We start from the raw sequence: 48,273 nt of genomic DNA on the forward strand, positions 1-48,273 counted from the left end.
ACTCGTTGCCAACCGCGCATCGGTTTGGCCGTGTCGCGCAAGTGCGCACGCCGTGCCGTCGATCGCAACCGGATCAAACGCATCGTCCGGGAGAGTTTTCGACGGCACCGGCAATCGATCCCGCCGATCGACATCCTCGTGATCGGCCGGCCTCGTGCTGTGCAGGCGTCGAACGCGAGGCTACGCGCCGCCCTGCGGTTCCATTGGGAATCCCTGCGGGAGGTTCAATGCGACAGTTCCTGATCGTGCCGATTCGTGTCTATCAATACCTGATCAGTCCACTCCTCGGCCCCCATTGCCGCTTCCACCCGACCTGTTCTCAGTATGCCATTGTGGCCATCGAGAGGCATGGCGTCGTGCTCGGCGTTTGGCTCGCCCTGCGTCGCCTCTCGCGTTGCCACCCATGGTATGAAGGTGGCTTCGATCCGGTCCCGACCAAGACGGAAAACCGTTCCCATGGATAACTATCGGCTCATCCTCATCCTTTCTCTCGGCTTGGTACTCTTCATGATCTACCAAGCCTGGGTCAAAGACTACGGTCAGATTGCCTCGCCACCAAGCGAAGAACTGACCCTCATCGATTCAATCGGCGATCCAGAGCCCACGCCGACGGCCGCGCCCGAAGGCGTGCCGATGGCGGCGACCGTCCCCGATACCGCGCGCCCGACCGTGTCGGCCGACTCTGAGCAGGCTACGGACCTCAGTTCCGCGCACGCCCCGATTACCGTCGATACCGATGTCCTGCGTCTCGAGATCTCACCTAAGGGCGGCACCATCATCAGTGCCTGGTTGAAGGACTACGAAGTCCACCCGGATCGGCCTGAAGAGAAGGTGCGTTTGCTCAAGCCCCAGCCACCCAATCTCTTTCTCGCCCAGGCCGGTCTCCTGAGCGCGACCCCGGATCAGGCACCCAACCACGAAGCCCTTTTCCGCGCGTCCCGTAGCCATTACGAACTCGGAGACGCCGACGAGCTCGTCATCGAGCTTCTCTGGGAAAGCAACGATGGCGTCGAGGTCATCAAGCGCTACCGCATCGAACGCGGCAGCTATCTGGTCCATGTATCCCATGAAGTCCGCAACAACACAGCAGAGAGTATCGCGGTTCGCCGTTATAGCCAGCTTCAGCGCACCGAACTCTACGATCCGGACGCTTCGTGGTTCTTGCACACCTACACGGGCGGTGTCTTCTACAGTCCTGAGGACAAATACAATAGGGTTTCCTTCTCGAACATGCAAAACCGGCCGCTCGATAAGCCGGTGATCGATGGCTGGATCGCCATGATCCAGCATTACTTCCTGGCGGCCTGGATACCTCCGTCGGACACCCAGTACAACTTCTATACGAACGTCATTGGCAACGACCGATATATCATCGGCATGTACTCACCGGCGATCGCGATCCCGCCCGGCATGGTGCAAAGTTTCGAGGACCGATTGTTCGTTGGCCCGAAACTCCAGGAAGTGCTGGTCGATGTCGCGCCTGGTCTGCGGCTTGCCGTCGATTACGGTTGGTTGACGATCCTGGCCCAACCGATCTTCTGGCTGCTGAACAAGATCTACGGCCTCGTCGGCAACTGGGGCTGGGCGATCGTTATCCTGACCGTCTTGATCAAGCTCCTGTTCTACAAGCTTTCGGAGACCAGTTACAAGTCGATGGCGGGGATGCGTAAGCTGACACCGCGATTGCAGGCGTTGAAGGATCGCTACGGCGACGACAAAGAACGTCTGAACCAGGCAATGATGGAGTTGTACAAGAAGGAGAAGATCAACCCGCTTGGTGGATGCCTACCGATCCTGATCCAGATACCAGTTTTCATTGCTTTGTACTGGGTATTGATCGAAAGCGTCGAGTTGCGTCACGCCTCGTTCATCTTCTGGCTGAACAATCTTTCGGCTCCGGATCCCTACTATGTGTTGCCGTTGATCATGGGAGCCTCGATGTTCTTGCAGACGAAGCTGAATCCGACGCCACCGGATCCAATTCAAGCGAAGATCATGATCAGCCTGCCCTTCGTGTTTACGGTCTTCTTCGCTTTCTTCCCGGCGGGCTTGGTGCTCTATTGGACCGTGAACAATATCCTTTCGATAGCGCAACAGTGGTATATCACGCATCAGATGGAGAAACAGGAGAAGAAGAAATAGCCGGTCCGGAACGGTCCAGGTCTGACAGGATCGCATTTCGTGACCGTTGGCTGGCCTCTCTCTTCACAGGCGAATGCGGCTGCGGTGATGATCCTTTGACCAGCGACACATGACTCCAATCGACACCATCGCCGCCATCGCGACCCCAAACGGGGTCGGTGGCGTTGGTATCCTGCGCGTCTCTGGTCCCCTGGTCGCAACGGTCTGTCAGTCGCTCCTTGGCCGGACTCTTGATCCGAGGTACGCCACCTATTCGCGATTTCGCGATCCAGATGGCGTCACGATAGATCACGGGCTGGCGATTTTGTTTCCAGCGCCGCGCTCCTTCACCGGCGAGGATGTCTTGGAGCTGCACGCGCATGGGGGACCGGTCGTTCTGGATCTGCTCCTCGCGGCCCTCCTTCGTTGCGGGGCACGGCTTGCGCGGCCAGGGGAATTCACCGAGCGGGCCTTTCTGAATGGCAAGCTCGACTTGGCCCAAGCCGAAGCAATTGCCGACCTGATCGAATCGAGCACCGTAGCGACGGCCCGTTCGGCGGTCCGGACGCTCGAGGGCGAGCTGTCGAGGAAAATTCAGGATCTCGTCGAACGGCTGGTCGATATGCGTGTCGAGATCGAGGCGGCGCTCGATTTTCCCGACGAGGAGTTGGACCTCCTCGGTGCGGACACGATCGGACAAGGGCTCGTGCGCTTGATTGCGGAGACCCAGAAGCTGCTCGCGGGTGCCCATCAGGGGCGTCTGTTCAGGGATGGCCTGGTGGTCGTGATCGCGGGTCCGCCGAACGCTGGTAAATCGAGTCTGATGAACGCCTTGACGAACGCCGAAACGGCCATCGTCACTCCGATCCCCGGCACCACCCGCGATCTGCTGCGGGAACGCATTCAGATCGACGGCCTTCCGGTTCAATTGATCGATACGGCGGGATTGCGTCCATCGGATGATCCGATCGAGGTGGTCGGCATGGAGCGCGCCCGGACACAACTGAGTGCTGCCGATCTCGTGCTCTGGGTCTTCGATGGCACGGAACAGGACATCGACTACTCGAGGTGGCGACAGGAGTTACCGACCGGGATCGCGGTCACCTGGCTACGTAACAAGATCGATCTGACGGGGCACCCGCCCGGGTCATACGCGACGCCCTTCGGACAAGAGATCGCATTATCCGCCTCGACCGGTCAGGGCCTGCCGCATTTGCACGAGCATCTTCGCGGAATGGCCGGCGACGCATCTGACGCCGAAGGCGTATTCCTCGCACGGCGGCGTCATATCACTGCCCTAGAAGGCGCGCTCGCCCACCTCGAGACCGCGCGAGAGGCCCTTCTGAATCACCTTGCGCCAGAGATGGTTGCCGAGGACCTCCGCCAGGCGCAACGGCGATTCGGCGAAATCACCGGCCAAGTGTCCTCGGAAGACCTGTTGGAGCGGATCTTTTCGAGTTTCTGTATCGGAAAATAAACTCGAACCCGGCGGCTCCGAGCAGGACCGATTCAAGGTGCGTCGGCCCTGGCTGTCGGCCAGCTCAGTCTTGCGAGGAACCCTCCGTGCGACGGCGAAAGAGCGTGCTGCCGCAGTCGGCACACAGCGGGACACGGCCGGTTCGGACCAAGTGGGTCTCCGCGCCACATCGATCGCAGATAAGTGTTCCCGGACCGGTGATCTCGCCGGCCTGATAAAGGCTCATCAGCCTGGCGTTCTCGGCCCACTGCGCCAGATTCAAGCTGGTCTGATCAGCCACCCGCGCGAACATCTCGAGCATCCGCTGTTCCATCAACTCGAGATCGAAACGCCACCAATTGCGCAGATCTTCCCCGGTTTCAGCGATATAGTGGGCGGCGTCCTTGATATCGCGCTCGATGTACTCCGAGACCCTGTTCGCCTCTTCGCGTGTCAATTCGCCGAGTTCGACCATCTGGTCACGGACCCGGCCAAGCAGGTCGGTCAACCGCGGTATGGTTCCTTGCCTTACCTCCTCGATTTGGTCATGGGTCTGCTGGAGCATCCGGTCGTACGCTTCGACCAGGTGATCCGGACTCTCTTTGTTCCGATCTTGTGACATCTTGGCCTCCGTTTGTTGCAAAAGACTGGGGTCGAGTCGCTCGCGATTCAATCCGGCGCCCTTATCGCCCGATGGCGTTGCCGTGCCAACGCGACGATTCTGGCGTTGCGATTCGAGGAGGCTCAACGAACCCTCGCGGACCCGTTGATTCCTTCGGGCATCCTTTCAGAGAGTTTATTCCTTCCAGGCCTGGGTTAGAATCGGAACCCGTCGCCTGTCGTGGCCCCCTTGCTTGTTTGGATTGACATGATGCGCTCGGCAAAAGTATACGATCAGGCAGCGGCCGCGATTCGCTACCTGCCCCCGGCTTCCCGGCATGGTCTACTGGACACGCGAAGCCTGGTTCGGTTGGCGACCCTGGCTGCCTCGAGCCATAACTCGCAGCCATGGCGGTTTCGCATTGCCCGCGATCGGATCACGATCCTGCCGGATTATCGGCGCCGCTGCCCCGTCGTCGATCCGGACGACAGTCACCTGTTCGAGAGCCTTGGTTGCGCGGCCGAGAACCTGGTCGTCGCCGCGGCCGCCCAGGGTTTCGATGCGCAGGCCTCGTACAGCCAGTCGCTCGATGCCGTCGTCGTCGACCTCGAGCGATCGGACTGGGCTCGGGCCAACGAACTCTACCCAGCGATCGCGCAGCGCCAATGCGTCCGCCGACCCTACAACGGACGGCCTCTCGGGCGAGCCGAACTCGACAAGCTGACGCAGGCCGGACGCGGCGGTAGCCGCGCGCAAACAGTGATGCTGGTCACGGACGCGGCGAAGGAGGCGGTCGTCGACTTCGTGACTCAGGGCAATGCTTTGCAACTAACGGACCGCGCCTACCGGCGCGAACTGGCCTCGTGGATTCGGTTCAACAGCCGCGAGGCCCTGCGCCACGGCGACGGTCTCTCGGCCCGAGCCAACCGGCGTCTGCCGTTGCCATCATGGCCGGCTCGGCTGCTGTCGAAGCCGTTGCTCGATCCCGAACGGCAATCCGCGCGCGACAGGAAGCAGATCCGCACCGCCGCCGGCGTAGCCGTTTTCGTCTCGGCCGAGCACGACAAGGCATCGTGGGTCGAGGTCGGGCGGACCTGCCAGCGCTTTCTGCTCCAGGCGGCGGCGTTGAACATCCGCACCGCCTTCATCAACCAACCGATCGAAGCGCGTTCGCTGCGCGGTCAGTTCGAAAGCTGGCTGCAGTTGAAGGGGGAGCGCGCGCTGCTGATGGTGCGCTTCGGCCATGGCCCAAAGGCGCCATTCAGCTTACGACGACCACTCGACGAGGTAATCTTGACCGAATGATGACGTTCATCGAGCATCCACATCGCTCCTGGAACCGCCGGGGTCTGCGCCTCCCGGTCGACGGGTTGTGGCGGGCCGCACCTTGGTCTCGATGACCTCGACCCGCCGCCGACCGGGGTCTGCCGCGCTGCTCGGAAGCTGGCTTCTGATCGTGGTCGCGCTGATCGGCTGTGGTCCGCCAACGGATCAGGAGTCGATCCAGATCTCCGGTCCGACGATGGGCACCTACTACGTCGTGCAGGTGGCAGACCCGCCGGCCGGCTTGACGGCGCACGAATTGAAACAGGCCGTCGAGACGATCCTCGATCGGGTCATCGCCGAGATCTCGACCTACGAGCCGGAGTCGGAGCTTTCTCGTTTCAATCAGAACCGTTCGACAGACTGGGTCCCCGTTTCGGCGAATCTCGTCGAGATCGTCGCCGAGTCGCTCGAACTGAGCCGGTTGACCGATGGAACCTACGATCCGACGATCGGGCCATTGGTCAATCTCTGGGGTTTCGGTGCGCAAGGGCGCGTCGCGGAACCACCGACGGCGGCGGCCGTCGCCGCCGCGGCCGAGCGCGTTGGTTTCGACCAGCTCGCGTGGCGCGCAGAGCCGCCTGCGCTGCGCAAGGCTCGCCCGGATCTCTATCTCGACCTGTCGTCACTCGGTGAGGGCTATGGCGCCGATCTGATTGCGGATTTCCTCGAGTCGCGCGGTCTGGACCACTATCTGGTTGCCGTGGCCGGGACATTGCGCGTCAAGGGCCTGAATACCCGCGGCACGCCATGGGCCATCGCGATCGAGGAACCGACACCCGGCTACCGAGCCGTTCACCGCATTATCCAGATCGGCGACGGGGCCCTGTCGACCTCCGGAGACTACCGCAACTATTTCGAACACGAGGATCGCCGGTACTCGCATCAAATCGATCCGCGAACGGGCGAGCCGGTCTTTCATCGTGTCGCTTCTGTGACCGTCGTCGGCGAATCGGCGACATCGGTCGATGGCCTCGCGACGGCTCTGATGGTGCTGGGCGACGAGCGCGGTCCGGCGCTGGCCGAGGCGGAGGGTATCGCGGCTTACTTCATCCTGCGCGGCGACGACGATGACTTCGAAAGCTGGGCGACGCCGGCATTCGAGGCCCTTTTCGATTAGCAACGCCTAATATTCGAAGCCCCATTCGGCTGTTCCCGTGGCCGGATCGATCCACACCTGTTTGAGCCCGTCCGCTCGGGCGACGCTGGTTCCCTTGACGCCGATCCGGATCAGGATCTGTGCGCGGCGGGCGAACCATTCGGCGAGGGCCGATTGGCCAGGCACCGTGATGCGTCGGTCGACCTGGGCCACGAGCTCTAACCATGCTCGTCGCGTCTCGCGATCCCTCTGCGCGGCCAGGGTCTCGGCAACGGGTACCGGCGCTACGAGAAACAGGCTAGCGTCGTAATGCGCGCGGCCCAGCCGAGCGAGGGTCTGGGCCGCCGTCGTCGTGAACGGGCCGGCGAGGACCAGTGCGCGATCGGGATAACGCTCGGCCAGCCGAGCCAGCACGCGATCTGACACCTGATCCCATCGGTCACCGGGATCGATATCGGCGTCCGGCACGCCGATGATCAGCATCCGGGCCATCGCCCGGCCGAACCGGGCCAGCAGAACCGGAGTGAGTCGGACCGCGAAGCGATCGAGATCCTTCATCGGTCCGCTGAGCTCGGCATAGGGGACCAGCTGCGGGTGATGCCGGCGTTGGTTATCCCGGATCGTGCCATGAGTCCAGCCATCGAGATAGCGATCGGCTGCCCACCGACTGTGCTCGATCTCGGCGAGCCGTTCCACTTCAAGTGGTGCGAAACGAAAGGATTCGACCTGTTCTTCCGGCCGCGCGGCGGTGTCGCATAGGGCTAGCTTTGCCCAGAGGTGATCGGCCTGCTGGCGCGAAGCACGGCGGTAGGAGTCGTCCAGTTGCTCCCATGGTCGTCCCGCCGGCGCCTGATTGGGGTCTCGTCCTTGCGCGGCGATGGTGTCGCGATAGTGATCATGAACGATCTGCGCTAGATCATCGTCACGCTGATCGAGTAGCGCCGTCGGGCAACAAGCCATGCGGCGATAGGAAAAAGGTCGAATCTGACCGTCCCAATCATCGATGGTCCCACCGGGCTCGGCGGCACCGATCTCGACCTGGATCGGCGGTGAGACGGATTGTCCCGCTTGGACCGCGTCCCGTAACCGTTCGGCAACAGCGAGGGCCCTGGCCGCCGGCCTCAGACAGACGAACATCGCGGTGACCGGTGGGTCGGTCGGTTCGCAAGGCCGCGCCAGTTCGGCAAAGCGCAGCTGCGCGATGCGGTTGACTGACGGATAGGCCGCCAGCAAGGCGGACCGATAGCCCGCCGGATCATTGCTGACCAGCGTCAGCCACGGTCGTTCTCCACCGTAATGCATCAATCGGAGTGCTTGCCCGATCAGGGCGTCGGCAGGGGCGTCGCGCCCGGCGACGACCAGGTGAGGGATCTGGCCGAACGCCCGATCGAACCCTTCGTGCAGGGGCCACCTCAGCAGCAGCGCGCGGGCTGCGGTCGACTCGATCGCGACGGTCGCGCACGGCAGATCAGCAAGCCCGCTCGGGACCGCCGGTGGCTCGCGCCCGTCGGCGACGAGGATGACACGGCGTGGGGCCAAGCCCCGGATCAGCGTTAGGGCTCGAGCGCTGAGATCGGTCAGGATCAGCGTCGCGCCGATGTCGCGGCCGCGCCTGGTGAGGTGCTGCTCGGCGTTTCGATACAGCGGGCGACCGGCACGTTCGAAGGCGTTGGTGATCTCATCGGCCAAGGGTCCATTCCCAATCAACAGGATGCGCTCGCGCCGTAGCCAATCGATCAGGCCCGATCGCCGAGGGCCGGTCATGCGGAGCTATCCAGAGTCGCCAGGACCTGCGTAGGGTTCGCGAGCGCGGCGCTCAGGGTGAGCACCTCGGCGACACCATCCGCGAGCCCCTGGTGGTGCGGATTCCTGGCCCAATGATCGGTTGCGCCGCCGGTGTCGGCCAGCAGCAGCGTCCGACGGCCTGCGGCGAGGCTCAGAGCGATATCCTGGTCGGTGATCCGGCCCCCGCCAGCGGCGAGTGTCATCGTCGGCGCACCGGCGGCGAGCGCGGTGGCGCTGTCGCGTATCCAAGCCGATTCGTCGCCCCAGCACTCGCCGGGGACCAAGAGCAGGTGGCTGTGATGCGGTTCCAGCGCGGCGCTGTCCGCTCTGGCGGGGACCCCTGGCCAGTGGACGGTGCCACGCGCCGCGATGCCGATCAGTGGGAAACGGGCCTGCCGCCGGCTGCGCGCGAGCCCCATCCGCGCCATCACGCCGGCATCGGTGCCGCCGTCGATGACGGCGATACCGCGCGCGTCGAGTTCGCCCCCGAGCGCGGTGAAAAGACGCATCAGCGCATCGCCGATCCGGGCATCGAGCCCGCCTGCCCCGCCGACCAGCACCAGAACCGCTCGCCGGGTCACCAGTCCCAAGGCTGCCAAGTACTGTGGCAGTCGGGCGGGATCCGTCGCCATGACGGCCTTGATCCTCGCACTGGGTTCGACAGCGATCACGAAGCTCTCGCACATGCGGATCACCCGCCGACGCCAAAGGCGGCTGCGATGACTCGGCGAAGGGTCGCGGCCTTTGTTTCGATGTCGGCAACCAGCGAGAATTGGGCCATCGCTCGGTCGAGGTTGTCGCCCGGTCGACGCACTCGGAAGTACCGATCGCCCTCGAGGTGGTCGGTCAGAAAACGGACACCGAGCTCCAAGGGAAGCAAACGAATGGCCGGGGCGATCAGCGCGATCTCGGCCTCCGCGAGAAAGGGCTTGGTCTCGGCGGCGTAGGCGTCGAGCACGGCCGCACAGAGATCGATGTCGAATCGCGCCTCCCGATCCGATTCGCGGCGCGGATTGCATACCGAACGGAGCAGGTCCCCGATATCATGAGGGATCAGACCAGGCTGCAGCGTATCCAGATCGACGAGGCCGATCGCACGCTGGCCACGCTGGTCGAACAGCAGGTTGTCGAGTTTCGGATCGCCATGGACGATCCGCATCGGGACGCGACCGGCCGCGCGAGGTCCCTCCAGCGCGTCGGCCAGCGCTCGTCGCTCGGCGACGAAGCTCAACGCCGACTGGACCGTCGCCGGCTGCGTGGTCGGGTCGATGTCTGCCACGACCTGTTCGAGGCGAGCCATATACAGGGGCGTGGCATGAAAGTCCGGGAGTGCGATCGCAAAGTCGCTCGGGTCGAGGTCGGAACACAGGCGATGAAAACGGCCGACGAGGGTCCCGACCGTGAAGGCCTGCTCCATCGTCGCAAGGTGCGTGACGACCTCGGTGTCGCCAAGGAAGTCGAGCATCCGCCACAGGGCGCCGGCCTCGTCGTCGATGCCGAGACGGCCGCAACGGCCCGGTATCAAACGCGGCAGACGGAGCCCCGCCGCCGGGTGCCTGAGCCGATGGGCAGTGAGCCGTGCCAGGTTGGCGAGGATCGCCGCCGGTTCTGGGAACACCTGGTCGTTGAGGCGTTGCAGCACATAACGCGGGCCACTCGTCGTCACCAGATAGGTTCGATTGATCAAGCCCGTCCCGAAGGGTTCGACCCTGCGCACGGGGGCGGCGAGCATAAACTGCTCGGCGAGCGCGGTCAGGCGCGCGGCTTCAGATGGACTCATTGGTATCGCGGACTTGAACATCGATGCAGTGGAGCCCGGCGCTGATCGCGCCTTGGTGAGCCATGTCGCCGAACGACCATCATAGGCGGTTACTCTGCCAGTCTTACTTGCCCCTTGTCACGACAGGAGACCGCGACATGTTCGATGACCGGGCCCGTATCCTGATTTTTGCCAAGGCGCCGATCCCGGGACAGGTCAAGACGCGGCTGATCCCGGCGGTGGGGGCCGCGGCCGCGGCCGCGTTGCACGGGCGCATGCTCCGCGATCTGTTGGCTCGGATCGGACCGCAGCCGCCGGCACCGATCGAGCTGTGGTGCGCCCCCGATGACGAGCATCCTCTGTTCGTTGATTTGGCCGCGAAGTATGGCTTGATGCGTCATCGGCAACGCGGCCGCGACCTGGGCGAGCGCATGTACCGTGCCGCGCAGACCTCGATGGGCGAGACGCGGTTCGCGATCCTGATCGGTGCCGATTGCCCAGGGCTCGACCGGTCTTACCTCCAGAGGTCGCTGATCGCGCTCGCCGACGGAGCCGATGCCGTATTGGGCCCGGCCGAGGACGGTGGTTACGTGCTGTTGGGTTTGCGGCGATTGGCGATGCGGCTGTTCGAGGACATGCCGTGGGGCACCGATGAGGTCGCCGCGATCACCCGGACCAGGATGGCCGATCTCGGCTGGCGCTGGACCGAGCTGGCGACCCTGTGGGATCTGGACCGCCCCGAGGACCTCGCGCGTGCTGGCTCGCCAGCCTGTCCGTGACCGGGATCACCGATAGAGGATCAACTCCAGCACCGCCTTGCTGCCGAAGTAGGCGAGGATCAGCATCACGAAACCGCTCAAGGTCCAGATGATCGCGGTCCGACCACGCCATCCATAGCGATAACGGCCTAGCAGCAGCGCACCGAAGACGACCCAGGCGAGCGTCGACAGGACCGTCTTGTGAACCAGGTGCTGCGCGAACATGTTCTCGAGGAAAGCGAAACCGCTCAACAGCGACAACGTGAGCAGGATGAAGCCGGCACCGATCATCTCGAATAGCAGGCTCTCCATCGTTTGCAGCGGCGGCAGCGCACGAACGAAGCCCCCCGGCTGGCGGCTGTGAAGATGATGGTCCTGCACTGCCAGCAGGATCGCTTGCACGCTGGCCAGCGTCAAAAGGCTGTACGCCAGCATCGAGAAGAGCACGTGCAGCTTCAGCGCCCAGCCAGCCGTCTGCTGCATCAGGCTGATGGATGGGTAGGCGAGTTCGAGCGCGACCGTGATTGCGGCCAGCGGCAGGAGCACGATGCCCAGATTCTCGACGGGCTTGCTCAGGCTCGAGACCATCAAGAGCGTGACGACGGTCCAGGAGGTCAGCGACAGCGCATTGAAGAACGCGAGGTTCAATCCCGGAACGCGGAAGATGGTGTCGAACAGCACCCAGCCATGCAGCAAGACGCCGGCGAACCCGAGGGTCAGCGCCAGGTTGCGGTTCGGCACTCGCTCCTGATCGCGGCGGAAAAGCCGCAGCGTGACGAGGGCCGCGCTCGCGACGTAGAACAGGACAACAGCCAAGGCGAGATAGGTCTTGATCATGGCATGGAATCATCGCACAAAGGCCAGACCGAGAAAACGGCCAGTTCCAATCGCTTCGGTATGCCGGCCGAACTTTGCCGATACTCGTCGCGCGTGGCTTCTTGGGTAAGCGAGCTTCGTCGATCGAGCCCGCGAGCAAGGCGCGATGACCAGTATAGGCTGGCTCGGTTGCGAGGAGACGCAGCACTGGTATCGCGTGCGAGGTTCGTGCATCGCGGCGGAAAATCCATGTGCGACACGTATATAATCACGGCTTTGCGGCGCCGGCTCGGGATCGCGCGCGTTTGGCTCTGAGGTAAGACATGTTCGAGAATCTCCAGGATCGTTTCGGCAGCGTGTTGCACAATCTTCGCGGTCAGGCGCGGCTGACCGAGGACAACATCAAGGACACGTTGCGCGATGTTCGCATGGCGTTGCTGGAGGCCGATGTCGCGTTGCCGGTGGTCCGTCGGTTCATCGATGAGGTTCGGGAGAAGGCCTTGGGCGAGGCCGTCGTCAAGAGCCTGACCCCTGGTCAAGTCCTGATCAAGATCGTCAACGACGAATTGATCAAGCTGATGGGGGACGCGAACGCCGGGCTCGACTTGTCGGTGCCGGCGCCGGCCGTCGTGCTGATGGCGGGACTCCAGGGTTCGGGCAAGACGACTAGCGTCGCGAAGCTGGCCCGCCTGCTCAAGGAGCGGCACAAGAAATCGGTGATGGTCGTCAGCTGCGACGTCTACCGCCCCGCCGCCATCGACCAGTTGCGCACCGTCGCCACCGAGGTCGGCGCCGACGTCTTCCCCAGCCGTCCCGATCAGGCCCCGATCGAGATCGCGCGCCACGCGCTCGAAGCCGCTCGCAAGGGTTACAAAGACGTCCTGATCGTCGATACCGCAGGCCGGTTGCACGTCGATGTCGACATGATGAACGAGATCAAGGCGCTGCATACGGCGGTCGAGCCGGTCGAGACCCTGTTCGTCGTCGATGCGATGACGGGTCAGGACGCGGCGAATACGGCCAAGGCCTTCGGCGATGCGCTGCCGCTGACCGGTGTCATCCTGACGAAGACCGATGGCGATGCCCGGGGCGGCGCGGCGCTGTCGATTCGTCAGATCACCGGTAAACCGATCAAGTTCCTGGGCACCGGGGAGAAGACCACGGCCCTCGAACCCTTTTACCCGGAGCGCGTGGCCTCGCGGATCCTGGGCATGGGCGATGTCGTATCCTTGGTCGAGGAGGTCCAGGCCAAGGTCGACCGCGACAAGGCCGAGCGGTTGGTCAAGAAGCTCAACAAGGGCAAGGGGTTCGATCTCTCGGATTTCAAAGAACAGATCGAGCAGATGACGAAGCTCGGCGGCATGGCCGGGATGATGGACAAACTGCCAGGCATGGACAAGTTGCCGCCACATCTCAAGGATCAGGTCAACGACCGCGAATTGGTCAAGCTGCTCGCGATCATCAACTCGATGACGCCGCAGGAGCGCGCCCACCCGGCGATCGTCAAAGGGTCGCGAAAGCGACGCATCGCGCGGGGTTCCGGCACCCAGGTCCAAGACATCAACAAACTGCTCAAGCAGTTCGTGACGATGCAGAAGATGATGAAGAAGATGAAGGGTGGTGGCATGGCCAACATGATGCGCGGCCTGCAGGGTCGGTTTCCAGGGCTTCTCCCGGGCGGTGGCTTGCCGCCCGGTGGTGGCTTTCGCCTGTGACGCGTCGATTCGACCCCGACCCCGCCATCGGTTCGTCAGGCACGCCCGACCCGCGATCGAGGCCACTCGGTCATGTGCCGAACGCGCATGAACAGCGCCCACCCGTATCCCGCATCAGGCGCAATGCAGCGGCACCATCTGCGGTCGGCGCTGCTGCAGCTTCATGAAGTCGTCGCGGAAGGTCTTGAGCCGGTCGGCGAATCGCTCCCGTTGCGCCGGACTCAAGGTGGCATCGAGGCGGAGGAAGAGCTCGGCGACGCCGGTGCGGATGCCGGCGGCGGCCTGCTGCAGCTCCGCCGGCGCATCGCGGTATTCGACGAGCCAGTGGTGCAAGAACCGTCGTATCTCGTCCTCGCCGGCGCCGCCTTGCATCAAGCGAAGTAGCTCTCGTTGTTTGGTGGTGCGGTAGGGTTCCCACAGGCCACTGGTGTCCGGGATCCGGGCGGTCACATCGGCGACGATTCGGCGTTGCTCAGCGCTGAGCGGGCCGATCCACCAAGCCGCCGACTCGGCATAACGTTCCGCCCGCTTGTCGGCGCTGCGCTCGGTACGCTGACGGTCGCGTTCCGCTTTCGCCGCATCTTCGCGGAACCGCTCGTCCAGCTGACGAACCTGGCGCGGAGATGCGTTGGCGAAGAGCGGCGTGGCCAAATCGACCGCCAGCAGCGAGTGGCGACCGTAGATCTCCTCGAACCGATCGAACAGACAGTCGACGGTGGCTTCGGTCAGGCCATCGCGGACCCCGCGCCACGCCATGTCGAAGAACGCGGCGAGATACGGCAGTTCCTCGTTCCGATGCTGGTTCAGCGTCTCGTTCAGCGTCGGCCGCCAACCCGCGAGCTGCACGCTGTCGAGCGCCAGATACCCATTGGCGTAGCGTTCGATGAAGAAATCGGCGGTGTTGTAGGCCAGTTGAACGCGCGTGCAACCGGCCGCGAGGATCAAGGTCAAGACAGCAGCGACAATAAAGAGTCGGCTTCGTCGTAAGACAGCGTGCATGCATCTGTTCCATAGTCGATCAATGTAGACCAAGGGCCTCGCGACAGCGTCACGCTGGCCGGGTATCGCTCATAGAGACCAGTCCGGGGTCGAAAAGTTGACCGGGGATCACGGCCCGATCCTCGAGCCTGGATCGCGACGCTCCGTATCTCGTCAATCAGCGACTCGACAACCCCGGCGGCACCAAATCAGGGTGAGGTTGTTGACCGGCATCGGTTCGCTGCGCACGAAATCGAGCCCATGGCGATCCGCCAGCGCTTGCAAGTCGCCGAGATCGCGCAGACCCATCCGCGGATCCTGGCTCTTCAGCCAGGCATCGAAGCGACGATTGCTGTCGCTCGTGTACCGGCCGCTCTCGTTGAAAGGACCATAGAGCGCGAAGTAGCCACCCGGCGCCAGTACGGCCCCGACGCCGCGAACCATCGCCGCCACGGCCTCGACGGTCATGATGTGCGCGGTATTGGCGCTGAAGACGGCATCGAAGGAGTCGCCCGGCCAAGTCCCTAGCACATCGAGGGCCAGCGGAGACGGCAGATTCGGGCGCGTGGCCTCGTCGAGCCAGGCATGCAATCCTGGCAACTGATCGGGCAGCTCGCTCGCCTGCCAAATCAGGTGCGGCATCGCGGCACTGAAGTAGATGGCGTGTTGGCCGGTGCCGCTCCCGATCTCGAGCAGGCGCCGCGCCTGACTGAACAAGGGCTGGATCACGGCCAGGATCGGTTCCTTGTTTTCGTCGCTCGCGGCGCTGTAGGGTTTGGCGCAGGCAGACATCGCGGCCTCCGACTGGGCAAGTCATCAGTCAGGGCTAAATTGGGGTTCCCCTGCGACAGATCCACAGTGGTGCCGAGTCTTTGCCCTCGGTGACCGCCGTCGCCGCAACCTGTACCTCAGGATCCTCGTGTGCTGATCGCGAGGCGGCCCGTCCCCGCCCGAGTCGCTACAGCACCGGACCGACCGCGACGCCGAGCAGCAACACGGCCGAGGCTGCGGCCGTGATCAGGATGTTGTCGTCGATCGCGCCGAACTCGTAGCGCTCGACGAGGGTCGCGACCAGCGCGGCGAGCAGGCCCCATTCGGGGATGCCTGGATCGGCCAGGCCGCCGATGATCCAGCCCATCGGCGCGCAGACGAGGAACATGAAGACGTTACCGATCGGGCTCTTCGAGCGTTTGCGCACCACCAGGTTGCGCGCGATGCCGGTGACGCCATCGCCGAAGGCCATGAATAGGGCCGGCAGGATCGCAAGCCATGGATTGCCGAGCAGCCACCAGAGCAAGGACACCGACGCGAGCCAACTGAGCGCGAACTTGACATCGTTGCGGTTGTCATCGGTCTGAAACCAGAACATTCGCAGGCCCGTCGCATGGGCGGCGTAGGTCAACAGGCTGAACAGGATGCCGGCGACCAACGGAAACCACAAATCCGTGAACACCAAAGGCACCATCAGCGAACCGACGCCGCCGGCCGCCATGTGGACGATCTTGCGGTTGTAATAGACGGCCCGGATCGGCTCCATACCCCGCGCGACCATCCGGTCGTACGGGATCTTGGTCAGCCACAGAACGGCTAAAACATAGAGACCGAGGCCGGCGGCCCACAGCCACTGGGGATCGAGGTCCATGCGTTGCGTGCTCCGGTGTTTGGGGGGGTCAACCCTCGTGCAGGCCGCGCCGATCGAGCACCCGCTTCGCCTTGCCGACGAAGCGCTCGATGCTGCGCGGCTCGACGAGCTCGACATGGGCGCGGATGCCGGCGACCGATTGGATCTCCGACCCGATCCGCTCGCGCAGCGACTGCATTCGATCCATGCGGTCGGAGAAGATCTCCGGATGGATCTCGACCTTCACCGTCAGGATGTCGAGTCGTTCCGGGCGGTCGACCTCGATGACGTAGTGGGGCGTCGTGCCCTCGACCCGCAGCAGGGCCTCTTCGATCTGCGACGGGAAGACATTGACGCCGCGGATGATCAGCATGTCGTCGGTGCGGCCCGTCACGCGGCTCATCCGCGCCGTCTGGCGCCCGCAGCGACAGGGGGATCGCTCGATACGGGCGATATCACGGGTGCGATAGCGCACCAGCGGCATCGCCTCGCGCGTCAGCGTCGTGATCACGAGTTCACCGGGCTGGCCTTCCGGCACGGGTTCCAGGGTCTCGGGATCCAGGCACTCGACGAGGAAGTGGTCTTCCTGCAGGTGCATGCCGGTCCGGGCCGGACACTCGCCACTGACGCCAGGGCCGATGACCTCGGACAGTCCGTAGTTGTTGAAGGCCAGGATCCCGAGTTCGGCCTCGATCTGATGGCGCATGTCCTCGGTCCAGGGTTCGCCGCCGAAGTGGCCGTAGCGGATCGGCAACGAACGCGGATCGATGCCGAGCTCACGGGCCGTGTCGGCGATCGTCAGCGCGTAACTCGGTGTGCAGATCAGGACCTCCGGATCCAGCTCGCGCATGATGTCGATCTGGCGGCGCGTATTGCCGGACGCGGCCGGGATCACGGCGGCCCCGACCCGTTCGATCCCATAGTGGAGACCGAAGCCGCCGGTGAACAGGCCGTAACCGAAAGCGACCTGCGCGGTGTGCTCGGGGCGAAGGCCGCCGGCTACCAGGAAGCGCGCGCACAGGTCCGACCAGGTCTTCAGATCGCCGGCGGTGTAGGCGACGAAGGTCGGACGCCCGGTCGTGCCGGACGAGCCATGGATCCGCGCGAGCTCGCGCCGCGCAACGGCGAGGAAGCCGAGCGGTTGGTGGCGGCGGAGATCCTCCTTGGTCGTGATCGGCAGGCGCCTGATGTCGTCGAGCGAGCGGATCCGTTGCGGTGTGATCTCGTGACGTTGGAACTGGTCACGATAGAAGGGAACCCGGGAGACCCGTTCGACCAAGGCCCGGAGCCGCTCCAGCTGCAGGGCGCGCAGCGCCTCCGGTGGCCGTGTCTCGATCGGATCCCAGATACGCCGCTCGGCGAGGAGCTCGGCCTCGGTGGTCATCGCCAGTCCTCCCGCCGCTGGCGCGCGATCGGCCGCGTGCCCTCAGGAGACGAAGCGAAACAACTCATCGCCATTAACCACCTTGAGGCCTGCGTTTTTCAGGACCTGGATCGCCCGATCCGGATCCTCGAAACGGAAGATCAGCATCGCCTCGTCGCCGCGTCGCACCGAGAAGGCATACATGTACTCGACATTCAGATCGGCGCCTTCTAGGACCTTCAGGACCTCGGCCAAGCCGCCGGGGCGGTCCTGGACGTCGACCGCGACGACCTCGGTCAGGCTGACGACCCAGCCGGCCTGCTCGAGGACCCGTTTGGCCTGGTCCCATTCCTGAACGATCAGGCGCAGGATTCCGAACTGGGCCGTGTCGGCGAGCGACAGGGTCAAGATATTGATCCCCGCGGCGGCGATCGCCTCGAGCGGCGCCCCGAGGCGGCCGGGACGATTCTCGAGAAACAGGGAAAGCTGTTGGAGCTTCATGATCGAATCATCTCCTGACGATAAGGAAGGATTCAAAACAGGTCGTGCGATCTGGTCGTCCATCTTCGGGTTGGGCAGCGTGAAGCCGGCCGTTGTGTCCTCCGCTCGTTGTGGCACCATTTGGCCGAAAACGAGCTCGGCCCCGACCATAGCACGAGCGGGCGTGGGCCGCGACGGTGGAGCGCCGCGACCCGGCGCATCGGTCACCAGGCCAGCATCACCTCGGCGCGGAGGAACAGGCTGTCATCGCGCCGATGGGCGGCGTAATAATCGCCCGGCGCGAAGTACTCGGCCACCAAGTGGCCCGACAGATGTCGGTTCAATCGGGTCTTGGCCCAAGCGGCCCACAGATGACCGCGGAAGGTTCCGTCCTGGCTCAGGTTCGCCAACTGAGCGGCGGTTCGCGTCGATTCCTGGTCGGCCCAAAGGGCGTTGTAATCGATTGTGACCTCGGTCGTCGCGTGGGGTTTGATCGCCCAACCGACATTGAGCCGATGCAGGTTGGTCGCCTCGCCGACCCGAGTCTCGAGCGGCCATTGATAGATCATCAGCTCGCTCCATTGAGGCCAGCGGCCCCACAATGGATCGAAGGCCTCGTTGTCGCGGGTGCCGGGCTTGTCCCCGGAGAGATACTCGTACCCCAAATGTAGCCGGTTGGCCAGCGGATCGGCGAAGGCATAGGTCGCACGGCCGTTGAACCCGAAGGCCGAGACGTCCCGATCATTGCGGTCACCCCATTGGCCCGCCGCCTCGGCTCGGACTGTCCAGTTCGGCGCAAGATCGCTGTTCACGCGCGCGCCGATCGTGTTGACGGTGCCGTCGTCCGGTGGTGACGGGAAGGGTGCGCCGTTGTTGACGCGGATATTGCCAGGGGTCCGGTTCGGGTCATTGCGTTTTTGGATGAAATACAGGTCGAATTGCGACTCCGGGACTAGGGTGTCGTTGCGCAGATAGAGGATCAGGCCCCGCTCGTCCTGTTCGGTCTGATCCTCGACCTCGCCGTTCAAGGCCTGGGGGAAACGGCCGGTGTCGGCGCTCTGATCCAGGTAGATCAGCTCCACCGTGGTGCCGAGGGATTCGGCGCGATAGGTCGCACGGATCGCATCGAAGTAGATGGTTCGGGAGCCGTCGATCGGCGAACCATCCAGCACCAGCCAGCCGTTTCCGAGGATGATGTCCTGGCGCCCGGCCTTGACCGACAGCGGCGAACCGCCGATCTGCTTGAAGTTCACCAATAGCTGATCGAACAGGATCCCGCCGCTGTACCAGTCGTCGAAGGCTGCGGGCTGGCCATAGTGACGACCCTCCCACATCAAGCGCGCGCTGGCCTCGAACCAGTCGTTCGGCGCGGCCTGGCCCCACAGACGCGCCCGGTAGCGCTGGAAATTGCGGTCAGCCGTCGGGCTGTTCGCATTCAGACCGACGTTGTCGATGTAGATCTGGCGCAGCCGCAGATCGGCACCCCAGTCGAGGCCATCGCCGGCTGGTTTGGCCGCGACGGAGGTCAGACCGAGCGCCGCGGTCAGCGCCCCGCACAGCATGAAAGGGTACTTAGCGTTCATCTTCGATCCTCTTCTCTTCCAGTGCCCACACACGATCCTCGACCGTCAATTCGTCCGGGGCCGCGTTGCGGCGGATCAGGCCATAGACCAGGCTGACGGCCGTCATGACGAAGCAGCCGAGATAGGCGAGCAGGACCCAGGGGTCGTCGATGCCAAACATGGATGTTCTCCTGATATCGAGGCGATGACTCAGCGCTTGGCCCGTTCCGGAAAGCACCGATCCAAGTGACTCGTCTCGGGTGGTCGGGTCACGGCGGTGACGAGGATCAGGGTCAAGGCCGACAGCGGCAGCGCGACCAGCACCGGGTCGACCGATGGCCAGTTCGGGTAATCGGCGAGCAAACTGGTCTTGCCGTCCGTGAAACGCTGGACGAGACCGATCGCGCCCGCCTCGCGGGCCTTGATGAAGGCCAGCCAGAACAGCGAGGTGATGGCGCCGACGAACATCGAAGCCAGGGCCGCAGTCCGGGTCACGCGTCGGAAGAAGAGCCCGGCGACGTAGGCCGGCAGGAACGAGGCCGCGCACAGCCCGAAGAAGATGGCCGTGAACCGGGCGATCACATAGTCCTCGCGGATGTTGTAGCTGATGGTCACGGCGACGATCAGCCCGAGCACGATCGCCAGGCGCATCACGAGGAGGCTAGGCTGGCTGCCGGAGGGTTTGCCGGAGAGGCGTTCGTAGAGGTCGCGTCCGGCGCTCGTGCCCATCGTGTGGAACTGGCTCGATAGGGTGCTCATGCCGGCCGACAAGAGCGTCATGAAGAAGAGCACCCCGAACCAGCGCGGCAAGGCTTCGGTGATATAGGTCGGGATGATCTTGTCGGGCTCGCCGCGGGCATAGACGATTGCTGGGGCACGGCCGCTGACCAGCTCGAAGACCTCGCCGTTCGCATCGGTTGCGATCTGCCTCTCGGCGATCTGCAGTGGTGCGCTGGCCGGCTGGCCGGTCGTCGCGCTGATCACGGTCTCCCAGCCGCCCTGTGGCGTGGGACGCATCAACTCGACGAGCGCGCGATCCTTGTCCTCGTTCAGGATCTCGATGACCTGGCCGTGCAGCGGTGTACCATGCTGGGCGAACCAGGCGTTCGAGAGGCTGCCGACCGTGAAGGGGACGCCGGTCATCAGCAGGATGAAGACCGCCCCGATCGGAACCGCCCGGTCGAGCTCGCGGCGGCTGCGGACCGTCATGAAGCGCACGACGAGCTGCGGTTGGGCCAGGACGCCGATACCGACGCCGAGGATGATCGCCGTCACCACGGTCCACCACATGTCATAGGTGGTACTACCCCAGCCGAATGCCGGCATCGAGGTCCAGCCCTGATGGCCGATCGCCTGCAGCGATGCCGGTACCATATCGGCCATGTCGGTCAGCGATTGGTTCGCCTCGGTGATGCCACCCAACACCGTGAAGGTGAAGATGACGAGCACCGCCATGCCGAAGATCATGATCGCGCCCTGCAGCGCATCCGTGTACATGACCGCCTTGATGCCGCCCGGTATCACGTAAGCCGCGGTAATGACGGCGAAGACCAGCAGCGCGACCTCGAACTCGATGCCGAATTGGGCCGCGGCGAAGACGGCACCGCCGGTCAGGACCGCGGCGGCATAGAGTGGGATGAACAGAAAGATCAGGCCTCCGGCGAAGAGCTGGATGCCCTTGCTCTGATAGCGCAGACCGAGCAGTTCGGGAAAGGTGTGGGCACCGAGGTGATGGCCGATGCGCCGCGTCGGTTCGCCGAGCACGGTAAAGGCGATGAAGATGCCGATCCCGACGTTCATGACGGTGAGCCACAACAGGCTCATTCCGAACAGACCCGCGACACCGCCGAAGCCGACGATGGCGGCGGTCGAGATGAAGGTCGCGCCGTACGATAGCGCCATGATGATCGGGTGGGCATTCCGCCCACCGAGCAGGAAATCCGCGCCCGACTTGGTGCCTCGATAGGCGATCCAGCCCAAGTAAACGGTCGCGGTCAGGTAGAGCAGGATGACGACGATGTCGATCCACTCCACCGAGGATTGGCCAGGCATAGGGTCCCCTCCCGTCGTGACTCTCGTTGTTATTGCCCGAAACGGGCCGCGCGAGGATACCCCAACTTTCTGGACGTTTCTTTAGACCTACAGCAGGAAAATGACGATTTTTCGACCAGGCCTACCTGTTGAATGCGGTCGGACTCTCTGAGGATCGGTGCCTTGCCGCCCGGCGCGTTCGGCATCGCCGATGTCCTGATCGAGGCCGTGGACCGCTCGGCCCCGGCCGAGCGGTTTCGGCTGTCGATAGGGCTCTCAGGACCCGGATGGGGTCGGTGGGGCGAGTCGGCTATCGAGGTCATGGTGACCGACCTTCGGATGACAGGTCACGCACGCCATGGCCTCGGGGTCGGCGAAATAGAGGCTATGGATCGGGTAATGCGGATTGGTATCGCGATCGAGCTCGGCGTGGCACATCAGGCAACCGGAATCGAAGACGAATCGAGCACGGTCTTCGCGCTTGGCTTGCCAGTCGATCTTGTTCAGGCCGATGCTGTAGGTCACTTGTCCCCAGCCCGAGTGCAGGCTCGTCGCGACCTTGCCGATCAGATGATTCCGCGCCGAGTCGTGCGGCACATGGCAGTCGGTGCAGCGCGCGGCGAGCCCTTGATCGTTGTTGCCGCCATGGACATCCTCGCGATAGGCCGCGACCAACGGGGCCATGACGTGGCACGAACCACAGAAGGGCTCGCCGGAGGTCGCGTCCAACGCGGATTGGGTCACGACCCAGGAGGCCGCCATCAGCAGCGGAATCGCCGCCAGGACGACTAACACGAGAAACAGGATCATCCATCTACGCATTGAATCAAGCCTCCAGGATCACCGTCTTCGGCGCGTCGCGCGCCGGCGTTACAGGGTGCTGATGCCAACCTCGTAGACGCCCCCGATGACGACGAACTCGTCTTCGCCCTTCAGAAGCCCAGGCAGCAGCCGGTTGAAGAAAAAGACCTTCGGCAACGGGATCTGCGCCTCGAGAATGTAGTCGCCGAACTCATCGGCCCGTTCCCGATCGCTGGTGAACGAATTGAGATTGTTCAGCAGGACGCGATAGCGCCCTCCGGGGCCGCGTCCGAGAATCTCGTGCTCGTCGATCCGGTTGATGCCGCGGAACAGGGTCAAGTGCTTGCGCGGTGGGTCGAGACGGAAAAGCTCATATTGGCAATAAGTGTAGAGCAGATCCAACTGGGCCTCGAGCGCATTGGTCGCATAGAGACCCCTGGCCCCGGCCGCGAGATAACGCTGGTAGGCGTCGCTGCCGGGTTTGTGCAGACAGCCATTGTGATGGCGCGCGAGCAGCCCGAAGCGGGTCTCGACCCAATGCTTGAGCACCGCGCCTTCGCGTCCATCCGAGTCGAACGACCAGCCGCGGACCTGCCGCAGGTAATTCGCATTCGCACGTTTCTTCTTCCGACCGGGGGTCAAACCGGCCTCCTCGAGCGCCTCGAGACAGAAATGCACCGTCATGTAATGGCCGAAGCGCTCGGCGCGTTCGCGGTGATCGGTCGCCTCGGCCAATTGGTCGAACAGCTTGGCGTGGAAAGCGCGCACGCCATCGATCTCGAGCGGCACCGGATGGGCCTGATAGGTCAAGCTGCCGAGGATGACCGGGGGCAGGTTGCAGCGGTTCAGCGGGAGCCGGGCCGAGGCCGGCAGCGAAGGCGCGAGGATCTCGGGGACGGGTTGCCGGGGCGGTGGGCTGGTCATCGAGCGTGGCGATGATGGCTGTGTGTATCGAAACCACCATCATGCCCCAATGGCGAACCGATCGGAACCCCGTCTGCGGCGGGGCCGGTGATGGACGCTCGGCCGCGATCAGGTGCCGTCGATCGGCAACGCGTCGTTCGCTGTCATCCAGCCCCGGCTGACCGGGCCTGGGTCTGTCGCGGTCCGGACAGCCGACAGGGCATTGTCGGCTTTGCGACCAGTGCCGATCCAGCTGGATCTTCGCGCCGAAGCCCTTGATGCAGCAGCCTTCAAGGACCCCACTGCCCTCGTCGGCACGATCCGAGGCCAACCAGCCTGGCTGCCGCGATGGCCGACCCGATCGAGCTCGCCTGGATCCCTTCATGGTCTTGCAATGCGTTGATTAAAAATCTTTTTTTATCGCTTTTTTCGGTTTTGGAGGCTCGCCACGCGAGCCCCGCCTAAATCATGGCATGTGGCTTGCTTAAGCTGGTTGAGGCAATTTGGTCCACCGCTGTTTCAGCGAACACGAAGGAGATATCCCATGGCACTGCGTCAATGCGCCATTTATGGCAAAGGCGGAATCGGCAAGTCGACGACCACGCAAAACCTGGTCGCGGGGCTCGCCGAGGCCGGTAAGAAGGTCATGATCGTCGGCTGCGATCCGAAGGCCGATTCGACCCGTCTGATCCTGCACTCGAAGGCCCAGAACTCGGTCATGGAGCTCGCGGCCGAGGCCGGCAGCGTCGAGGATCTCGAGCTCGAGGACGTGCTGTCGGTCGGCTACGCCGGCATCAAGTGCGTCGAGTCCGGCGGTCCGGAACCGGGCGTCGGCTGTGCCGGACGCGGTGTCATCACCGCGATCAACTTCCTCGAAGAGGAAGGGGCCTACGAGGCCGATCTCGACTTCGTCTTCTACGACGTGCTCGGTGACGTCGTCTGCGGCGGCTTCGCGATGCCGATCCGCGAGAACAAGGCGCAAGAGATCTACATCGTCGTCTCCGGTGAGATGATGGCCATGTACGCGGCGAACAACATCTCCAAGGGTATCGTCAAGTATGCGAACTCGGGCGGCGTGCGCCTGGCCGGACTGATCTGCAACAGCCGCAACACCGACCGCGAGGACGAGCTGATCGAGGCCCTGGCCGCGCGACTTGGAACCCAGATGATCCATTTCGTGCCGCGCGACAACGTCGTTCAGCACGCCGAGATCCGCCGGATGACGGTCATCGAGTACGACCCCAAGTGTGCCCAGGCCGACCAGTACCGCGCGCTGGCCAACAAGATCATCGAGAACAAGAAGTTCGTGATCCCGACACCCTGCACGATGGACGAGCTCGAGGAGCTGTTGACCGAGTTCGGCATCATCACGCCCGAGGACGAGAGCATCGTCGGCAAGAGTGCCGCCGCGGCCTAGCCAGGCTTCGGACGATCCTGGAACAGCGTCGTATGTCGCCCCGGCCGAACGCGGTCAGGGGTGGAATGGGTGTTCAACGTGCGACCGTCGGCGAATGGGCCGCGGCGCCGGAATGAGGTAACGCCATCATGGCAGCATTGAGTCGCGAAGAGGCCCAGGCCCTGATCGAAGAGGTCCTCGAGGTCTATCCGGAAAAGGCCAAGAAGGACCGCGCGAAGCACCTGGCCGTCAACGATCAGTCGATCGAGCAGTCGAAGAAGTGCATCATCTCGAACCGCAAGTCGCTGCCCGGGGTCATGACGATCCGCGGCTGCGCCTACGCCGGTTCCCGCGGTGTGGTCTGGGGTCCGATCAAGGACATGATCCACATCTCGCACGGTCCGGTCGGGTGCGGACAGTATTCGCGCGCTGGGCGCCGCAATTACTACTCGGGCCTGACCGGGGTCAACACCTTCGGCACGATGAACTTCACGTCCGATTTCCAGGAGAAGGACATCGTCTTCGGCGGCGACAAGAAGCTCGACAAGCTGATCAGCGAGATCGAGACCCTGTTCCCGTTGAGCCGCGGGATCAGCGTCCAATCCGAGTGTCCGATCGGCCTGATCGGCGACGACATCGAGGCCGTCTCGAAGAAGAAGGCGAAGGAGCTCGACAAGCCGATCGTGCCGGTCCGGTGCGAAGGCTTCCGCGGTGTCTCGCAGTCGCTCGGTCACCACATCGCGAACGACGCGATCCGCGACTGGGTGCTGCCGAATCGCGACGGCCAGGCCTTCGAGGGCACGCCCTACGATGTCGCGATCCTCGGTGACTACAACATCGGTGGCGATGCCTGGTCCTCGCGGATCCTGCTCGAGGAAATGGGGTTGCGCGTCGTGGCCATGTGGTCCGGCGACGGGACCATCGCCGAGATGGAGCTCACGCCGAAGGTCAAGCTGAACCTCGTCCATTGCTACCGCTCGATCAACTACATCACGCGGCACATGGAGGAGAAGTACGGTATCCCGTGGATGGAGTACAACCTGTTCGGGCCGACCAAGATCGCCGAGTCGCTGCGCAAGATCGCGGCCTTCTTCGATGAGACGATCCAGGAGAACGCCGAACGGGTCATCGCCAAGTACCAGGCCGAGTACGAGGCCGTGGTCGCCAAGTACCGGCCGCGCCTCGAGGGCAAGAAGGTCATGCTCTATGTCGGGGGTCTGCGTCCGCGGCACATCATCGGCGCCTACGAAGACCTCGGCATGGAGGTCGTCGGCACCGGCTACGAGTTCGCACACAACGATGACTATGATCGGACGATCAAGGAGATGGGCGAGGCGACGCTGCTCTATGACGACGTTACCGGCTACGAGTTCGAGGAGTTCGTCAAGCGCGTGAAGCCCGATCTGATCGGCTCGGGCATCAAGGAGAAGTACATCTTCCAGAAGATGGGCGTCCCGTTCCGTCAGATGCACTCGTGGGATTACTCGGGTCCGTATCACGGCTACGACGGCTTCGCGATCTTCGCCCGCGACATGGATATGACCGTGAACAATCCGTGCTGGAGCAAGATGAAGGCGCCTTGGCTGACAACCGAGACCACGGCACCGAGCGCCTGATCAACTCGCTGCCGATCCCCGGCTCGACCGCCGGGGATCGGCCGACGAACCCGATTCCCATCCCCCTTTGCGGCTTTTGTCTGCGAATTGGCAGCGAGCCGGGAGCACACCCATGAGCCAGACCGTCGACAAGATCAAACCCTGCTATCCACTCTTCCTCGACAAGGACTATGCCGAGAGCTTCAGGGCCAAGCAATCGCAGTTCGAGGAACGCCCGCCCCTGGACAAGATGGAGGAGGTGTTCCAGTGGAGCACGACGCAGGAATACCAGGATCTCAACTTCCAACGCGAGGCCCTGACCATCAACCCGGCCAAGGCCTGTCAGCCGCTCGGGGCCGTGCTGTGCGCGTTGGGCTTCGAGAAGACCCTGCCCTATGTCCACGGCTCGCAGGGCTGCGTCGCCTATTTTCGGACCTATTTCAACCGCCATTTCAAGGAGCCGATCGCCTGTGTGTCCGACTCGATGACCGAGGATGCGGCGGTGTTCGGTGGCCAGAAGAACATGTTCGATGGCCTGGAGAACGCCCGCGCGCTCTATAAGCCGGAGATGATCGCCGTCTCGACGACCTGCATGGCCGAGGTCATCGGCGACGATCTCAACGCCTTCATCGGCAATGCGCGCAAGGAAGGACACATCCCCGAAGACTTCCCGGTTCCGTTCGCGCACACGCCGAGCTTCGTCGGCTCGCACACGACCGGCTGGGACAATATGTTCGAAGGCATCATCCGCTACTTCACGCTGAACGAGATGGAGGACAAGGCGGTCGGCAAGAGCGGCAAGATCAACCTGGTGCCCGGGTTCGAGACCTACCTCGGCAACTATCGCGTCATGCACCGCATGATGCAGGAGATGGGCGTCGACTATAGCCTGCTGTGCGACCCGACCGAGATCTTGGATACGCCAGCCGATGGCGAGTACCGGATGTACGACGGCGGCACCAGCATCCCGCAGGTCAGGGAGGCGCCGAACGCGATCGACACGCTGCTGTTGCAGCCCTGGCAGCTACCGAAGACCAAGAAGTTCGTCCAGACGACCTGGAATCAGCCGGCGAGCGCGATCAACATCCCGATGGGGCTCGAGTGGACCGATGAATTTCTGATGAAGGTCTCGGACTTGACCGGCAAGCCGATCCCGGCGTCGCTGGCCAAGGAGCGCGGCCGCCTCGTCGACATGATCACCGATAGTCACACCTGGCTGCACGGCAAGAAGTTCGCGCTCTGGGGCGATGCCGACTTCGTGCTCGGGCTCGTCAAGTTCCTGCTGGAACTGGGCGCCGAGCCGACGCACATCCTCTGCCACCATGCGAACAAGCGCTGGAAGAAGGAGGTCGAGGCGCTGCTCGCCAGCTCGCCCTATGGTGTGCATGGCAAGGTCTACATGGGGGCCGACCTCTGGCACATGCGCTCGCTGGTGTTCACCGACAAGCCGGACTTCATGATCGGCAACTCGTACGGCAAGTTCATCCAGCGCGACACCCTCTACAAGGGCAAAGCCTTCGAGGTACCGCTGATCCGGTTGGGCTTCCCGATCTTCGATCGGCATCACCTGCATCGGATGACGACGCTCGGCTACGAGGGCGCGATGTACATGCTCACGACGCTGGTCAATGCGGTCCTCGAACGGCTCGACGAAGAGACCCGCGAGATGGGCGTCACCGACTTCAACTACGACCTGGTTCGCTGACACGGACCGACTCCGCCGGCCGAGCGGTCGGCGGGGTCGCGACAGGAGACGACACGATGCCGAATGTGATGATCCGCCGGAACGAGGCCGGAGGCCTGCTCTTCTACGTCGCCAAGAAGGACATGGAGGAGACGATTGCCTCGGTCGAGCTCGACACCGCGGAGCAATGGGGTGGCGAGGTTGCGCTGACCGACGGCTCGCGCTGGTACATCGACCCGATCAGCCCGCCGCCGGCCTTCCCGACCACGCTGCGTTTCAAGCGGGTCGAGGCCTGAACCCGGACCCCGGACCCACCGTCGGCCCGGCGGACACGGCCCATCGATGGTCGCGTCCCGGGTGCGGCGGTGCCGACTCGTTGAATTTCGTTCTACAGGAGACGCCACCATGGCCCTGCAAATCATGCGCGATCTGTGCACCGCGTGCGGCGATTGCGAACCCCTATGCCCGACTCAGTCGATCAGCCCCTTCAAGGGGGTGTACCGGATCGAGGCCAGCACCTGCAACGAGTGCGAGGGCGAATCCGATGTCCCGCAATGTCTCGACGCCTGCGCCGAGGACGATTGCATCGTACCGGCCTGACCGAGCTGATCCTGCCCCCAGGGGGAACCGATCATGACCTATCCCGAGATCTCGGCCGACATCGCGTTGCGCATCGCGCTCGCGGCACGGGCCTTGCCCGACACGGACCCGGCGCGGCTTCTCGATGTGCTCGCCGATGCGATCGGCCTGCCGCCGACCGAAGCGCGCCTTGCCCAGCTCACCGTGAAACAGTTGAAGACGGCGGCCGACGGCGAGCTCGGTGAGCTCGACCCGGCCCTGTTGAAGGGCGCGCTTGCGTACCTCAAGGGCGAGGCGGTGGCCAACAGCGCCCCGCCGCCGCCGGTTGAATCCGAGGAGGCGGTGCCGGACGCGATCCGTGTCGCCTGTGCCTCGAATGGCGGGGCGTCGCTCGATGGACACTTCGGCTCTTGTCGCCGCTTCCTGATCTACCAGGTCTGGGCCGGTGGCCACCGGCTGGTCGCGACCCGCGAGGTCGGCCAGCCGGCACCGGGCGAGGACAAGAACGCCCACCGGGTCGAACTGATCCGCGACTGCCAGGTGCTCTATGTCGCGTCGATCGGCGGCCCGGCCGCGGCCAAGGTGGTCAAGGCCGACATCCATCCGATCCAGTTTCCCGAGGGTGGCCCGGCCGTCGAGCGGGTCCTCGCGCTGCAACAGGTCCTCGCCGATCACCCCCCGCCATGGCTCGCCAAGCACATGGGTCGTACCCCGGCGGAGCGGACCCGCATCGCACTGGAGACCGCAGACACCTGAGCGATGGGGTCATACTCAGTCGCGGCCGTCGGGGCTTCGCGCCCTGGCGGGCTGCGAGTCGAGCAGGTCCTTGAGGATCAACGACAGGATCAGGACGATGAAGAAGGACACCAGGACGTCGCTCAGGTAATGCCCCCCGCCAGCGATCCTGACGACGCCGACCAAGCCCCCGTAACCAATCGTCACCAAGAGCCACAGATTGCGCCAGCTCGACGCGAGCAGCGCTGCGGCCATCCAAAAGAAGGCCGCGGCGGCGTGGCCGGAACTAAAGGAACCCCCCTGTTGGTCTGAGATCACGAAGGCCGGCGTAAAGGTTTTGGTGCCGCCGAACTGTTCGATGTTCGCTGGTCGCGCGCGGCCCCAGTGATCTTTGAGCAGCGCGTTGACGACCAAGCCGGGTCCGAGGGCTAGCACGAGGAGCAGGAAGGCCAGCCGACGGCCGCTCACGCCCCAGACAGGTCGACGGCGCAGCCAACCCAGGCCCCAAAGTGCCACCAGGGTCAAGCTGCCCCACAGGGTCAGCCATTCGGCCGAATGGTAAACGAACCGCTCGACCGGCGTGCCGCGAAAGGTGAAGCCTTCGTCCGGCGTGTAGAATAGCCCTGACACGAAGAGATCGATTTCGGGGAAACCGAGGAACAGGACCGCGGTGGCCGCGAAGGCGATCCAGATCAGAATGGGTACGCGCAACAGTCTCTCGTTCATGGATCCGTGGTGGGGCGATGGTGCGCTGCGGCCGGTGATCGCTCCGATGGCGGGTCGAGGTTCCGAGGTATTGTGACATGATGCGTTGGAGATGGGCCCTGATTCTGGTGGCGGGCGTGGTCGCTGGCTGTGCCACCGCGGTGCCCGAGGCGATTCGCGAACCACCGAGCGCGTCTCCGTCCGTCGCCGACGTGCAGCGATCGGCCCCGGGTTTTCTCGGCCAGCGGGTGCGCTGGGGAGGCACCATCCTGGCCGTGCGCAATCGTCCAGAGACCACCGAGATCGAGATTCTGGCGCGGCCGCTGCGCGGCAGTGGCGAACCCCGCGATGCGGCGGGCGGCGAAGGGCGCTTCGTCGCTGAGTTTGCCGGGTTTCTCGATCCGGCCGAGTATCCGGAAGGCCGTCGGTTGACCGTGACCGGGCGTTTGGCGCGGCTCGAGGCCGGTGCCGTGGGCGACTTCCGTTACCAGTTCCCGGTCGTCGTCGTCGAGGCCTCGCATCTGTGGCCCGAGCCGGTGGAGGCGGTCCTGGTCTCGCCGAGTCCGCTTTGGCATCCCTGGTACGATCCCTGGACCTTTCGCGCGCACCGGCCGTGGTTCGGGCCATGGTGATCGGTACAAGATGCACCGGCGGCGGCACGGATCTCGTCGGGACGCGCCGTGCCCGCGGGTTCGTTTCGTGGCGTTGGCTCGGCGTGGCCTTGCTGGCCGCCGCGTTACTCTCATCGCTCGGCTGCGCAACGACCCAGTGTGCACCAACGGTCGGTGCTCGCGATCCGACACCGGCGCAGGCCGCCGCGATCGATCATCCGATGCATGCCGATAGCCTGGTGCAATGGGGTGGTATCCTCGTCGATGTGCGCCATCGTTCGGACCACACCGAGCTCGAAGTGCTTGCCTATCCGCTCGACCCCTGCGGCCGACCGCGCGTGAGCGAGGCGCCCGTTGGCCGTTTTCTCATCGTCCGGCCGGGCTACCTCGAAACGGCCGATTTGGCGCCTGGGCGCCGAGTCACGGTGAGCGGCCCTCTGCTAGGCTCCCGTGACGGCCAGATTGGGGACGCGCCCTATCGCTTCCCGCTGGTCGAAAGTCATCAGCCGCATTTTTGGCCCGAAGATCGGCGACGCCAATCGAGCGTGAGACCCTGGGTCAGCATCGGTATCGGGTCCGGCGGTCGCGGCGTCGGGGGCGGCGTGGGGATCTCGCTGTGATCACGAGCTCACAATCGTCCGGATCGGCGCGATGAACCCTGCACTGGTCGATTGCCAATCGGTCGTCCAACGCCGTGGGGGTTGAAGGATGCCGACCCGCGGTGGTTTGATTGGGTCCTGAGTAGCGTGCGCGTTCGGATTTGGCGCGATTTCGTCACTGATGCCGTCAGCCGGCGAATGCGCGGGCCTGGTCTTTCATCTTACCGACGATCGCGTAGACGCCGACGTGCCGGTTTGGACTCAAATGCTCTTCGAGGCGCAGCCCGCTGAACAGTTGGTCGACGTCCAGTCGCTCGACTTGGCTTGGTGTCTTGCCGGAGAAGAGCTCGACCAAAAGGGCCACGACGCCCTTGATGATCGCGGTATCGCAGTCGCCGTCGAAGCGCAGCCGTGGGTCGCCGGCACCCATCGGTCGTGCGACGATGTGGACCAGACTCATACATTCATGGACGCGATTGCGATCGAGTTTGTCACTCGCCGGCATCGGCGGCAGCCGCTCACCGAGCTCGACGAGATATTCGTAACGCTGATCCCAATCGCCGAGCAGCTCGAAGGCCGCGACGAGCTCGTCGATCTCCGCGAGCCCGTCACTATCCGACGCTGAATGATTCACCGCAGCCACAGGTATCCTTGACGTTTGGATTGCGGAACTCGAAGCCCTGATTCAGCAGGCTCGAACGGACGAAATCGATCTCCATGCCGTCGATGCGGGTCAGACTGACCGGGTCGACGACGACCTTGATACCGTGGCTTTCGAACACGGCATCATCATCCGCGACGGCATCGGCATAATCGACCTCGTAGGCGAAGCCGGTGCAGCCGGATTTGCGGGTGCCGACTCGCAGCCCGAGCCCTTGACCACGTCTCGCGATCATGTTGGCTACGTGGCGGGCGGCCGTTTCGGTCAGAGTTATCGCCATGTTGCCTATCCTCCGCACAGTCTGGCTAACGTTGCCGTCAAAGTGCCGACATGGTCGCACTGCGCCGGAATTTCAATCACGCGGGTCCGTCAATGCCGGTGTTCGCCGGCCTCCATGCTCGAGGCCGCGGCCATGTCCATCAACCCCCGCATCAGGCGGGCACGATCCTTGAGGTCGAGCGTCTCGATCAGGGCTTGTTTGTCCTCTGGCTCGAGGGGCAGATGTGCGCACAAGAGGTTGACGAGATCCTGGGCGGGCATCCGTTTGACGTCGTCCCAGGGTATCTCGACACGGCGCAGATCACAATAAGCGCGCAACGACGCGAGAAACCCGTCCTGATCGGACCAACCGGTCTCCGGCTCGCGATAGTCGATCGCGAAAGGCCCCCAATCCGGACGCACACGCCGGTAGTCACGACGGGGTTCGAGTTCCCGGTCGACGAGGAAACGACAGACCCCCGTCAACACCAGGATGATCCGGCCGTCATTGGTCTCGCTATACGAGGTGATGCGGCCCGCGCAGCCGACCCGATGCAGCTCGGGCGAATCCTGATCGCCCGTGTCGGGGCGCGGTTGGATCATGCCGATCAACCGGTCGCTCGCCAATGCATCCTCGACCATATTCAGGTACCGCGGTTCGAAGATGTTGAGCGGCAGCTGCACGCCGGGCATCACGACGGCCCCGGCGAGCGGGAAGATCGGCAATTCGGTTGGGAGGTCGGCAAAGTCCGGTATGAAGGGGTTGCGCGGCATGACGAATTCTGGCTCTGGCCTGATCAGGGAATGCTTCGGTCGATTGGCGTTGCCGCCGACCTTCGAAGTCCGCCTTCGCACGACGGCGGACCGGCCGTTGCGGCCCGGCGAGACGGGCCGGGCGAACCAGTCCTGAGCGCGCGGACAGCTCCTAGATGGGGTGATGGATCGAGGTTACCAGGGTGCGCGGATTCGATTCTTCGCTGTCGGGCGGCTGGCGAGCGCCCCGCCGGGAGTCGGACCGCGGCGCGGCCAACGGCACTTCGCGTGCCCGAGCGGGCAGGCTGCGACCGTCGATTCACGACATCTTCACGAAGCCACAACGGCGATGCAACAAAGATTCGGGAAGATAAGGAATCCTGTCCATCGAGGGACCCCGACCATGACGCGGATCGAACGCTCATCTTCACTGCGCTACCGTAGTATCTGGATCTCCGATACCCATCTGGGCAGTCGCGGCTGCCAAGCCGACTTTCTGCTCGATTTCCTGCGCTCGACCGAGTCCCAGAACCTCTACTTGGTCGGTGATATCGTCGACGTCTGGGCGATGCACGGGAGCCTGCACTGGCCAACATCCCATAACGGGGTCGTAGGGGCGCTCTTCGACAAGGCCCGCAACGGAACGCGCGTCGTCTATCTCCCCGGGAATCACGATGAGCTTTTCCGTGCCCACGTCGGGCACGACTTCGCGCGGATCGCGGTCCGCGACGAGGTTATCCATACGACGGCTGATGGTCGGCGTTTTCTCGTAACCCACGGTGATCGATTCGATGGCGTCGTGCAGAATGGCCGCTGGCTGGCCAGGATCGGTTCTCGGGCCTATGATCTGCTGCTCGTGGCGAACCGACTCGTCAACTTGGGGCGACGCCTCCTCGGGCTCCCCTACTGGTCACTGGCTGCCTACCTGAAACACAAGGTCAAGGACGCGGTCGATTACATCGGGCGCTATGAGCGATCCATCGCCGCCGAAGCCCATCGGCATGCCTTCGATGGCATGATCTGCGGTCATATCCACAAGGCGGCGATGCGCGATATCGACGGGATTCTGTACTGCAACTGCGGCGATTGGGTCGAGAGCTGTACAGCGTTGGTCGAACACCACGACGGTCGGTTGGAACTGTTGGGGTGGACGGACGCGGCGCAGGTGTCCTTGACGGCGTGGGAACCGGCTACGGTTTGGGCTCGGGCCAGTTAGAATACCAGGCAAAATGACGGACGCCGACGGCGCTCCGGCGTCCCGATGAGCTTGCTTGGTTTACGCTATGGTCTCGTTGCCTCCGTCCTTGCCGATCGCGGTCAGTCTGGTCCTGGCATTCGTCGCTGGGGCGGCCCTCGTCCTGGCCTTCGCGCCCTTCTCCTGGTACCCGCTCGCTTTTCTTGCGTTGGCCTTGTTCTACCTGGCCCTGCGCGACCGATCGCCGGGAGGGGCCTTCGTCGTCGGATGGGCCTTCGGGCTCGGCCTGATGGGGTTCGGGGTTTCCTGGGTCCGCATCAGCCTGAACGAGTTCGGCAATATGGATCCCGGGATCGCGAACCTCTTGACCGCGCTCTTCGTGGCCGCCATGGCGCTTTACTATGGCATTGCCGGCTGGCTGATCCATCGCCTCGACCGCGGCCCCGTCTGGGTTGGTCCGCTGTTGGTATTGCCCGGTGTCTGGGTCTTGGTCGAATGGCTGCGGGGGTGGCTGTTCACCGGTTTCCCCTGGCTGACGATCGGGTACTCGCAAATCGATTCGCCGTTGGCCGGATTCGCACCGGTCGCGGGTGTCCATGGCGTCAGTCTGGTCGTCGCGATCGGTGCCGGCCTGCTGTGGGGGCTGATGGCCTGGACGCGCCGCTCGCGGATCGTCGCCGCGCTCGGGCTGGGCGGGGTCTTTCTGGCCGGTGCCGGGCTCGCGCAGTTTGACTGGACGCGACCCGCGGGCGCCCCGCTGCGCGCGAGCGTGCTGCAGGCGAACATCCCGCAGTCGATCAAGTGGGATGAGGCGGCGCGCCTGCCGACCATCGAAGCCTACCTGCAACTGACCCGCGATCACCTCGACAGCGATGTGCTGGTCTGGCCGGAAACCGCGCTGCCGGACTTCCTGCATCGACTGCGTGCGCCGATCATCGACCCGCTGTCGACCCTTGCGAATGAGCGTGGCATCGGAATCGTCTTCGGGATCCCGACGACGAGCGAGGATGGCGAACCGCGCTACCATAATTCGCTGGTCAGCATCGGCGGCTCCGAGGATGTCTATCACAAGAGGCATCTGGTCCCCTTCGGTGAGTACCTGCCGTTCCGCCGCTGGCTCGGCCCCGTCGTCGAGTGGTTCGATGTCCCGATGTCCGATTTCAGCCCCGGCCAAATGGTCCGCCCCTTGTTGTCGGTCAATGGGCAATCGGTCGGTGTGTCGATCTGCTACGAAATCGCCTTCCCGGCCGAAGTCATCGAGGCCCTGCCCGACGCCGTGTACCTGATCACCGTGAGCAACGATGCCTGGTTCGGGGACTCGCTGGCGCCGCACCAGCATCTGGAGATCGCCCGGATGCGCGCGCTCGAGACCGGCCGTCCGTTGCTGCGGGCCACCAACACCGGCATCTCCGCGATCATCGATGACCGGGGCAGGCTCGGCGGCGCGGTGCCCTTGTTCGAGCGCGGGGCCTTCAGTGCCGAGATTCATCCACGAAGCGGCGCTACGCCGTTCGTCACGCTGGGCAACGCGCTGGCGATCGGCCTGGCTACCGCACTCCTGCTCGCCGGCGGTGTCTTGTCCCTGCGGCGGCGCAATTAGGCTATGGCAGTTGCTCGCGCTGCCGTTATCATGAGCCTTTAGCCAGTTGAATTGGGGTTTCCTTTGCAGGCGCTGATCTATTTCTTCTTCGAGATGTGCCTCCTGCGTCGTGCACCGCAGGATCTTCCCGCGTCGGAGCTGCTGTTTCGTCTGGTGTTGGCGACGAGTTTGCTGATCGGGGTTCTGGTCGGCGTGATCGCCGGCCAACCACTGTTGGCGGGTGTGATCCGGAGTCTCGCGCAACTACTGCTGCTGTTGGCCGTCTTGTTCGTCGCATTGGATCTGTTCGGTCGGCGGCCCCGATTCTTGCAGACGGCGACGGCGCTGCTGGGCACCGGCGCCCTGCTCGGCCTCCTGGCCCTGATTCCGATCGGGCTTTTGCCGGCCGACTTTGCCGGCGATCAGCTGACACTGGCCGGGCTGGTGTTGCTGGGGATCTTCGTCTGGAGCGTCGTCGTCGCCGGCCATATCGTGCGCCATACCTTCGGTGTCACCTTGGGGCAGGGGGCGGCGATCGTCGTCCTCTACGAGCTGCTCAGCTTCCTGCTGCTCGGCGGCCTCCTCGCCGGCGGCGGTTGATATGCATCTGCATATCTTGGGTGCGTGCGGCACCTTCATGGGTGGCGTCGCGCTGTTGGCTCGAGCGCTGGGCCACCGCGTCACGGGTTCCGACGCGCACGTCTACCCACCGATGAGCAGCCAGCTCGAGGCAGCGGGTATCGGCCTGTTCGATGGCTACGAGGCCGATCACCTCGAGCCCGCGCCGGATCTGGTCGTCGTGGGTAACGCGATGAAGCGCGGGATCCCCGTCGTCGAGGCAATGCTGGACAGAGGTTTGCCCTATGTCTCGGGCCCCCAGTGGTTGCGCGAGCACCTGCTCGGCGGGCGCTGGGTGCTCGCGGTCGCCGGGACACACGGCAAGACGACGACGGCGAGCATGCTGGCCTGGGTGCTGGAGGCGGCGGGCCTGGATCCCGGTTTCCTGATCGGCGGCGTGCCGATCGATTTCGGCCAGTCTGCGCGTCTCGGGTCGAGCCCCTTTTTCGTCGTCGAGGCCGATGAATACGACACGGCCTTCTTCGACAAGCGCTCGAAATTCGTCCATTACGGGCCCCGTACGCTGATCCTGAACAATCTGGAGTTCGATCACGCGGACATCTTTGACGACCTGGCGATGATCCAGCGCCAATTCCACCACTTGGTGCGCACTGTTCCGGGCCGCGGCCTGATCATCCATCCATCCAGCGACGCGGCGCTCGCCGAGGTTCTGGCGATGGGCTGCTGGACCCCATGCGAGACCTTCGGCGACGGTGGCGACTGGTCCGCGCGCCTGTCGGTGCCCGACGGCTCGTGCTTCCGGGTCCATTGGCGCGACCGCGAGCTGGGCGAGGTCCAGTGGGACCAGACGGGCCGCCACAATGTGCGAAACGCGCTGGCCGTCCTGGCGGCGGCGCATCATGCTGGCGTGTCGCCGGAGGTCGGGATCGAGGCCTTGAGTCGTTTCCGTGGGGTCAGACGACGGATGGAGCGGCGTGGCGAGGTCGCCGGCGTGACCCTCTATGACGACTTCGCCCATCACCCGACGGCGATTGCGCTGACCCTCGATGGGCTGCGACGGCGGGTCGGCCCGCAGCGCATCGTTGCGATCCTCGAGCCGCGGTCGAACACGATGCGGCTTGGCGTGCACAATCGCGACCTCGGCGCGGCTCTCGCTGCGGCCGACCGAGTTCACCTGTACGCACCGGCCGATCTGGGATGGGATGGCGCGGCCGTGCTTGCCGGGCTCGACGACCGGTTGTCGGTCGCGGACCAGGTCGAGACCATCATTGCGCGGGTCGTCGCCGAGCGGCGTGACGGCGATCAGGTGCTGATCATGAGCAACGGTGGTTTTCAGGGCATCCACGAGCGGCTGCTGGCCGCGCTGCGGGACAGCGCGTCTGCTCTGGACGCCACGCGGCCGTCATGACCGCTGCGACGGGTGCCTCGGCGAAGACCATCGCGCTGGCCTGGACCGGTGCGTCCGGTGCCCAATACGGGTTGCGGCTGTTGGAATGCCTGTTGCGCGCCGAGGTCCGGGTCTACCTGCTGATCTCGCAGGCGGCTCAGATCGTGCTCAGAATGGAGGCCGACCTGGCGGTGCCGGCGCGCCCGGCGGAGGCCGAGGCCTTCCTGAGTGCGCGGTTCGGCGCGCGACCGGGCCAGCTCCAAGTATTCGGGCGCCAGCAGTGGACGGCACCGGTTGCGAGCGGCACCAATCCACCGGATGCGATGGTCATTTGCCCCTGCACCACGGGCACCCTGGCGAGTCTCGCGGCCGGGCTGAGCGAGGACCTGATCGACCGCGCGGCCGATGTGGTCCTGAAGGAAGGTCGGCGGCTGATCCTGGTGGTCCGCGAGACCCCGTTCACGAGCATCCATCTCGAGAACATGCTGCGGTTGGCGCGCGCCGGCGCCGTCATCATGCCGGCCAATCCTGGCTTCTACCTCCAGCCGACCACGGTGGCCGAGATCGTCGACTTCATCGTGGCGCGTATCCTCGACCATTTGGCGATCCCCCATGACCTGATCGGCCGTTGGGGTGATCGGTCGATGGAGACCGAAGACCACAGGGAGTGAGCGACGGCTCCGGCCAGCTCGCGGCCCCGGCCGATCGTTTCTGGTCCGATGACTCGTCGAGACGGCGGGATTCAGTTTACTCGGGTTCCAGGAGCCAGATCGGCGGTGAGGTCCGATCGAGGTCGGCCGGTTTGCGGCGGAGACCCTCGAGGTCGGCGTTGAGGCGATGCCAAGCGGCAGTCGCGTCCTCGTCGGTCGTCGGCAAGGCGAAGAGCCCGAGCAGCACCTCCTTGTGCTGGCTCGTGACGTGGCCGATCCATACGGGTCCGATCTCGTCGATCACGTACTGACTCGACCAGAGTCGCAGCACGAAACGCCGTTCGGCCGTTTCCAGGTCATGGACCAGCACCAAGGCCTCGTGCTGTCCATCATGGACATGAGGGATCACCGGCAGGTCGGTCAGTGGCAGGGTCGGCGACAGCAAACGGAGCGCGTTACGCCACTGCAGCAATTCGGCCGGGCGCCAGCCGACCTCGGTCAGCCTGTCGGTCAGGGCTGCCGGTGGGCCGGCATACTGGAGGTTCAGCGGTTGTCGGTGACGTTGCCACAGGTCGAGGCGCTGGCGCGGAAGCTCGTAGCGATGTTGCTGATACCAGGCGGTCTCGGTGACGGTAATGGGGATCGGCGCCGGGGCCAGACGTGCCAAATCGTCGCTGTGGCTGGTCAGGGTGCGGACGGTGACGGCGGCGGCGAGCGTGGCGCAGGCGATCGAGGCTAGCCCGGGCCAACGTCGGTCGAAGCGGCTATGGCGCCGGAACGCCAGTCCCAGGATGGCGACCCAGGCGAGGCCCAGCGCAACACTGCCGATCAGGTCGCTCAACCATTCGGCGCCGAAGTAAAGCCGGCTCGTCACGATCGCGGTGACCAGCGAGGTGGCCGTGACGTAAGGGATCCACCGCCAGGTCGGCGGGATGCCGCGGGCCAACGCCACCGCGAGGAAGCCATAAACGACGGTTGCGCCGAGCACCGGGACGCTCGGAAACGACCAGGGTCCGAGATCCCCCAGGCCGATATCGGGCCGCGCTACCCGGAGGAGGTGGCCCAGGATCGGAGCGGCAGCCAGCGCGAATCCGGCGGCGGCGAGCCAATACCGGGCATGGCGTCGATGGCGGCGGTGGCGAAGATAGAGATAGACGGCGACGACCAGAGTCAGCATCACGACCGGATCGCCAAGGCGGCCCAATACCGCCATCAGGTCATTCGCGGGCGGCGTGTGGAGGCTGAGCCCAAGGTCCAGAACCGTCTGGTTCAGGGTCAGTTCGGCAGGCCCGACGAAGGTGACCCCAGCCATAGCGCCGACCAACAGCGTCGCGATGATCAACAGGCCGGCGAGTGCGGCGAGGATGGCGGCGTCGGGATGTTGGGGGTCCGCGAGGGCCAACGCGACCTTGCCCATGTTCGGATGGAGATTGCCCCAGCGCAGCAGGCGACTGACCAGGGCCCCGGCTCGTGGACTCAGGAACAAGAACAGGCGGCGGGAAAACCATGCCGAGAACGATAGCAGGGCGACCAACAGCAGGGCCAGAATGACCAGTCGGCCGGCGGCCTCGGCCGCGAGTTTCAATGAGGCGCCGAACAGGATCCCTGGCAGCAGATAGGCCGGCGCCCAAGCCATTGCCGATAGCACGTTGGCGGTCAAGAAATGGCCCGCCCGCATGGCCATCATGCCGGCGATCAAGGGCACGATCGCCCGGACAGGTCCGACGAAGCGTCCGAGCACGATGCTCCATACGCCGAAGCGGGCGAAGAACCGCTCGCCGTGCTCGAGGCTGCCGGGGTATCTGGAGAAAGGCCAGAGCCCCCGGATACGGGTCTTGAAACGCCGGCCGATCCAGAAGCTCAGGGTGTCGCCCAGGATGGCGCCGATCGTGGCGACGAGCCAGGCCAGCCACAGATCGAGGACGCCGGCGGCGATCAAGGCGCCAGCGGCGAGCAGGATCAGCACGCCGGGGATCAGCATTCCGACGACCGCGAGCGATTCGGTCAACGCGGCCAGAAACAGGATGAGGTAGGCCCAGGCCGCGTGGGCGGCGACCCAGTCGAGAAGCGGCTGAAAAGGGGTGTCCATCGTCAGGTCGCGATCGCCAGAGGCGATCAGCGTTCTGGGAGCGGCCGTGTGCAGGCGTCGAAGAGGTGATGCCCGGCGCCGCGATATCGCGGCGCGTAGTGGTGGATGGGCAGGGTGGTCAGGCGGCGATCTCGGCGAAGGTCTCGGCGGCGGCGTCCAGGGTGGCATCGATCTCGGCCTGTCCATGAGCCGACGAGACGAAGCCGGCCTCGAACGCCGACGGCGCCAAATAGACACCGCGCCGCAGCATCCCGTGGAAGAAGGCCCGGAAACGATCCTGATCGCAGGCCGTGGCCTCCTCGTAACTGGTCACCTGCGCCGCATCCGTGAAAAAGAAGCCGAACATGCCGCCGACCTGGTTCGTCGTCAGCGGGATGCCAGCAGCGCCGGCGCGCTCGACGAGGCCGGCGGCCAGGCGTTCGGTGCGCGCGCCGAGGACCTCGTAGAAATCCGGCACAGAGACGAGCTCGAGGGTCTTGAGACCGGCCGCCATCGCCACCGGGTTGCCGGACAGGGTGCCCGCCTGGTAGACGGGGCCGAGCGGCGAGAGACGTTCCATGATCTCCCGGCGGCCGCCGAACGCGCCGACGGGCATCCCGCCACCGATGACCTTGCCGAGCGTGGTCAGGTCGGGCCGAATCCCGTAATAGGCCTGGGCGCCACCTCGGGCGACACGAAAACCGGTCATGACCTCGTCGAAGATCAAGACCGCCCCGTGCTGGTCGCAAAGCTCGCGCAGGCCTTCCAGGAACCCTGGCACCGGGGGGATGCAGTTCATGTTGCCGGCGACCGGCTCGACGATGATCGCGGCGATCTGGTCGCCGCTTGCGGCGAAGGCGTCACGGACCTGGTCGAGGTCGTTGTAGCGCAACGTGATCGTCAGTTCGGCCAAGGCCGCCGGGACACCGGGCGAGCTGGGCTCGCCGAAAGTCAAGGCGCCGGAACCGGCCTTGACCAGCAGCGAATCGACGTGTCCGTGGTAGCAACCCTCGAACTTGACGACCTTGTCGCGCCCGGTGAAGCCACGCGCCAACCGCAGTGCGCTCATCGTGGCCTCGGTCCCGGAGCTGACCATGCGCACCAGGTCCATGCTCGGGACCAGTTCGCAGACCTTGTCGGCCATCCAGGTCTCCTGCTCGGTCGGGGCGCCGAAGCTCAGGCCCTTTTGGATTCGTTCCGCGACCGCGGCGATGACCTCGGGGTGAGCGTGACCGAGGATCATCGGACCCCAGGAACCGACGTAATCGATATAGCGTGTGCCGTCGGCATCGAACACGTGGGGGCCGGCGGCGCGCTCGAAGAAGACGGGGTCGCCGCCGACGCCGCGGAAGGCGCGCACCGGGGAGTTGACGCCCCCAGGGATGTGGCGCTGGGCAGCGACGAACAGGTCATGGGCTCGGGTCATCGGGAATCCTCCGTCGGAAACAGTCGGGTGTAGGCGCGGGCGGCGGCCTCGCAGTCGGGGGCGTCGAAGACGCCGGATACGACGGCGAGCATGTCGGCCCCGGCCGCGATCAGCGGCCCGCCATTGTCTGGAGTAATGCCGCCGATCGCAACCAGCGGGCGGCCTAGCGTCTTGCGGGCGCCGCGCAGCAGCGCCGGATCGGCACGCAGCGCGTTCGGCTTGGTCGTCGATCGGAAGAAGCTGCCAAAGGCGAGGTAATCGGCGCCGGCCGTGGCGGCATCCAGCGCCCGCGCAAGATCGGCGTAACAGGAGACTCCGATCAGGGCATCGGGGCCGAGCCGGGCGCGCGCCAGGCGCGGATCCGGATCGTCGCGGCCGAGGTGGACGCCGTCGGCGCCGATCCTGGCCGCGAGGCCAAGATCGTCATTGACGATCAGCGGCACGCCGCGTGCGCGGCAGAGGCCCAGCAGCGCTTCGGCCTTCGCGATGCGGGTCGCGGGGTCGGCGTCCTTGTCCCGGTACTGCACCAGGCGGGCGCCGCCGCGAATCGCGCGCTCCACGATGGCCGCCAGATCGGCAGGCGCCATCGGTGTACCGGGGGTGACCAGATAGAGGCCGAACAGCCGGCTCATATGGCCTCGGCGCGCGGTGGATCGAGCGCGAAGAGTCGATTCGGGGTCAGTTGACCACGGCCGGTTCGCCGCGCACGCGCGAGCGTCTGCCAGGTGTACGCCTGGGCCTCGGCGACCGCGTCGACCAGTTCCTGACCGGCGGCGAGTCGGGCCGCGATCGCACTCGCCAAGGTGCAGCCGGAGCCGTGATATTCGCCGGGCAGGCGTGGCCAAGCCCAGCTTTGGCGGTGGCCGTCGCAGCCATACAGACGGTTGATCACCTCTGGTCCGTCGGCATGGGTGCCGGTGATCAGGACCCAGCGGCAGCCACTCGCCAGCAGCCGCGACGCGCACCCGTCGGGGGTCGCGGCATCGGCCAGCGTTCGTGCCTCGGGCCAGTTCGGTGTGATCAGCGTCGTGGCGCCGATCAGCTCCCGTTGCAGCGTTTCGATGAGGGCGCGGTCCGCGACGGGGTCACCGGCGCCGGTCGCGAGGACTGGGTCGAGGACGATCGGACGGTCGGCCCGTTCGCCGATCAGTCGTGCGACGGTATGAGCGAGGCTGGCCGTGCCGATCAGGCCGATTTTAATGGCCCCGACCGCACTGTCGGCCGTCAGGGTCCGCCATTGCTCCTCGAATCGGGCTGGAGCTTGCGGGTAGAGCCCGCGCAGGCCTCGTGAATCCTGGTTCGTCAGGCAGGTCACCAGGCCCAGCGCGTGGCCGCCGGCCGCACGGACCGCCTCGGCGTCGGCGAGGAGCCCGGCCCCGCCGCATGGATCGTGGCCCCCGGCACACAGCACCACCGGTGGGTGTTCGGATCCTGCGGTCGCGGTCGGTCGTGTCATGGCGATCTGATCATTGGCGCACGGCGCCGCTTGGTCGCGGCGATTGGCCGTCAGGGTCGTTGAAAACGCCAAATCGAACCCTGACGTCGGATCGTGGGTAATGGCCATGGTAACCGAAAGGCCCTTTGCAGCGGGCGAAACGCTGAAGATATCGGGTCAGGGGCCGAAGCGCGAGGTGCTGGCCTGGTTGGTTGTCCACGGAGTTGTTCATGAAAACCTATGTCTGTCTGGTGTGTGGTCTAGTCTACGACGAGGCGCAGGGATGGCCGGAGGAAGGTATCCATCCCGGCACCGCATGGGCCGATGTGCCGGCCGATTGGCTCTGTCCCGAGTGCGGTGCGGGAAAGGAAGACTTCGAGATGGTTGAGCTCTGAGGCCTCGGCTGCGACGTGCTGCGCCACGCGGTCGAGGTCGGGATCCTGTGAAAGTCGCCGGTCACGGCCAAGCGCCGTTGGTCGCGAACCGCGGATCTGCTAACATCCCGCGATCAATCGAATCCGTATTACGAAGCTGGAGGTCCATGCGATGCATGCGGTCCTATCAACCGACGACCTGACGCTGACGGCTTCGGCCGCGGCGAAGATGAATGAGCTGTTCGGCCAGATCGATGACACCGTCCAGGGGGTGCGCGTCTTCGCGACCGCCGGTGGGTGTAGTGGGATCAGTTTCGGCATGACCTTCACCGATCGCATCAACGGCGACGACGGCGTGCTCGACTGTGACGGTTTCAAGGTCGTCGTCGACGATGGCACCTTGCCGTATCTACGTGGTGTCGAGATCGACTTCGTCGATCGCGGTGATGGTCAGGCGACTTTCGTCTTCAACAACCTGCCGCAGATGGGCGGCGGCTGCGGCAGCTGCGGCTCGTCGTCGGGCGGTGGTTGTTCATCGTCGCACCAGCATCATTGATCGTTGGCGCGTCGCCGCGTTTTTGAGGATTCGGGCACTATGCTCCACGTCGGTATCGTCGGTGGAACCGGCTACACCGGGTCCGAACTGTTGCGTCTGCTGCTCGGTCATCCGGGTGTCGCGGTGTCCGCAGTTACCTCGCGCGCCGAACGAGGGATGGCCGTATGCGATCTCTTCCCGTCGCTGCGCGGTCGGCTGTCGCTGAGTTTCGTCGAGCCTACGCTGGAGGGACTTGCTGGTTGCGATCTGGTGTTCTTCGCGACACCGAACGGGACGGCCATGAAGATGGTCCCTGATCTCTTGGCCGCGGGGACCCGCGTCATCGACTTGGCCGCCGACTTTCGACTCAAGGACCCGGCCTCGTGGGAGCGCTGGTACGGGCAGCCGCACGCTTGCCCCGAGCTGCTCGACGAAGCCGTCTATGGCCTTCCGGAGTTCAACCGAGACCGGATCCGGGCGGCGCGGCTCGTCGCCAATCCTGGTTGTTACCCGACGGCGGTCACCCTGGGGCTGGTCCCGCTCCTCGAGGCTGGGGTCATCGATCCCGACTGGATCGTCGCCGATGTCAAATCCGGGGTCAGCGGGGCGGGGCGGAAGGCAGAGCTGGGACTCTTGATGGCCGAGGTCGGCGAAAGTTTCAAGGCTTACGGCACTGGGGGGCATCGGCATGCCCCCGAGATCATGCAGAATCTTGCTCTGTTCGCCGATCGCTCCGTGAATCTGACCTTCGTTCCGCACCTGGTACCGATGGTTCGCGGTATCCAGGCTACCTTGTACGCTCGGCTGACACGAGCTGATCGACAGCCCCATGCCCTCTTCGCGAGCCGCTACGCGCAGGAGCCTTTCGTCGACGTGATGCCGCGTGGTTCGCATCCTGAGACTCGCTCGGTGCGCGGTGTCAACCTGTGCCGGATCGCTGTCAACGAGCAGCCTGGTGGTGTCGTCATCGTTCAATCGGTTATCGATAACCTCGTCAAGGGCGCGGCCGGTCAAGCGCTACAGAACATGAATCTGATGTTCGGGCTCGACGAAACCGCGGGCCTGATCAGCCTGCCGTTATCCCCCTGATCCCGGTGACCGATGGTCAGCATCCGGCGCCGCGACCGCTCGGTGGCGCGTTTCTAGTCATATCTTTGTGGCTTGTCTCCCTGGCCTCGGCCTTCGTTGCCGGTGGCTGGGTCGGGCAGGCGTCGCAAACCCCGGTGGCGGGTCCGATCACGGTTCTCGAGCATGAATATGCTTCGTTGGCTCGGCGTCTCGCCGAGGTGCAAGAGGAGGCGATTCTGTGCGAGCGCGGTTGTCAGATCGATCAGGAGGCGACGCGGGTCGTCACCGAGCGGTTGAAGGCGGCGCAGGACGAGCGTCTCGCGCTGATGAAAGAGGTCACTTACCTGCGGCGCCTGATTCAGGAGGGTGGTGGTGGCGCTGTCCACCTGCACGACCTGGTGATCGCGCCGGGGTCCGACCCTCGTCTGTACCATTTTCGCTTTACCGCGACCCAGTTGATCCGGGACTTCGGTACCTCGCAGGGGACCATTGCCCTGTCGGTGCAGGGCCATCGGGATGGCGATACGGAGACCTTGGCGCACCGGGATCTCGTTGATTCCGAGGATGCTGGGCTGTTGACGATGGATTTCCGCCATTTCCAGATGTTCGAGGGCCGCCTGCGGCTCCCGGACGGGTTCGAGCCGGAGTTCCTGGTAATCGATGTGACGCCGTCGACCGATGGCCTGATCGCGACGACCGAGCGCTTTCCGTGGCCGACGCTGCCGTGATCGAGGTCGCGGCCGACGCCTCGGCGGTTTCCGTCAGATCATGCCCCCCTTGCTCGTCTCTTCGCCCGGCTACGATGCTGTGGATGTTTGTAAGGCCAACGCGAATCCTTCGCGAGCCGGGGCACGACTTGTCGAATCGCCTTCCGCCCTCAGGCATCCGCGGGACAGGCTAAGCGATCCCAGCTCTAGTGCCCGGTCCGTCACGAGCACTTGACCCAGGACTCCATGAAACCCACTATAACGTGTGAGAAGATCATTAACTTACCGTTAACCAGGTGATAGGATCTCGGTGATGAACGCTGAAACCGCAGAGCTCGATGTGCCTCTCGTCTTCACTCACGCCGCGGCGGCCAAGGTCGCCGAGCTGATGTCGGAAGAGGGTAATCCGGATCTGATGCTACGAGTCTATATCCAGGGCGGGGGCTGCTCCGGCTTCCAGTATGGGTTTACCTTCGACGAGACCCTGCAGGACGGCGATACCGAAGTGGTTACCGACGGGGTTCGGCTGCTGATCGACCCGATGAGCATGCAGTATCTGGATGGAGCCGAGATCGATTACACCGAGGGTTTGCAGGGTGCTCAATTCGTGATCCGCAATCCCAATGCCTCGACGACCTGCGGCTGCGGTTCGTCTTTCTCGGTATGACCGGCGGTGGGGATGGCGCCGATCGGCGGCACCGTCAGTCGGCTGAAGATCCCGGGTGCCGCCCGATATCGCTGCGCCACGACCGACGCGCGATGAGGTCGGTCATGAGCTAGTGTCTTCGGGTCTGGGTGGGATCGGGAGGGGTATCGTCGCCGGAGCCGTGTTCGACGTGCCGCGATCATCCGCTGCTTGTTGCCACAGGTCGAACGCAGTCAACGCGAGCAGCAGCACGACACCGATGCCCAGTAGCACCATGATCGAGCGCGTCAGACCGCTGCGTGCCGTCCCCCGGCGAGGTTGGCGCGCCAGATTCCGATGGCGGAACTTATAGTCTTGCATCATGATTCGCCGTGACGCCAGATTCTGTTTTGTCAGTAATTTCGAATGCTTGCGCATTCTAAACGAAACGATAACCGAGCGAAAGAAGGCGCGATCCATGGTTTGCTGGGGCGCGGATAGACGCTCGCTCAGGGAAGCCATGCCGTGGAGTTTATCGACGACACCCTCGCGCTGATTCGGCGCGGCACCGAAGAGATTCTGACCGAAGAGGCTCTCGCAAAGAAGCTGGCCTCTGGCCGTCCGTTGCGCATCAAGGCTGGTTTCGACCCGACCGCGCCGGATCTGCACCTTGGTCACACGGTCTTGATCAACAAGCTGAGCCAGTTCCAGGACCTGGGGCACGAGATCTTGTTTCTGATCGGTGATTTCACCGGCATGATCGGCGATCCGACCGGCAAGAACGTCACGCGCAAGCCCCTGTCTCGAGAGGAGGTGTTGGAGAATGCGCGCACCTATCAGCAGCAGATCTTCCTGATTCTCGACCCAGAGCGTACGCAAATCGTTTTCAATTCCACCTGGATGGGCGTCATGCCCGCGGCCGATCTCGTTGGCTTGGCGGCACGTCACACTGTGGCCCGGATGCTGGAGCGCGATGATTTTTCTCGGCGCTTCAAGGCGGGGCAGCCGATCGCGATTCACGAATTCCTGTATCCGTTGGTGCAAGGCTATGACTCCGTGGCTTTGCGCGCCGATGTCGAGCTCGGCGGGACCGATCAGAAGTTCAACCTGCTGGTCGGGCGACAGCTTCAGGAGTCCTTCGGCCAAGAGCCGCAGGTCGTGATCACGATGCCGTTGCTCGAGGGGCTCGACGGTGTGCAGAAGATGTCGAAGTCACTGGGCAATTACGTCGGGATCACGGATCCGCCGAACGAGATGTTCGGCAAACTCATGTCGATCTCCGATCACTTGATGTGGCGTTACTTCGAGTTGTTGAGTTTGCGCCCGATGCCCGAGGTCAAGGCGTTGCGGCGCTCGGTCGCGGAGGGGTCGAACCCGCGCGATGCGAAGTTCGAGCTTGCTCGGGAGTTGGTCGCGCGCTTCCACGACCAGGCGTCCGCGCGCCGTGCCCTGGATGACTTCATCGCTCGATTCCAGCACGGCGGCCTACCTGACGATATGCCCGAGGTGACGCTTCAGGCAGCGGATGGGGCCGGTCTCCCTCTTGCCAATCTCCTCAAGGCCGCCGGATTGGTGGCCAGCACCTCCGACGCGATGCGTCTGGTCAAGCAGGGTGCTGTGCGCATCGATGGTGAGCGGGTCGAGGATCCTCGGATTCAATGCGCGACGGGTGTCACCCGGGTATTCCAAGTTGGCAAGCGGCGTTTTGCCCGGGTCTTGGTCGAGCTTTCCCTGTAGGGAGGGGACTTTGAAAAATCGCCATCCGGGCAATTTTTCAAGACGCGAAGCGAGAATGCGATTTCCGCTTCGCTTCATTTTCCGTCGCTTAGGCGACTGAAAATGGTGGGGCATCCTTGCCCCGCGCGGGCACCTTGAATTTTTCAAGGCGCCCCTTACG

General features: G+C 64.4%; 51 protein-coding genes (1 of these 51 cut by a window edge). 27 read left to right on the forward strand and 24 right to left on the reverse strand.

Annotated elements, in window-relative coordinates:
- From rnpA to mnmE, 4 genes are all read left to right on the forward strand, one after another.
- Nucleotides 1-243: the 3' portion of a ribonuclease P protein component gene (gene rnpA / locus ABC977_RS10035; RefSeq protein WP_369667172.1), read on the forward strand. It extends 105 nt beyond the left edge of the window; only the last 243 of its 348 coding nucleotides appear in the window; the start codon falls outside the window, past its left edge; the stop codon is at nt 241-243.
- A complete protein-coding gene (yidD, locus tag ABC977_RS10040) occupies nt 228-464 on the forward strand; it encodes a membrane protein insertion efficiency factor YidD (RefSeq protein WP_369667120.1) in 237 nt (78 codons plus the stop codon). Before rnpA ends, yidD begins: the two co-directional genes overlap by 16 nt.
- Nucleotides 457-2,142 (forward strand): membrane protein insertase YidC, encoded by a 1,686-nt coding sequence (gene yidC, locus ABC977_RS10045; RefSeq protein WP_369667121.1) that lies wholly within the window; start codon nt 457-459, stop codon nt 2,140-2,142. The genes yidD and yidC overlap by 8 nt, the downstream gene beginning before the upstream one ends.
- A gap of 109 nt (nt 2,143-2,251) precedes the next feature.
- Nucleotides 2,252-3,598 (forward strand): tRNA uridine-5-carboxymethylaminomethyl(34) synthesis GTPase MnmE, encoded by a 1,347-nt coding sequence (mnmE, locus tag ABC977_RS10050; RefSeq protein WP_369667122.1) that lies wholly within the window; start codon nt 2,252-2,254, stop codon nt 3,596-3,598.
- 64 nt (nt 3,599-3,662) lie between these two features.
- Here the strand turns inward: mnmE and ABC977_RS10055 are convergent, their stop codons facing one another.
- Nucleotides 3,663-4,199 carry a zinc ribbon-containing protein gene (locus ABC977_RS10055; protein ID WP_369667123.1) on the reverse strand — a complete coding sequence of 179 codons (537 nt, stop codon included), beginning with the start codon at nt 4,197-4,199 and terminating at the stop codon, nt 3,663-3,665.
- 246 nt (nt 4,200-4,445) lie between these two features.
- Here ABC977_RS10055 and ABC977_RS10060 point away from each other — a divergent pair, with 246 nt between their 5' ends.
- Both ABC977_RS10060 and ABC977_RS10065 read left to right on the forward strand, forming a co-directional pair.
- Nucleotides 4,446-5,483: an Acg family FMN-binding oxidoreductase gene (locus ABC977_RS10060; RefSeq protein ID WP_369667124.1), complete on the forward strand. Its 1,038-nt coding sequence runs from the start codon at nt 4,446-4,448 to the stop codon at nt 5,481-5,483.
- 91 nt (nt 5,484-5,574) lie between these two features.
- Entirely contained in the window at nt 5,575-6,621 is a 1,047-nt protein-coding gene (locus ABC977_RS10065; protein WP_369667125.1) for an FAD:protein FMN transferase, read from the forward strand.
- Between the two features lie 6 nt (nt 6,622-6,627).
- On the opposite strand, the gene ABC977_RS10070 is transcribed toward ABC977_RS10065, so the two are convergent.
- Genes ABC977_RS10070 through ABC977_RS10080 form a run of 3 tightly spaced genes read right to left on the reverse strand, consistent with a single transcriptional unit; the run spans nt 6,628 to nt 10,165 of the window.
- Nucleotides 6,628-8,364, reverse strand: a complete 1,737-nt coding sequence (locus tag ABC977_RS10070) for a RyR domain-containing protein (protein ID WP_369667126.1) — start codon at nt 8,362-8,364, stop codon at nt 6,628-6,630.
- Entirely contained in the window at nt 8,361-9,017 is a 657-nt protein-coding gene (locus tag ABC977_RS10075) for a hypothetical protein (protein ID WP_369667127.1), read from the reverse strand. The genes ABC977_RS10070 and ABC977_RS10075 overlap by 4 nt, the downstream gene beginning before the upstream one ends.
- A gap of 59 nt (nt 9,018-9,076) precedes the next feature.
- Nucleotides 9,077-10,165 carry a phosphotransferase enzyme family protein gene (locus ABC977_RS10080; RefSeq protein ID WP_369667128.1) on the reverse strand — a complete coding sequence of 363 codons (1,089 nt, stop codon included), beginning with the start codon at nt 10,163-10,165 and terminating at the stop codon, nt 9,077-9,079.
- 137 nt (nt 10,166-10,302) lie between these two features.
- Between ABC977_RS10080 and ABC977_RS10085 the strand changes: the two genes are divergently transcribed.
- Nucleotides 10,303-10,923: a TIGR04282 family arsenosugar biosynthesis glycosyltransferase gene (locus ABC977_RS10085; RefSeq protein ID WP_369667129.1), complete on the forward strand. Its 621-nt coding sequence runs from the start codon at nt 10,303-10,305 to the stop codon at nt 10,921-10,923.
- A 6-nt stretch (nt 10,924-10,929) separates the two neighbouring features.
- Here the strand turns inward: ABC977_RS10085 and ABC977_RS10090 are convergent, their stop codons facing one another.
- Nucleotides 10,930-11,739, reverse strand: coding sequence for a cytochrome C assembly family protein (locus ABC977_RS10090; RefSeq protein WP_369667130.1), 810 nt, complete (start codon nt 11,737-11,739; stop codon nt 10,930-10,932).
- Nucleotides 11,740-12,041: 302 nt separating this feature from the next.
- On the opposite strand from ABC977_RS10090, the gene ffh reads away from it, so the two are divergent.
- A complete protein-coding gene (ffh, locus tag ABC977_RS10095; RefSeq protein ID WP_369667131.1) occupies nt 12,042-13,433 on the forward strand; it encodes a signal recognition particle protein in 1,392 nt (463 codons plus the stop codon).
- Nucleotides 13,434-13,547: 114 nt separating this feature from the next.
- Here ffh and ABC977_RS10100 read toward each other — a convergent pair whose 3' ends face one another.
- From ABC977_RS10100 to ABC977_RS10145, 10 genes are all read right to left on the reverse strand, one after another.
- Nucleotides 13,548-14,432 (reverse strand): DUF6279 family lipoprotein, encoded by an 885-nt coding sequence (locus ABC977_RS10100; protein ID WP_369667132.1) that lies wholly within the window; start codon nt 14,430-14,432, stop codon nt 13,548-13,550.
- A gap of 153 nt (nt 14,433-14,585) precedes the next feature.
- Nucleotides 14,586-15,203 (reverse strand): DUF938 domain-containing protein, encoded by a 618-nt coding sequence (locus tag ABC977_RS10105; protein ID WP_369667133.1) that lies wholly within the window; start codon nt 15,201-15,203, stop codon nt 14,586-14,588.
- A 166-nt stretch (nt 15,204-15,369) separates the two neighbouring features.
- Nucleotides 15,370-16,053: a hypothetical protein gene (locus ABC977_RS10110; protein ID WP_369667134.1), complete on the reverse strand. Its 684-nt coding sequence runs from the start codon at nt 16,051-16,053 to the stop codon at nt 15,370-15,372.
- Between the two features lie 28 nt (nt 16,054-16,081).
- Entirely contained in the window at nt 16,082-17,416 is a 1,335-nt protein-coding gene (locus ABC977_RS10115; RefSeq protein ID WP_369667135.1) for a phenylacetate--CoA ligase family protein, read from the reverse strand.
- 42 nt (nt 17,417-17,458) lie between these two features.
- Complete coding sequence (locus ABC977_RS10120) at nt 17,459-17,896, reverse strand: ACT domain-containing protein (RefSeq protein ID WP_369667136.1); 438 nt, start codon at nt 17,894-17,896, stop codon at nt 17,459-17,461.
- Between the two features lie 203 nt (nt 17,897-18,099).
- The gene (locus ABC977_RS10125; protein ID WP_369667137.1) at nt 18,100-19,458 is read right to left on the reverse strand and encodes an alginate export family protein; all 1,359 of its coding nucleotides are present in this window, start codon (nt 19,456-19,458) and stop codon (nt 18,100-18,102) included.
- Nucleotides 19,448-19,618 carry a symporter small accessory protein gene (locus tag ABC977_RS10130; RefSeq protein ID WP_369667138.1) on the reverse strand — a complete coding sequence of 57 codons (171 nt, stop codon included), beginning with the start codon at nt 19,616-19,618 and terminating at the stop codon, nt 19,448-19,450. Before ABC977_RS10130 ends, ABC977_RS10125 begins: the two co-directional genes overlap by 11 nt.
- 29 nt (nt 19,619-19,647) lie before the next feature.
- A complete protein-coding gene (locus ABC977_RS10135; RefSeq protein ID WP_369667139.1) occupies nt 19,648-21,489 on the reverse strand; it encodes a sodium:solute symporter family protein in 1,842 nt (613 codons plus the stop codon).
- A 255-nt stretch (nt 21,490-21,744) separates the two neighbouring features.
- Nucleotides 21,745-22,290: a cytochrome c3 family protein gene (locus tag ABC977_RS10140; protein ID WP_369667140.1), complete on the reverse strand. Its 546-nt coding sequence runs from the start codon at nt 22,288-22,290 to the stop codon at nt 21,745-21,747.
- A gap of 48 nt (nt 22,291-22,338) precedes the next feature.
- The gene (locus ABC977_RS10145; protein ID WP_369667141.1) at nt 22,339-23,193 is read right to left on the reverse strand and encodes an NAD(+)--dinitrogen-reductase ADP-D-ribosyltransferase; all 855 of its coding nucleotides are present in this window, start codon (nt 23,191-23,193) and stop codon (nt 22,339-22,341) included.
- A gap of 523 nt (nt 23,194-23,716) precedes the next feature.
- Between ABC977_RS10145 and nifH the strand changes: the two genes are divergently transcribed.
- From nifH to ABC977_RS10175, 6 genes are all read left to right on the forward strand, one after another.
- Complete coding sequence (nifH, locus tag ABC977_RS10150; protein ID WP_369667142.1) at nt 23,717-24,589, forward strand: nitrogenase iron protein; 873 nt, start codon at nt 23,717-23,719, stop codon at nt 24,587-24,589.
- A 128-nt stretch (nt 24,590-24,717) separates the two neighbouring features.
- The gene (nifD, locus tag ABC977_RS10155; protein WP_369667143.1) at nt 24,718-26,184 is read left to right on the forward strand and encodes a nitrogenase molybdenum-iron protein alpha chain; all 1,467 of its coding nucleotides are present in this window, start codon (nt 24,718-24,720) and stop codon (nt 26,182-26,184) included.
- A 112-nt stretch (nt 26,185-26,296) separates the two neighbouring features.
- Entirely contained in the window at nt 26,297-27,868 is a 1,572-nt protein-coding gene (gene nifK / locus ABC977_RS10160) for a nitrogenase molybdenum-iron protein subunit beta (protein ID WP_369667144.1), read from the forward strand.
- Nucleotides 27,869-27,924: 56 nt separating this feature from the next.
- On the forward strand, nt 27,925-28,143 hold the full coding sequence (nifT, locus tag ABC977_RS10165) for a putative nitrogen fixation protein NifT (RefSeq protein ID WP_369667145.1): 219 nt from the start codon (nt 27,925-27,927) through the stop codon (nt 28,141-28,143).
- 109 nt (nt 28,144-28,252) lie between these two features.
- Nucleotides 28,253-28,447 (forward strand): 4Fe-4S binding protein, encoded by a 195-nt coding sequence (locus ABC977_RS10170; RefSeq protein ID WP_369667146.1) that lies wholly within the window; start codon nt 28,253-28,255, stop codon nt 28,445-28,447.
- Between the two features lie 33 nt (nt 28,448-28,480).
- Nucleotides 28,481-29,182, forward strand: a complete 702-nt coding sequence (locus ABC977_RS10175; RefSeq protein WP_369667147.1) for a dinitrogenase iron-molybdenum cofactor biosynthesis protein — start codon at nt 28,481-28,483, stop codon at nt 29,180-29,182.
- Between the two features lie 15 nt (nt 29,183-29,197).
- Here ABC977_RS10175 and ABC977_RS10180 read toward each other — a convergent pair whose 3' ends face one another.
- Nucleotides 29,198-29,887 (reverse strand): phosphatase PAP2 family protein, encoded by a 690-nt coding sequence (locus ABC977_RS10180; RefSeq protein ID WP_369667148.1) that lies wholly within the window; start codon nt 29,885-29,887, stop codon nt 29,198-29,200.
- A gap of 77 nt (nt 29,888-29,964) precedes the next feature.
- On the opposite strand from ABC977_RS10180, the gene ABC977_RS10185 reads away from it, so the two are divergent.
- Together ABC977_RS10185 and ABC977_RS10190 are read left to right on the forward strand one after the other, a co-directional pair.
- Nucleotides 29,965-30,498: a Slp family lipoprotein gene (locus ABC977_RS10185; RefSeq protein ID WP_369667149.1), complete on the forward strand. Its 534-nt coding sequence runs from the start codon at nt 29,965-29,967 to the stop codon at nt 30,496-30,498.
- A complete protein-coding gene (locus tag ABC977_RS10190; RefSeq protein WP_369667150.1) occupies nt 30,492-31,097 on the forward strand; it encodes a Slp family lipoprotein in 606 nt (201 codons plus the stop codon). The genes ABC977_RS10185 and ABC977_RS10190 overlap by 7 nt, the downstream gene beginning before the upstream one ends.
- A gap of 166 nt (nt 31,098-31,263) precedes the next feature.
- On the opposite strand, the gene ABC977_RS10195 is transcribed toward ABC977_RS10190, so the two are convergent.
- From ABC977_RS10195 to ABC977_RS10205, 3 genes are all read right to left on the reverse strand, one after another.
- The gene (locus ABC977_RS10195; protein WP_369667151.1) at nt 31,264-31,710 is read right to left on the reverse strand and encodes a SufE family protein; all 447 of its coding nucleotides are present in this window, start codon (nt 31,708-31,710) and stop codon (nt 31,264-31,266) included.
- A complete protein-coding gene (locus ABC977_RS10200; protein WP_369667152.1) occupies nt 31,688-32,017 on the reverse strand; it encodes a HesB/IscA family protein in 330 nt (109 codons plus the stop codon). Before ABC977_RS10200 ends, ABC977_RS10195 begins: the two co-directional genes overlap by 23 nt.
- An 89-nt stretch (nt 32,018-32,106) precedes the next feature.
- Nucleotides 32,107-32,769 carry an LON peptidase substrate-binding domain-containing protein gene (locus tag ABC977_RS10205; RefSeq protein WP_369667153.1) on the reverse strand — a complete coding sequence of 221 codons (663 nt, stop codon included), beginning with the start codon at nt 32,767-32,769 and terminating at the stop codon, nt 32,107-32,109.
- A gap of 382 nt (nt 32,770-33,151) precedes the next feature.
- On the opposite strand from ABC977_RS10205, the gene ABC977_RS10210 reads away from it, so the two are divergent.
- The 5 genes from ABC977_RS10210 to ABC977_RS10230 all read left to right on the forward strand — a co-directional run bounded on the left by ABC977_RS10210 (nt 33,152) and on the right by ABC977_RS10230 (nt 38,159).
- The gene (locus ABC977_RS10210; protein ID WP_369667154.1) at nt 33,152-33,964 is read left to right on the forward strand and encodes a UDP-2,3-diacylglucosamine diphosphatase; all 813 of its coding nucleotides are present in this window, start codon (nt 33,152-33,154) and stop codon (nt 33,962-33,964) included.
- Between the two features lie 67 nt (nt 33,965-34,031).
- On the forward strand, nt 34,032-35,543 hold the full coding sequence (gene lnt, locus ABC977_RS10215; protein ID WP_369667155.1) for an apolipoprotein N-acyltransferase: 1,512 nt from the start codon (nt 34,032-34,034) through the stop codon (nt 35,541-35,543).
- A 63-nt stretch (nt 35,544-35,606) separates the two neighbouring features.
- Entirely contained in the window at nt 35,607-36,122 is a 516-nt protein-coding gene (locus tag ABC977_RS10220) for a hypothetical protein (RefSeq protein WP_369667156.1), read from the forward strand.
- Between the two features lies 1 nt (nt 36,123).
- Entirely contained in the window at nt 36,124-37,509 is a 1,386-nt protein-coding gene (mpl, locus tag ABC977_RS10225) for a UDP-N-acetylmuramate:L-alanyl-gamma-D-glutamyl-meso-diaminopimelate ligase (RefSeq protein ID WP_369667157.1), read from the forward strand.
- Nucleotides 37,506-38,159 (forward strand): flavin prenyltransferase UbiX, encoded by a 654-nt coding sequence (locus ABC977_RS10230; protein WP_369667158.1) that lies wholly within the window; start codon nt 37,506-37,508, stop codon nt 38,157-38,159. Before mpl ends, ABC977_RS10230 begins: the two co-directional genes overlap by 4 nt.
- Before the next feature lie 76 nt (nt 38,160-38,235).
- Here the strand turns inward: ABC977_RS10230 and ABC977_RS10235 are convergent, their stop codons facing one another.
- The 4 genes from ABC977_RS10235 to thiD all read right to left on the reverse strand — a co-directional run bounded on the left by ABC977_RS10235 (nt 38,236) and on the right by thiD (nt 43,088).
- Complete coding sequence (locus tag ABC977_RS10235; protein WP_369667159.1) at nt 38,236-40,227, reverse strand: bifunctional DedA family/phosphatase PAP2 family protein; 1,992 nt, start codon at nt 40,225-40,227, stop codon at nt 38,236-38,238.
- Between the two features lie 118 nt (nt 40,228-40,345).
- A complete protein-coding gene (gene hemL / locus ABC977_RS10240; protein WP_369667160.1) occupies nt 40,346-41,632 on the reverse strand; it encodes a glutamate-1-semialdehyde 2,1-aminomutase in 1,287 nt (428 codons plus the stop codon).
- A complete protein-coding gene (gene thiE / locus ABC977_RS10245) occupies nt 41,629-42,264 on the reverse strand; it encodes a thiamine phosphate synthase (protein WP_369667161.1) in 636 nt (211 codons plus the stop codon). Before thiE ends, hemL begins: the two co-directional genes overlap by 4 nt.
- On the reverse strand, nt 42,261-43,088 hold the full coding sequence (gene thiD, locus ABC977_RS10250) for a bifunctional hydroxymethylpyrimidine kinase/phosphomethylpyrimidine kinase (RefSeq protein WP_369667162.1): 828 nt from the start codon (nt 43,086-43,088) through the stop codon (nt 42,261-42,263). The genes thiE and thiD overlap by 4 nt, the downstream gene beginning before the upstream one ends.
- A gap of 209 nt (nt 43,089-43,297) precedes the next feature.
- On the opposite strand from thiD, the gene ABC977_RS10255 reads away from it, so the two are divergent.
- The 5 genes from ABC977_RS10255 to erpA all read left to right on the forward strand — a co-directional run bounded on the left by ABC977_RS10255 (nt 43,298) and on the right by erpA (nt 46,418).
- Nucleotides 43,298-43,462 carry a rubredoxin gene (locus ABC977_RS10255; protein WP_369667163.1) on the forward strand — a complete coding sequence of 55 codons (165 nt, stop codon included), beginning with the start codon at nt 43,298-43,300 and terminating at the stop codon, nt 43,460-43,462.
- 151 nt (nt 43,463-43,613) lie between these two features.
- Nucleotides 43,614-43,997 carry a HesB/IscA family protein gene (locus ABC977_RS10260; RefSeq protein ID WP_369667164.1) on the forward strand — a complete coding sequence of 128 codons (384 nt, stop codon included), beginning with the start codon at nt 43,614-43,616 and terminating at the stop codon, nt 43,995-43,997.
- Nucleotides 43,998-44,036: 39 nt separating this feature from the next.
- Nucleotides 44,037-45,065 carry an N-acetyl-gamma-glutamyl-phosphate reductase gene (argC, locus tag ABC977_RS10265; RefSeq protein ID WP_369667165.1) on the forward strand — a complete coding sequence of 343 codons (1,029 nt, stop codon included), beginning with the start codon at nt 44,037-44,039 and terminating at the stop codon, nt 45,063-45,065.
- Nucleotides 45,066-45,130: 65 nt separating this feature from the next.
- Nucleotides 45,131-45,772, forward strand: coding sequence for a DUF6776 family protein (locus tag ABC977_RS10270; protein WP_369667166.1), 642 nt, complete (start codon nt 45,131-45,133; stop codon nt 45,770-45,772).
- A 292-nt stretch (nt 45,773-46,064) separates the two neighbouring features.
- Nucleotides 46,065-46,418, forward strand: coding sequence for an iron-sulfur cluster insertion protein ErpA (erpA, locus tag ABC977_RS10275; RefSeq protein ID WP_369667167.1), 354 nt, complete (start codon nt 46,065-46,067; stop codon nt 46,416-46,418).
- Between the two features lie 102 nt (nt 46,419-46,520).
- On the opposite strand, the gene ABC977_RS10280 is transcribed toward erpA, so the two are convergent.
- A complete protein-coding gene (locus ABC977_RS10280; protein WP_369667168.1) occupies nt 46,521-46,898 on the reverse strand; it encodes a hypothetical protein in 378 nt (125 codons plus the stop codon).
- A gap of 3 nt (nt 46,899-46,901) precedes the next feature.
- Here ABC977_RS10280 and tyrS point away from each other — a divergent pair, with 3 nt between their 5' ends.
- Nucleotides 46,902-48,113 carry a tyrosine--tRNA ligase gene (gene tyrS / locus ABC977_RS10285; protein ID WP_369667169.1) on the forward strand — a complete coding sequence of 404 codons (1,212 nt, stop codon included), beginning with the start codon at nt 46,902-46,904 and terminating at the stop codon, nt 48,111-48,113.
- Nucleotides 48,114-48,273 lie beyond the last annotated feature (160 nt).

Source organism: Thioalkalicoccus limnaeus (genome assembly GCF_041197575.1).
Classification (GTDB): domain Bacteria; phylum Pseudomonadota; class Gammaproteobacteria; order Chromatiales; family Chromatiaceae; genus Thioalkalicoccus; species Thioalkalicoccus limnaeus.

What these genes read in the sequence shown, in the direction of transcription:
- yidD (WP_369667120.1), top strand. Translation starts at nt 228, where the DNA reads ATGCGACAGTTCCTGATCGTGCCGATTCGTGTCTATCAATACCTGATC.
- yidC (WP_369667121.1), top strand. Translation starts at nt 457, where the DNA reads ATGGATAACTATCGGCTCATCCTCATCCTTTCTCTCGGCTTGGTACTC.
- mnmE (WP_369667122.1), top strand. Translation starts at nt 2,252, where the DNA reads ATGACTCCAATCGACACCATCGCCGCCATCGCGACCCCAAACGGGGTC.
- ABC977_RS10055 (WP_369667123.1), bottom strand. Translation starts at nt 4,199, where the DNA reads ATGTCACAAGATCGGAACAAAGAGAGTCCGGATCACCTGGTCGAAGCG.
- ABC977_RS10060 (WP_369667124.1), top strand. Translation starts at nt 4,446, where the DNA reads ATGATGCGCTCGGCAAAAGTATACGATCAGGCAGCGGCCGCGATTCGC.
- ABC977_RS10065 (WP_369667125.1), top strand. Translation starts at nt 5,575, where the DNA reads ATGACCTCGACCCGCCGCCGACCGGGGTCTGCCGCGCTGCTCGGAAGC.
- ABC977_RS10070 (WP_369667126.1), bottom strand. Translation starts at nt 8,364, where the DNA reads ATGACCGGCCCTCGGCGATCGGGCCTGATCGATTGGCTACGGCGCGAG.
- ABC977_RS10075 (WP_369667127.1), bottom strand. Translation starts at nt 9,017, where the DNA reads ATGGCGACGGATCCCGCCCGACTGCCACAGTACTTGGCAGCCTTGGGA.
- ABC977_RS10080 (WP_369667128.1), bottom strand. Translation starts at nt 10,165, where the DNA reads ATGAGTCCATCTGAAGCCGCGCGCCTGACCGCGCTCGCCGAGCAGTTT.
- ABC977_RS10085 (WP_369667129.1), top strand. Translation starts at nt 10,303, where the DNA reads ATGTTCGATGACCGGGCCCGTATCCTGATTTTTGCCAAGGCGCCGATC.
- ABC977_RS10090 (WP_369667130.1), bottom strand. Translation starts at nt 11,739, where the DNA reads ATGATCAAGACCTATCTCGCCTTGGCTGTTGTCCTGTTCTACGTCGCG.
- ffh (WP_369667131.1), top strand. Translation starts at nt 12,042, where the DNA reads ATGTTCGAGAATCTCCAGGATCGTTTCGGCAGCGTGTTGCACAATCTT.
- ABC977_RS10100 (WP_369667132.1), bottom strand. Translation starts at nt 14,432, where the DNA reads ATGCACGCTGTCTTACGACGAAGCCGACTCTTTATTGTCGCTGCTGTC.
- ABC977_RS10105 (WP_369667133.1), bottom strand. Translation starts at nt 15,203, where the DNA reads ATGTCTGCCTGCGCCAAACCCTACAGCGCCGCGAGCGACGAAAACAAG.
- ABC977_RS10110 (WP_369667134.1), bottom strand. Translation starts at nt 16,053, where the DNA reads ATGGACCTCGATCCCCAGTGGCTGTGGGCCGCCGGCCTCGGTCTCTAT.
- ABC977_RS10115 (WP_369667135.1), bottom strand. Translation starts at nt 17,416, where the DNA reads ATGACCACCGAGGCCGAGCTCCTCGCCGAGCGGCGTATCTGGGATCCG.
- ABC977_RS10120 (WP_369667136.1), bottom strand. Translation starts at nt 17,896, where the DNA reads ATGAAGCTCCAACAGCTTTCCCTGTTTCTCGAGAATCGTCCCGGCCGC.
- ABC977_RS10125 (WP_369667137.1), bottom strand. Translation starts at nt 19,458, where the DNA reads ATGAACGCTAAGTACCCTTTCATGCTGTGCGGGGCGCTGACCGCGGCG.
- ABC977_RS10130 (WP_369667138.1), bottom strand. Translation starts at nt 19,618, where the DNA reads ATGTTTGGCATCGACGACCCCTGGGTCCTGCTCGCCTATCTCGGCTGC.
- ABC977_RS10135 (WP_369667139.1), bottom strand. Translation starts at nt 21,489, where the DNA reads ATGCCTGGCCAATCCTCGGTGGAGTGGATCGACATCGTCGTCATCCTG.
- ABC977_RS10140 (WP_369667140.1), bottom strand. Translation starts at nt 22,290, where the DNA reads ATGCGTAGATGGATGATCCTGTTTCTCGTGTTAGTCGTCCTGGCGGCG.
- ABC977_RS10145 (WP_369667141.1), bottom strand. Translation starts at nt 23,193, where the DNA reads ATGACCAGCCCACCGCCCCGGCAACCCGTCCCCGAGATCCTCGCGCCT.
- nifH (WP_369667142.1), top strand. Translation starts at nt 23,717, where the DNA reads ATGGCACTGCGTCAATGCGCCATTTATGGCAAAGGCGGAATCGGCAAG.
- nifD (WP_369667143.1), top strand. Translation starts at nt 24,718, where the DNA reads ATGGCAGCATTGAGTCGCGAAGAGGCCCAGGCCCTGATCGAAGAGGTC.
- nifK (WP_369667144.1), top strand. Translation starts at nt 26,297, where the DNA reads ATGAGCCAGACCGTCGACAAGATCAAACCCTGCTATCCACTCTTCCTC.
- nifT (WP_369667145.1), top strand. Translation starts at nt 27,925, where the DNA reads ATGCCGAATGTGATGATCCGCCGGAACGAGGCCGGAGGCCTGCTCTTC.
- ABC977_RS10170 (WP_369667146.1), top strand. Translation starts at nt 28,253, where the DNA reads ATGGCCCTGCAAATCATGCGCGATCTGTGCACCGCGTGCGGCGATTGC.
- ABC977_RS10175 (WP_369667147.1), top strand. Translation starts at nt 28,481, where the DNA reads ATGACCTATCCCGAGATCTCGGCCGACATCGCGTTGCGCATCGCGCTC.
- ABC977_RS10180 (WP_369667148.1), bottom strand. Translation starts at nt 29,887, where the DNA reads ATGAACGAGAGACTGTTGCGCGTACCCATTCTGATCTGGATCGCCTTC.
- ABC977_RS10185 (WP_369667149.1), top strand. Translation starts at nt 29,965, where the DNA reads ATGATGCGTTGGAGATGGGCCCTGATTCTGGTGGCGGGCGTGGTCGCT.
- ABC977_RS10190 (WP_369667150.1), top strand. Translation starts at nt 30,492, where the DNA reads ATGGTGATCGGTACAAGATGCACCGGCGGCGGCACGGATCTCGTCGGG.
- ABC977_RS10200 (WP_369667152.1), bottom strand. Translation starts at nt 32,017, where the DNA reads ATGGCGATAACTCTGACCGAAACGGCCGCCCGCCACGTAGCCAACATG.
- ABC977_RS10205 (WP_369667153.1), bottom strand. Translation starts at nt 32,769, where the DNA reads ATGCCGCGCAACCCCTTCATACCGGACTTTGCCGACCTCCCAACCGAA.
- ABC977_RS10210 (WP_369667154.1), top strand. Translation starts at nt 33,152, where the DNA reads ATGACGCGGATCGAACGCTCATCTTCACTGCGCTACCGTAGTATCTGG.
- lnt (WP_369667155.1), top strand. Translation starts at nt 34,032, where the DNA reads ATGGTCTCGTTGCCTCCGTCCTTGCCGATCGCGGTCAGTCTGGTCCTG.
- mpl (WP_369667157.1), top strand. Translation starts at nt 36,124, where the DNA reads ATGCATCTGCATATCTTGGGTGCGTGCGGCACCTTCATGGGTGGCGTC.
- ABC977_RS10230 (WP_369667158.1), top strand. Translation starts at nt 37,506, where the DNA reads ATGACCGCTGCGACGGGTGCCTCGGCGAAGACCATCGCGCTGGCCTGG.
- ABC977_RS10235 (WP_369667159.1), bottom strand. Translation starts at nt 40,227, where the DNA reads ATGGACACCCCTTTTCAGCCGCTTCTCGACTGGGTCGCCGCCCACGCG.
- hemL (WP_369667160.1), bottom strand. Translation starts at nt 41,632, where the DNA reads ATGACCCGAGCCCATGACCTGTTCGTCGCTGCCCAGCGCCACATCCCT.
- thiE (WP_369667161.1), bottom strand. Translation starts at nt 42,264, where the DNA reads ATGAGCCGGCTGTTCGGCCTCTATCTGGTCACCCCCGGTACACCGATG.
- thiD (WP_369667162.1), bottom strand. Translation starts at nt 43,088, where the DNA reads ATGACACGACCGACCGCGACCGCAGGATCCGAACACCCACCGGTGGTG.
- ABC977_RS10255 (WP_369667163.1), top strand. Translation starts at nt 43,298, where the DNA reads ATGAAAACCTATGTCTGTCTGGTGTGTGGTCTAGTCTACGACGAGGCG.
- ABC977_RS10260 (WP_369667164.1), top strand. Translation starts at nt 43,614, where the DNA reads ATGCATGCGGTCCTATCAACCGACGACCTGACGCTGACGGCTTCGGCC.
- argC (WP_369667165.1), top strand. Translation starts at nt 44,037, where the DNA reads ATGCTCCACGTCGGTATCGTCGGTGGAACCGGCTACACCGGGTCCGAA.
- erpA (WP_369667167.1), top strand. Translation starts at nt 46,065, where the DNA reads ATGAACGCTGAAACCGCAGAGCTCGATGTGCCTCTCGTCTTCACTCAC.
- ABC977_RS10280 (WP_369667168.1), bottom strand. Translation starts at nt 46,898, where the DNA reads ATGGCTTCCCTGAGCGAGCGTCTATCCGCGCCCCAGCAAACCATGGAT.